This window comes from Streptomyces sp. NPDC006174, from assembly GCF_040614075.1.
GTDB lineage: Bacteria > Actinomycetota > Actinomycetes > Streptomycetales > Streptomycetaceae > Streptomyces.
The window spans coordinates 115,344-164,287 of the sequence record NZ_JBEXTJ010000017.1 but is presented as its reverse complement, the minus strand read 5'-3'; the positions used below and the strand labels follow the sequence as shown (position 1 = coordinate 164,287).

The window sequence follows — 48,944 nt, the reverse complement described above, 5'->3', positions numbered from 1 at the left end:
CACCCATCGACAACGCCTTGCGCAACGCGTCCTTGGCATCCTCCGGACCCACCGTCACCACGGTGATCTCCGCATCATCCGCCGCATCCGCGATCCGCAACGCCTGCTCGACCGCGTACTCGTCCAGCTCCGACAGCAGACCGTCGACATCCTCACGGTCCAGCGTCAGGTCATCGGCGAAATGCCGGTCACCGGTCGCGTCGGGCACGTACTTCACACAGACAACGATCCTCAAGCTCACGCCGGCTCTCCTGCCTACCTGGGTGTGGTCCCATGCCGATCGGGGCCGGTCCCACCTGGGTGCGGTTTCGTAAGGGTGACCTTATGGTACTCAGTACCCTCTGTAAAGGTACCCAGTGCCAAAAGCGCCTCTCCGGTGCTACGTTTCGCCGCATGAGCGAGGCACGCGGACCCCAGAAGAAGGCACCCATGCGGGAGGTGCTCGCACAGACGGCCTTCCAGCTCTTCCTGGAACGGGGCTTCGAGCGGACGACGGTCGACGACATCGTGGCGCGGGCCGGAGTGGGGCGGCGCTCCTTCTTCCGGTACTTCCCGTCCAAGGAGGACGTGGTCTTCCCGGACCACGAACGGTGTCTCGCCGAGATGACGGAGTTCCTGGCCGCCGTGGGCGACGCCGATCCGGTGGGCGCGGTGTGTGACGCGGCGCGGATCGTGCTGCGGATGTACGCGGCCGACCCCGAGTTCTCCGTACAGCGCTACAAGCTCACCCGAGAGGTGCCGGGACTGCGGACGTACGAACTCTCCGTGGTGCGCCGTTACGAGCAGACGCTCGCCGGTCACCTCCGGGGCCGGTTCGGGACGGACGGCGACGGAGAGCTGCGGGCCGAGGTGATCGCCGCCTCGGTGGTCGCCGCGCACAACAACGGGCTGCGGCTGTGGCTGCGTTCGGGAGGTTCCGGCGATCCCGAGGAGGCCGTGGACCATGCGCTCGACCTGGTGCGGGACGCGTGGGAGCGGCCTGCCGAGCCCACGCCCGTAGGAGAGGAACCGGGCCTGCCGGCGCTCGGGGCGTCCGGCGTCACCACCGGCTCCGGTGACAGCGAGGTGATCGTCATGATCGCGTCCAAAGGCACGCCGATGTGGCGGGTCGTGCAGCAGATCGAGGCGGCCGTCGGCGGGAGCTGAGCGGCTTCGCCACCGGCCCGCCCGCAGAAAACTCGGTAATAATCGGCACTCAGTGCCTTTACTCTCCGGCACTCAGTGCCATATGGTGCGGACGCGCCGTCAGCCAGGTGCGGCGCGTCCGAGTCGAGCGCAGGGGGTCGATCCGTGTCTCAGGCAGGAATGGGCACCGTCCAGAAGGCGCACGAGGAGTGCGGCCTCTCCTACAACCGCTGTCGCTGGTGCGGCACCGCCTCCTTCCGGCGGCTGCTCTGCCCGGTGTGCGCGTCCAGTGAACTGGAGCCCGAACGCACCACCGGCCACGGCGTGGTCGTACGCACCGCCGTGGTCCACCGCTACACCGAGGACGCACGCAACGAGTCCCTGGTCCGCTTTCCCGAGGGCTTCGTCTTCCGCTGCCAGGTCGTCGGCGCCGCACCGCAGATGGTGACGGTCGGCGCCCGCGTGAAGCCCCTCGCGGGTGAGGAACCGGAGACCGGCGCGGTGGTCCTGGAGCTCTGCGAGCCGCCGGTGCAGCGGGACTGGGCCTGAGGCGGCCGTAACGCCCGCGCCTCGCGGCCCGTAAGGCCGACGCGCGGGCGTTTCCGGAGCGGTCGCCGGTCAGCCGATGCGCTTCAGCAGTTCCTCGGCCAACGGCTGCGAGGAGGCCGGGTTCTGACCGGTCACCAGGTTCCGGTCGGTGATCACGAACGGCGCCCAGGGTTCGCCCTCCTGGAAGTCCGCGCCGAGCGCCACCAGCCGGTCCTGGAGCAGCCACTTCGCCTTATCCGCCAGGCCCGCCTGGGTCTCCTCGGCGTTGGTGAAGCCGGTCAGCCGGTAGCCGGTGAACGCGTTGGTGCCGTCGGCGCCCGTGGCGGCCAGCAGCGCCGCCGGAGCGTGGCAGACGACACCGAGCGGCTTGCCCGACGCCAGGGTCTCGGTGAGCAGCCGCCCGGAAGCCGGGTCCACCGCGAGGTCCTCCATCGGCCCGTGGCCGCCCGGGTAGAAGACGGCGTCGTACGCGTCCAGCTCCACGTCCTCCAGCGCGACCGGCCGCCGCAGCTCCTCGAACGCCTCCAGTCCGGCCGCCACCTTGTCGGCGCCTTCCTGGCCGCCGTTGACGTCGGGAACCAGGCTGCCGCGGTCCACGGTCGGGACGACGCCGCCCGGGGTGGCGACGACCACCTCATGGCCGGCACCGGTGAACACCTGGTACGGGGCCACGGCCTCCTCGGCCCAGAAGCCCGTCGGGTGGGCGGTGCCGTCCGCCAGGGTCCAGTGGTCCGCGCCGGTCACCACGAAAAGGATCTTTGCCATGTCGTACATCTCCGTTGGTCGGGGTGGCTGACCAGGCCGACGGTAGGCCCGGTCCGGCCAGGAACCGCGTCCCGCCGACGCGTGCCGGAAAGAGGCTTCCGACGGGTCGGCGGCGCTCGGCCGTCCGGCGGATCGCCTGCCCCCGACGGCCCGTCCCGAATCATCCCGAGACGGCCCCCGCAGGGTCGGGGAGCCGTGCGCCGGTGTCTCGGTGACGCTCCGGTCGGAAGGGTCCGGCCGGGCCGTGCTTAGCTGGAGCCATGATCGATGACTTCCTGTACGGGACCGCCGGGCAGACCGGACCGCCGCCCGAGGTCGAGGCGGCCGTGCGCGCCGCGGCCGCGGCCGAGATCATGCCGCGCCACCGGAAGCTCGCCGCTCACGAGATCATCGAGAAGAGCGGCCCGCACGATCTGGTCACCGCCGCGGACCGGCTGGCCGAGGAGCACCTCACCGCCGCGCTCACCAAGCTGCTGCCCGGCTCGGTGGTCGTCGGCGAGGAGGCCGTCCACGCCGACCCGGCCGTCTACGAGGCCCTCGGCGGCGACGCGCCCGTGTGGATCGTCGACCCGGTCGACGGCACCCGCCAGTTCGTCCGGGGCGAGGCCGGATTCTGCACCCTGGTCGCCCTGGCGCTGCACGGCGAGGTCCACGCCTCCTGGACGTACGCACCGGTCCTCGGTGAGATGGCCGTCGCCGTGCGCGGCCGGGGCGCCACGCTGAACGGCGCGCCGATACGCTCCGGCTCGCCCGCCCCCGGCGCCGTACTGAACGTGGCGATGTCGCACCCGGACTACACCACCGAGGCGCAGAAGCGGGCCCTGCTCGGCCTGCGGACCGAAGGTATCGCGCCGCGCCCCTGCGGCTCGGCCGGGCTCGAATACCTCGCCGTCGCGCGCGGCGCGCAGGACGCCGTGGCCTTCAACTGGGAGCTCGCCTGGGACCACGCGGCGGGCCTCCTCCTGGTCACCGAGGCCGGCGGCGCCCAGGCGACCTTGTCCGGCGCCCCGTACCGGATCGCGGGCGGCAACGACCTGCCGTTCACGGCGGCCCGCGACGAGACCACCGCGCAGCGCGTCCTGGCGGCGCTGCGGACGGGCGGCTGAGAGGCCTGTACGGGGGTGCCCACCCGCCTGTACGGGTGCCGACCGGCCCGCCGCGTACGCGGTCGGCCGGTCCGGCGGCCCGGCCGACCCCGGGTCCCCGCGTCCGCGTTGTCGGTGGGCCCGAATATCCTGGGGCTCCGCCTGCCGGCCGACGAAGGAGTCCCAAGGTGACCTCGATGCTCGATGCGGTCGTCGTGGGGGCCGGGCCCAACGGGCTGACCGCCGCCGCCGAACTGGCCCGCAGGGGTTTCGCCGTGGAGGTCCACGAGGCGCACGACACCATCGGCGGCGGCGCCCGCACCGAGGAGCTGACGCTGCCGGGCTTCCGGCACGACCCCTGTTCCGCCGTACATCCGCTAGGCATCGGCTCGCCCGCCTTCCGGGCCATGCCGCTGGACCGGCACGGCCTGGAGTGGCTGCACCCCGAGGTCGACCTCGCCCACCCCTTCCCGGACGGCACCGCCGCCGCGCTCACCCGTTCCGTCGGCGCGAGCGCGATGACACTCGGGCCCGCCGACGCCGGCGCCTACCGCCGCCTCGTCGCGCCCTTCCTCGGCCACTGGGACACCCTGGCCGCCGACTTCCTCCGCACTCCCTGGGACGGACTGCCCCGCGACCCGTACCGACTGGCCCGCTTCGGCCTGCTCGGCCTCCAGCCCGCCACCTGGGTCGCCCGGCGCTTCCACGGCGAGAAGGCGCGCGGCCTCTTCACCGGGCTCGCCGCCCACGCCATAGCGCCCACCAGCGGCTTCGCCACCTCCGCGATCGCTCTCGTCTTCGCGCTCGCCGCCCATGAGAACGGCTGGCCCGTCCCGCGCGGCGGCTCGCAGGCCATCGCGGACGCGCTCGCCTCCTACCTCCGCGAACAGGGCGGCACCATCCGCACCGGCAGCGAGGTCAAGCGGCTCGACGAACTCCCGCCCGCCCGCGCCTACATCTTCGACACCTCACCCTCCGCGCTCGCCCGCATCGCCGGCCTCGGCTCCGCCTACAGCCACTACCGCTACGGCGCCTCCGCCTTCAAGATCGACTACGCGCTCTCCGGCCCCGTCCCGTGGACCGCCGAGGCCGCCCGCCGCGCCGGCACCGTCCACATCGGCCCCGACGCCAGAACCATCGACACCGCGCTGAAGGCCGCCGTCGAGGGCCGCGACCCGAGCGTCCCCTTCCTCATCACCGCCCAGCCCAGCCTCACCGACCCTTCCCGCGCTCCCGAAGGACGCCATGTCTTCTGGGTGTACGGGCACGTCCCGGCCGGCTGGGAGGGCGACGCCACCGACGTCATCGAGCGCCAACTGGAGCGCTTCGCGCCCGGGTTCCGCGACCTGGTGCTGGCCCGCGCCCTCTCCGGCCCGCCCGAACTCGCCGCCCGCAACGCCAATTACGTCGGCGGCGACATCGCCTGCGGAGCCTTCGCCGGCCTCCAGACCCTGATCCGCCCCAGACTCGCCCGCGTCCCGTACGCCACCGCCCACCCGGCGTTCTTCCTCTGCTCATCGGCCACTCCGCCCGGCCCCGGTGTGCACGGCATGTCCGGCCACCACGCCGCCAAGGCCGTATGGAGTCAGCTCCGCGCCTCCTGAATCGGCCGCTGCGGGCGGCACGGGCAGGCGGAGCGCGGCATGATGTCCGCATGAGCACCTCCGTCACCCCCGCGGTCCGCCTGGTCCGCGGTGACATCACCGACCAGTCCGTCGACGTCATCGTCAACGCCGCGAACTCCTCGCTCCTCGGCGGTGGCGGGGTCGACGGCGCCATCCACCGGCGCGGCGGCCCCGAGATCCTCGCCGCCTGCCGGGAGCTGCGCGCCTCGCAGTACGGCAAGGGTCTCGCCACCGGCCGGGCCGTCGCCACCACCGCCGGACGCCTGGCCGCCCGCTGGGTGATCCACACGGTCGGCCCGGTCTTCTCCGGAGCCCAGGACCGCTCCGCGCTGCTCGCCTCCTGTTACCGCGAATCGCTGTGTCTGGCAGCGGAGTTGGGTGCCAGGACCGTGGCGTTCCCGGCGATCTCGACGGGTATCTACGGCTGGCCGATGGACGACGGCGCGCGGATCGCCGTGCGCACGGTGTTCGCGGAGACCGTGGCTCCCGTCGAGGAGGTGCGGTTCGTGCTCTTCGACGCGCACGCGTACGTGGAGTTCGAGGAAGTCCTCGCGATGCGCGGCTGAGACCGGGGCCCCGAGGTCGCGGGCCCGAGGCGCGCGGCTGAGACCCGGGCGCGGCTCCCGAGGCCCATGTCGGATTTCCGCCAGCCAGGCCGCTGACCGGTGACCCATCCTGGAACCATGCACACCGACACCGAGGCATGCGTGCGGGCCGTCCAGTCCAAGGACGCCCGCTTCGACGGCTGGTTCTTCACCGCGGTCCTCACCACCCGGATCTACTGCCGTCCCAGCTGCCCCGTCGTGCCGCCCAAGGTCCGCAACATGACCTTCTACCCGAGCGCCGCCGCCTGCCAGCAGGCCGGATTCCGGGCCTGCAAGCGGTGCCGCCCCGACACCAGCCCCGGCTCGCCCGAGTGGAACGCCCGCGCCGACTCGGTGGCGCGCGCCATGCGGCTCATCCGCGACGGCGTCGTGGACCGCGAGGGCGTCACCGGCCTCGCCGCCCGGCTCGGTTACTCCGCCCGCCAGATCGAACGCCAGCTGCTGGCCGAACTCGGCGCCGGACCGCTGGCCCTGGCCCGCGCGCAACGCGCCCAGACCGCCCGCCTCCTCATCGAGACCACGGACCTGCCGCTGGCGGAGGTGGCGTTCGCCGCCGGATTCTCCTCGATCCGCACCTTCAACGAGACCGTCCGCGAGGTCTTCGCCCTGGCCCCCGGCGAACTCCGCACCCGCGCCGCCCGCACCCCTCTCGCCCCCGCCACTCCCGGCGTGATCGCGCTCCGCCTCCCGTACCGGGCCCCGCTCAACCCCAGCAACCTCTTCGGCCACCTCGCCGCCACCGCCGTCCCCGGCACCGAGGAGTGGCGGGACGGCGCCTACCGCCGCACGCTGACCCTCCCGTACGGCCACGGCATCGTCACCCTCACCCCACAGCCCGGCCACATCGCCTGCCGCCTCTCCCTCACCGACCCCCGCGACCTCACGCAGGCGATCAGCCGGTGCCGCTGGCTCCTGGACCTGGACGCGGACCCGGTCGCCGTCGACGACCGGCTGCGCACCGACCCGCTGCTCGCGCCGCTGGTCGAGTCGGGACCCGGCCGCCGGGTGCCGCGTACGGTGGACGGCGCCGAGTTCGCCGTACGCGCGGTCCTCGGCCAGCAGGTCTCCACCGCCGCCGCCCGCACCCACGCGGCCCGCCTGGTCACCGCGCACGGCGTACCCGTCGACGACCCCGAAGGCGGGCTCACCCACCTCTTCCCGACCCCGGAGGCGCTGGCCGGACTCGACCCGGAGACCCTGGCCCTGCCCCGCACCCGCCGCACCACGCTCACCACCCTGGTCGCCGCCCTCGCCGACGGCACGCTCCGCCTGGGCACCGACACCGACTGGGAGCGAGCCCGCACCGAACTCTCCGCGCTCCCCGGATTCGGCCCCTGGACGGTCGAGGCGATCGCCATGCGGGCGCTCGGCGACCCCGACGCCTTCCTCCCGACCGACCTCGGCATCCGCCGCGCCGCCGAACGCCTGAGCCTCCCGGCCACTCCGGCCGCCCTCACCGCACGGGCCGCCGACTGGCGCCCGTGGCGCGCGTACGCCGTCCAGTACCTCTGGACCGTGGACAACCACCCCATCAACCACCTGCCCGCCTGACGGAGGAAGCCCCGCCATGACCACCCTTGTGTCCCCGCCCGCCAAGCAGCACTCGGTCCTCGACAGCCCCTACGGCCCGCTGACGCTCGTCGCCACCGACGGCGTCCTCTCGGCCCTCTACATGACCGACCAGCGTCACCGTCCACCCGAGGAGACCTTCGGCGTCCCCGACCCGGAGCCCTTCCCGGAGGTGATCCGCCAGCTCACGGCGTACTTCGCCGGCGAACGCACCACCTTCGACCTCCCGCTCCACCTGCACGGCACGCCGTTCCAGCAGAGCGTCTGGGCGGAGCTGCGGAAGATCCCGTACGGCGAGACGCGTACGTACGGCGAACTCGCCGAACAGCTCGGCAGGCCGGGCGCGTCGAGAGCGGTCGGCCTGGCCAACGGCAGAAACCCGGTCGGCATCATCGTGCCGTGCCACCGGGTCATCGGAGCCTCCGGCAGCCTCACCGGATACGGCGGCGGCCTGGACCGCAAGCAGCGGCTGCTGGCGTTCGAGAGCGGCGGCACCCGGGCGAACGACGTGATGCAGGCGCTGTTCTGAGCAGAAAAGGAGGGCTGGGGCGCACGGCTGTCGGTGCGCCCCAGCCCCTGGCCTCACGTCGCTCAGCCCGTGAAGATCTCCACGGCCGTCCAGATCGCCAGGCCCAGCATGCAGATCCCGCCGATGCGCTGCACGGTCTTCAGCGGTACGCGCTTGGCGATGAACTTCCCCGCGAGCAGCGCCAGGGCCGACACGGACATCAGGGCGGCGGCCGAACCGATCGCGGTGGACCAGGTGCCGTTGCTCGCCGCCAGGTTGGCGGTGGTGATCTGGGTCAGGTCGCCCCACTCGCTGATGAAGACCGCCATGAACGCGGTCGAGTAGACCGGCCAGAAGCCGGTCACGGTCTTCACCTCGGCCTCGTCATCGTCGTCCCCGCCGCTGCCGCGCAGCAGGAGGAACGCGCCGAACGCGAAGAGCGAGGCCGAGACGAGCTTGACGATCCAGTCGGGCAGCAGCCCGAGCAGGCTGCCGGCGCCGACGGCGATGGCGACATGCACGATGAACGCGGACGACGTGCCGAACCACACGTAGAGCGGGCGCATCCGCGTGCCCATGGCCAGCGACGCGAACATCGTCTTGTCGGGGAGCTCCGCGAGGAAGATCAGCCCGAAGGCGGTGATGATCGCCAGAGGGTCGAGGTGCATTCCGGGTGGCTTTCTGTGCGAGCCGGGCACCGGATCTTCGCGAAGCGCCGCTCGGGCTTTTCGGAGGACCACTCGGCCCGGCATGACGGCAGCGCCCACAGGACGTGGACGTGTCATACAGGACCGAAGGTCTCGCCCGCCCGTGAGAAACCCTGTCCAGGTCTCACGAGCCCGGCCACCGGGAACCCGAGGGCTCCAGTGTGTCGACGACCGGTTTGCGGGGCTACTCCCCTTCGCAGCCACCAAGACTACCGCACCGGCTCCGGCAGGGGCGCGGGTGTTCGAAGCGCGGGAGCCTCGGTAGAGTCACGGTGATCGCCCGTGACCAGCGGTGGTCGCTCCGTACCCTTCCCCTCCCGCCGACCGGAAGTGCCCGCATGAGCCGCCGCCCCCGCAAGGACGTGCCCGCCCAAGGAGCCTCCCGGCCCACCGTGAGCGTCTGCCGTGGCTGCTGCTGCGGCACGGAGAAGATCCCGGGCGTCGACCACGCCGCTCAGCTGGCCCGGCTCCGCTCCGGCCTGGAGGGCGCCGCGACCGTACGGGCCGTCGAGTGCCTGGACGCCTGTGAGCAGGGCAACGTGATCGTCGTCCAGCCCTCCGCCGACGGCCGCCGCGCCGGAGGCCGCCCGGTCTGGCTGGGCCTGGTCAACGACGAGCACGCGGAGCAGGACGTCGTCACCTGGGCGACGGCCGGCGGCCCGGGCCTCGCGGACGCCCCGGACATCCTCGACCTGTACGTGTTCCAGCCCTCGCGCCGGGTCCGCGCGGGGCTGGACGACTGACGGCGGGTCCTGCCGGGATCAGCTCACGGCCAGGCCCGCCAGCAGCCTCGGCAGCGCCGTACCGATCGGCTCCCGGACGACCTCGTCGGCAAGCGCGTCGTACGGGGTCGGCTCCGCGTTCACCACGATCAGCCGCGCCCCGTGCTCGGCCGCGATCCCGGCGAGCGAGGCGGAGGGCTGCACCTGGAGCGTCGAGCCGACCGCCACGAAGACCTCGCATGCCTTGGCGACCGTCATGGCGTCGGCCAGCACCAGCGGGTCCAGCCGCTCGCCGAACATCACCGTCGCCGGCTTCAGGATCCCGCCGCAGACCGCGCACGCCGGATCGGCCTCGCCCGCCTCGACGCGCTCCAGGGCCTCGCCCATGGAGGAGCGGGCGTGGCAGCGGACGCAGGTCACCTCACGCGCGGTGCCGTGGAGTTCGAGGACCTTGCGCGCGGGCAGGCCGGCCAGCTGGTGCAGGCCGTCGACGTTCTGGGTGATCACCCGGACCGGCGTGCCGGAACGCTCCAGCTCCGCCACCGCCCGGTGGGCCGCGTTCGGCTCGGCGTTCCAGGCGGCGCTGGTGCGGCGCATCTGCCAGGAGCGGCGGCGGATCTCCGGATCGGCCAGGTAGAAGTCGTACGTGACGAGCTTCTCGGCCTCCGGATCCTCGCGCCACACGCCCGCGGGTCCCCGGTAGTCGGGGATGCCGGAGTCGGTGGAGATGCCGGCACCGCTGAGAATCGCGACAAGGGTCATGCGGCGAGCGTACGGAGCGGGAATGGGCCCCACGAGCGGATTTCGCCGGTGTAGTGTCCGGCCATGGCCAAGGTGAGCGTCAGTCTGGACGCCGAACTCGTCGTCGAAGTCATGGTCCTCGCGGGCGTGGGCAGCCCGCAGGACGCCGTGGAGCTCGTGGTGCGCGACTACATCGCCCGAGGCCACCGCACCGAGGCGCTGGTCGCCGAGCGCGAGGAGTCGGTACGGGACGTGGAGCCCAAGCCGCAGGCTCAGCAGGGCTGACGGGCCACGGGGGCCCAGCCTGAGGCCCAGCAGGGCCGACGGCGCCTACGCCACCGGCTCTCCGTCCTCCAGTTCCACCGTGCCGCCGCCGGACTCCAGCGCGCCCAAGGCCGCCCGCACCCGTCCTTCCAGCTGTCCGAGCAGGTAGCCGCCCAGATCGGCCGGAGCGACCAGCTTCCAGGACAGCAGCTCCTCATCTTGGAGCCGGATCGCCGCGAGCTGTTCCGCGGCGAGCACACCGCCGTCGTACAGGTACGCCACGATCGGCGGCCTGCGGCTGCCCCGCGTCCAGTCGACGGCGAGCAGCCGGCCCGGTGCCAGGTCGAGCCCGATCTCCTCCAGCGTCTCGCGCCGCGCACCCTGCCGAGGGCCTTCGCCCGTCTGCGACTCGATGGTCCCGCCGGGCAGCGCCCAGCCCTCGCGGTAATTCGGCTCGACGAGCAGGACCCGGCCCTCCGCGTCGCGGAAGAGGCACGCGGCTCCGGCCAGGACCTTGGGCAGCCCGGCGATGTACGTGGCGTAGTCGGCATCGATGGTGGTCACGGCCGACAGCGTAGTGGGGGAGGGGCGGGCGGGACGGGCCGTTCCGGACGGCCATGGGCAGATCAGGGGGCGTGCGGATAGGGTCGGGGCGGCGCGACTCTGTTCGAAGGCAAGGGATGCAAGGTGACGGACGGAGCAGATGTGGAGACCGCCCGCGTGCTCGTCGCGGCGGACAAGTTCAAGGGCTCGCTCACGGCCGTACAGGTCGCGGAGCGGGTGACGGCCGGGCTGCGGCGCGTCGTCCCCGGCGTACAGGTGGAGACCCTGCCCGTCGCGGACGGCGGCGACGGCACGGTCGCGGCGGCGGTGGCCGCCGGGTTCGAGCGGCGCGAGGCGCGGGTGACCGGACCCCTCGGGGACCCGGTGACGGCGGCGTACGCGCTGCGGGACTCCACCGCCGTGGTGGAGATGGCCGAGGCCTCGGGCCTCCAGCACCTGCCCGACGGCGTGTTCGCCCCGCTCACGGCCACCACGTACGGCTCGGGCGAGCTGCTGGCGGCCGCGCTGGACGCCGGGGCGACGACCATCGTGTTCGGGGTCGGCGGCAGCGCCACCACGGACGGCGGCGCGGGCATGCTGGCCGCGCTCGGGGCCCGGTTCCTGGACGCGGACGGCAAGCCCGTCGGCCCCGGCGGCGGGGCACTGGCCGAGCTGGCCGAGGCCGACCTGTCCGGGCTCGACCCACGGCTGAAGGACGTGGACCTGGTCCTGGCCAGCGATGTGGACAACCCGCTGACCGGGCCCAAGGGCGCACCCGAGGTGTACGGACGGCAGAAGGGCGCGAGCGAGGAGGACATCGCGGTCCTCGACGCGGCCCTGAACCACTACGCCTCCATCCTCGGGCCGGAGACGGCGGCGCTGCCCGGCGCCGGTGCGGCCGGCGGCATCGGGTACGGAGCGCTCGTCGGGCTCGGCGCCCGCTTCCGGCCCGGCATCGAGGTCATGCTCGACGTCCTCGGCTTCGCGCCCGCACTCGCCCGCGCCACGCTGGTCATCACCGGCGAGGGCTCGCTGGACGAGCAGACCCTGCACGGCAAGGCCCCGGCCGGGGTCGCCTCGGCCGCCCGGGATGCCGGGATCGAGGTCGTCGCGGTCTGCGGCCGCCTCGCGCTGTCCCAGGAGGCCCTGAGCGGGGCGGGCATCGCGCGCGCCTACGCCCTGGCCGAGCTGGAACCGGACCCGGCACGCTCGATGGCCGAGGCCGGACCGCTGTTGGAGCGGGTGGCCGAGTCGATCGCGCGGGACTTCCTGAGCTGACGACGGAGCGGGGCCGGTCGTACGGGGACGTACGCCCGGCCCTTTTCCGTCTCCTCTTGCCGCTGCTGGTACGGAGGCGGGCCGATGACCGGTGTCCGCGCCTGGATGCCGTACGGGCACGGGTGCGAGCCGCCAGGCCGTACGGGCAGGTGCCGAGGGCGTACGGCTGCGGCCCGGTTCCGTACGGGCAGGTGCCGACGCCGTACGACGACGGCCCGACACCGTTCGAGCCCATGCGGATGCCGTACGACTACGGCCCCACGCCGTACGAGCCCTTGCCGATGCGTACGACCACGGCCCCACGCCGTACGAGCCCGTGTTGACGCCGTACGGTCCCGGGCCGACGCCCACGGACGGCCTCAGCGGTTCAGCCTTTCCCGGCCGCCGACAACCGCAGCGCGTCCAGCGCCAGCACCGTCTCGACCAGTTCGTGCGGATGCGACAGCGACCGTGAGGTGAGGTGTTCCAGTCGCCGCAGCCGGTTGAACACCGTGTTCCGGTGGCACCGCAGCCGTACCGCCGTCCGTCCCACCGAGCCTCCGCACTCCAGCCACGCCTCCAACGTCCCTACCAGCAGCGCCCGTTCCGCCGGGGCCAGCGCCAGCAGCGGGCCGAACACCTCCGCGAGCAGCCGCGCGGAGAGTTCCGGCGCGCTCGCCACCAGAGCCGCCGACCACCGGTCCACCGGCGCCACGGCCTCCCGCGCCTCCAGATCCTCGGTCGGCTTCCGCTCCCCGGCCCGCGTCTCCCGCCGCATCCCCGCCTCCGTCCGCCGGACCGGCGACCGCCGCCTCTCGCTGCTGCCGGGGCAGCCGACGGGACACCGCCTCGGAGGCGGCCACCGGGGCCGGTCTCGCCGGTGACCGATGAGGATGCCACCGGCCGCGCGGGCCGGAGCCCGCCCGTCGCCCCGTCTGTGCGCGTGCACAACGAGGCCCTTCGATCGCTGGTCACCCGCATCGACTCCGCCCCACGCCGTGGACGCGCGCTCCGGCCGGTGCTGGTCTGTGGCACCACACGAAGCCACATCCCGACAGATGAGCACGACACGAGAAGGCGGAAGGAGGAGGACGCATGGCAACGCTAGAGATCCGCGCACTGTCCGTCGGCTACGGCCCGGTCCGCGCGCTGCGCGACATCTCCGTCGATGTGCCGGACGGCGCGATCACCGCCGTACTCGGCGGAAACGGCGCGGGCAAGACCACGCTGCTGCGGGCCGTATCGCGGACCCTCGGCTTCCACCGCGGCACGGGCACCGGCACCATCCGGTTCGACGGCCGGCCCCTGGAGGGGCTGCGGCCCGCCCAGGTGGTGGCCGAGGGCGTGGTCCAGGTACCGGAGGGCCGACAGGTCTTCGCCCGGATGACGGTGGCCGACAACCTGCGCGCGGGCGCACTCGGCGCGCGCGGCGGACGCAAGCAGACGAGCGCCGCGCTGGCCCGCGTCCACGCGCTGTTCCCGGTCCTCTCCGACCGCGCGCACCAGCGGGCCGGACTGCTCTCCGGCGGTGAGCAGCAGATGCTGGCCATGGGCCGCGCCCTGATGGCCGGGCCCCGGCTGCTCCTGCTGGACGAGCCCTCGCTCGGCCTCGCGCCGCTGATGGCGGCCAGGATCGCGGAGACCGTGCAGGAGATCAACGCGAGCGGCACCTCCGTCATGCTCGTCGAGCAGAACGCCGCCATCGCGCTGCGCCTGGCCTCGACGGCGTACGTCCTCGATGTCGGCGAGGTCGCCCTGCACGGGCCCGCCGATGAACTCGCCGCCTCCGACGAGGTGCGCCGCCGCTATCTCGGCGTGGTCGACGAGGAGGCCGCCGCCGACGCGGACGTGGCGTCCCGCAGCCGGCGCACCCTGAGCAGGTGGTCCGCGTGACGACCGCACCGGCACCCGCGACCGGCACCACCACGGCCGCGCTCACCGTCACCGATGTGACCGTACGCTTCGCCGGCCTCACCGCCCTCGACGCCGTCTCCTTCACCGTGGAGCCCGGCAGTGTGCACGCCGTCATCGGCCCCAACGGCGCGGGTAAGTCCACCTGTTTCAACGTCCTCTCCGGCGTCTACCGCGCCTCCGCCGGCACCGTCCACCTCGGCACCACCGAGCTCACCGGACTCGCGCCGCACGCCATCGCCGCTCTCGGCGTCGCCCGCACCTTCCAGAACATCGCGCTCCCGCCGCACGCCACCGTCGCCGACAGCCTGCTCCTCGGCCGCCACCGGCTCACCCGCTCCGGCTTCCTCGCCACCGGCCTCCGGCTGCCGTCCGCCGCGCGTGAGGAGCGGCGCCACCTGGACCGGGTCCGCGAGATCGCCGCATTCATCGGTTTGGAGGCGGCGTTGGGCCGGCCGGCGGGCTCACTCCCGTACGGACAGCAGAAGCTCGTCGAGCTCGGCCGCGCCCTGTGCATGGAGCCGCGGGTCCTGCTCCTGGACGAGCCGATCGCCGGGATGACCGCCGACGAACGCCGCCGTACCGCGGCCGTCGTCGCCGACGTCCGCGACAGCCTCGGCATCTCCATCGTGCTGGTAGAGCACGACATGGGCGTGGTGATGCGGCTGGCGGACGCGGTGACCGTACTCGACTTCGGACGCAGGATCGCGGGCGGCACACCCGCCGAGGTCCAGAACGATCCGGCCGTCGTCCAGGCCTACTTGGGAGCACCGGAATGACCACGTTCATCGAACTTCTCCTCGGCGGCCTGTCGATCGGTTCGGTCTACGCACTGATCGCGCTCGGCTTCGTCGTCATCTTCAAGGCCACCGAGGTCGTCAACTTCGCCCACGCCTCACTGCTGTTGGCGGGCGGTTACGTGACCGCCGTGCTCCACGACGACATCGGGTTCTGGCCCGCGCTGTTCGTCGGGATCGCCGGAGCGGCGACGGTCGGCGCGGCCATCGAGTTCTTCGTGATGCGCCGTTACCGAGGCAGCGACCACAGCGTCCTGGCCATCGTCACCATCGGCGTCGACATCCTCCTTATCACCGAACTCACCCGCCGCATGGGCACGGACGTCCTCGCGCTCGGCGACCCGTGGGGCAACGAGGTGGTCCAGATCGGCGGGATCACCTTGGCCCAGACGAGGATCGCCGCGTTCCTCGCCGCCGGGCTGCTGATCACGGTCTTCCTGCTGGCCTTCCGCTACACCTCGTGGGGCGTCTCCATGCGGGCCGCCACCGAGAACCCGCAGACCGCCGCACTCATGGGCGTCAAGCTCGGCAGGGTCTCGCTCGCCGCCTGGGCCGTCGCCGGAGCGCTCGCCGCCGTCGCCGCGCTCTTCCTCACCGTCTTCCCGACCCCCGGCCTGGAACGCGCCACCTCGCTCGCCGCACTCAAGGCGTTTCCGGCCGCCATCCTCGGCGGACTCGACTCCACCACCGGGGCATTGGCCGGCGGACTCATCGTCGGCGTCACCGAGTCGCTCGCCACCGGATACCAGAGCGACCTCTCCTTCCTCGGGCGAGGCATCGGCGATCTGGCGCCCTACCTGGTGATGGTCGCGGTCCTGCTCATCCGGCCGGCCGGACTCTTCGGCACGAAGGAGCTGGCCCGTGTCTGACACCACCGCCGAAGCCGCGCCCGAGGCGACAACCACGCCCACGCCCCCACCTGTGGGCGCTTCGAGCTTCACCGAGCGGCTGCGCCGACCTCGTACGTACGCCGTTCTCATCGCCTCCGTCCTGCTCCTCGCGCTCCCGTTCTACCTGGACCGCTTCTGGCTCCAGGCCGGACTGTTCGCCATGGCGGCGGCGATCGGTGCCATCGGGCTCAACATGCTCACCGGCGCCACCGGCCAACTCTCCATGGGTCACGCCTTCTTCCTCGCCGTCGGCGCGTACGGCTACTGCATCCTGGCGGGGGAGAGCAGTACCGAGAACGGCCACGCCCTGACCGGCCTCGGGCTGCCCACCTGGCTGGCCGCGATCCTCGCCGTGGCGCTGGCGGGCACCGCAGGCGGGCTGTTCAATCCGATCGCCGGACGGCTGCGCGGTGCGTACCTCGGTATCGCGACGCTCGCGCTGATCTTCATCGGGCAGCACGTCCTGTTCAACGCGGGCTCGCTGACCGGTGGTTACAACGGCCGGGAGGTACCGCCGCTGTCGCTCTTCGGGTTCACCTTCGACGACACCGATGTCGTTGTCGCCGCCGTGCCGTTCGGCTCCTCGGAGAAGCTCTGGTACGTGGGCCTGGCCGCGCTGCTGCTCAGCGCCTTGTTCGCGCGCGGCATCCTGCGCGGCAGGCCGGGCCGGGCGATGAACGCCATCCGCGACCACCGGATCGCGGCGGGCGTCATGGGCGTACCGGTGGCGCGCTACCGGGCCGGCGTCTTCGTCCTGTCGTCCATGTACGCGGGCCTCGCGGGCGTCCTGCTCGCGCTGGTCTTCCAGCGGACCGTGCCCGAGTACTTCGGCATGATCCTGTCGCTCGAATACCTCGCCATGATCGTGATCGGCGGGCTCGGCAGCGTCGCGGGGGCCGTCGTCGGCGCCTTCTTCGTCTCGCTGCTCCCGCAGGTGCTCACGCACTACAGCGACTCCCTCCCGCTGGTCTCCGCCCCCGGTACGGGCGGTCTGGCACCCGGTGAGGCGTCCCGCTATCTGTACGGCGCCGCGGTGGTCGCGGTGGTCCTGTTCCTGCCCGGCGGCCTCGCCCGCCTCGGCCTCGCACGCCCGCGCCTCGGCGCCGGGCGCATGCGTCGCGTCACGCGTCCGAAGAAATCAGGGGAGAAGAAATGAAACTCAGAGCGCTCACGGCCGTGGTCGCGGCCCTCACCGTCACCCTCGTCGGGTGCAGCGGCAAGGCGACCGAAGGAAAGGGCGACGGGCAGGACGAGGGTGGGATCAAGACCGGGCCCGGAGTCTCCTCCTCCACCATCTCGCTCGGTGTCCTCACCGACATGACCGGCGTGTACGCCTCGCTCGGCAAGAGCGTCACCCAGGCGCAGCAGCTGTGGGTGAAGCAGATCAACGCCAAGGGCGGTATCTGCGACCGGAAGATCGAACTGACCGTACGGGACCACGGCTACGACCCGCAGAAGGCCATCGCCGGCTACACCGAGCTGGAACCGAAGGTGCTCGGCTTCGCGCAGTTCATCGGCTCGCCGTTCGTCGCCGCCGTCGAGCAGCGGATCGACGGCAAGGACAAGGGACTTGTGCTGCCGCAGGCATGGTCGGCCAACCTGCTCGGCTCGCCGTACATCCGCGTCGTCGGCGCCACGTACGACGTCGAGACCATCAACCTGATCGACCACCTGCTCAAGGAGAAGCGGATCGCCAAGGGCGACAAGATCGGTCACGTGTACTTCGAGGGCGACTACGGCGAGAACGCGCTCACCGGCTCCAAGCACGCTGCCAGGGAAGCCGGGTTGACCGTCGTCGAGCAGAAGATCAAGCCGACCGACAACGACATGACGGCCCAGGTCGCCGCGCTCAAGCAGGCCGGAGTGAAGGCCGTCGTCGTCAGCGCCGGTCCACGCCAGGCGGCCTCGCTCGTCGGCGTCGCGGCGGCCACCGGCTTCAACGTCCCCGTCGTCGGCAACAACTCCGCCTACGCACCGCAGCTGTTGAAGACCCAGGCGGGCCCGGCCCTGCTGAAGGACTACTACATCGCCTCCTCCACACTGCCCATCGGCGACCCCGGAGACGGCCCGTCGCTGCTGGCGAAGGAGTACGCCTCGCAGTACCCGAACGACGTCCTCGACAACGGCGTCGTCGCGGGCTGGACGGCGGCTTCCATCTTCGGCGAGGCGCTGGACAAGGCGTGCGACAACAAGGACCTCACCCGCGAGGGCGTCGACAAGGCGCTGCTCACGATCAAGGGGTACGGAACGGAGTTCGGCGTCACACACGACTTCTCCGACCCGGCGGCGCCGTCCACCCGCGAGAGCGTCATCATGAAGCCGGACGCCACGGTCCCCGGCGGGCTGAAGGTCATCAGCCCGGCGTCGGTCTCCGAGGCGGCGAAGTCGTTCACGATGAAGTGACGCGTTGAGCAACGGGGTCGGGCCCGGCCGGTGACGGCCGGGCCCAACCCCGTGTCCAAGAGGTGCCGACCGGGAAATCCGGTCGCGACGGACGCTCTCGGCACCGAGGCGATGCGGCGGGAATCGCGCCGCCCGGCCTCAGACCGTCTCGGCCACGAGGTCCTTCAGGTACGGCCCGTAGCCTTCACGCCCCGGCGCCCACGGAGAACGCTCTGTCGGCATGGTCGTCTCTGAGATCCTCACCAGGCTCGGGCGACTGAAATCGCAGACAAAGCAAGAGTGTCTTTCTCGCAAAAAACGGGCACATGTGCTTACTTCGCGCCTGCGGTCAGCCTAGCAGCAAGAAAGGATTCGGCGTCGACCCGTCCGGATACCGTCACCGGAACCGATCCGCCTCGTAGTCAGCCGAGTTCGGCCGGGAGGCGCCCCTTTGACGCGAGCAGCTGCCACGCGTCATCCACAATAGCGTCCGGAGCCGCGCCACTGTCCAGTATGTGGAACTGCCGCATCTCCGGCAGGGACTTATATCCGTCACGCAATCGACCACCATCATGTGGTTCTCCTGATCGAGCAAGGGCTCGATGTCGAGCAGCTCACGCCATTTCAGGAGTGCCCCCATGAACTGCGTACTGTCGGCGCCGAACATGTCGAACCTGTCGTAATGACCCTCTTCCCGCGCAAGGGTGTCGAGAGCGTCGCGTACGGACCCAACACTGCGATTCAGGTGCAGCGAGGTTCCCACTCCATGAGCGTTCAGGCATTCGATGAGGAGATTTGCGGCCGTCGCCTTTCCCGAACCGTCGATACCCTAGAAAGCGACCAGAGTGGCGCACTTGCGGATCGGCTGAGGCATGGTCAGCTCCTTTCGTCGGTGAAAGATATCCCGAAGGCGGGCGGCGACGTGTTGCCATGCCTCTCCCAGTCCCGCAGTTCGACCGCGTTGCCGTGCACGATCCCGCGGCACACCTCCGGCGACAGGCGCCCCATCTGCCATGGCACGTGAGGGCGTTTACCACGAGAGGTTCACCCTGCTCAGACCTCGCGCCCGTCCATCCCGATGTACCGGAAACGTCCCCGCTCCACGCGGTAGATGAAGACCCCGGTGCCGGTGTACATCCCGTTGGCGGCCTCGAACGCATAGCTCTTGGACACGCCCTTGTACCGCGTCGACCGCAGCACCGGCAGCATGTCCTGCCGCGTCACGCGCTCCCGGCCCATCCCTTCCGCACAGGCCGCGATCAGCCCGACCGCGTCGTACGCCTCGGCGGCCAGCAGCGGCGGCGCGCTGTCGAAGCGCTTGCGGTACGCGGTGGCGAAGGCGTGCACGGAAGGTACGGAGGCGGGGTCGGCGGCCGTCGACACGACCAGCCACCCCGCCGCGTCCTCACCCGCCTCCGCCAGGAACCGGGGATCGTGCACGGCCTGGGTGCCGATCTTCGGCCCCAGGAACCCCGCCTTCGCCAGCGCCCGCGCGAACCGTCCGGCATCCCGCCACCCGCCTCCGTACACCACCGCCCCCGGCTTCTTCGCGGCGATCCGCTCCGCCTCGGCGTATAGATCGGCCGTGCCTTCCCGGACCGTCTCCGCGAGGACCGTCCGCCCGTTGCCCCGCAGCCCCGCGTCCAGGAACCGCGTGGTCTGGCGGCCGTACTCGGTCCCGTCGTCCACCAGCGCCACGGTGTCGATCTCGTACGCGCCCAGGAACTGCGCCACCGGCAGCATCTGCATGTCGTTGCGCGGCCGGGCGCAGAGGAAGATCCGGTTCAGGTTCCGGGTGTCGCCGTCCACCACGCTGAGCAGCGGCAGCGCCGCCTCGTCGTACGCCACCAGCGCCTCGCGCGCCGCCTCCGCGCCGGTCGCTCCGATCGCCGCCACCAGCAGCGGGTCCTCGGCGAACCGACGCACCGCCGCCTTCGCCTTCTCCTCCACGCCGCCGTCGTCGGCCACCACCAGGCGCAGCGTGAACGGAGCGTCCTTGCGGGCGTTGTGCTGCTCGACCGCCAGCAGTGCCGCCTGCTCCTGGCCGTTGCCGGTGGCCGCCGACGGGCCGCTGAGGTCGGCCTGGAGCCCGATGCGCAGCTCGGGCCGGACGGCCGCCTTGTCGCCTTCCCCTTCGCCGCCCGGGTCCTTCTCGTCGCCGAACGCCGTGGCCAGCCACGCGGTGGTCCCGCCCGCCGCCGCGAGGACCGCGCCGCCGGTGACGTACGCGAGGAACCTCCGGCGCCCGGAGGAGCGCGGGACGGCCGTGGTGTCCCGGCTCGCGGCGCCGGTCTCCACCGTGGAACCGGCGTCCAGGCTGGTCGCCTCGATGTCGGGCAGGGCCAGCATCCGCGCCGAGCGTTCGGCGATGAGGTGGGTCACCGGAGCGGGCAGCCAGCTGCCGCCCGACGCGTCCTCGGCGAACGCACGCCGGATGTCACCTGCGGTCGGCCGCCCTTCCGGCTCCTTCGACAGGCACGCCTCCACCACCGGCCGCAGCCCCGGCGGCAGCGCGCCGAGGTCCGCCGGGTCGTGCACCGTACGGAAGAGCATCGCCTCGACCGGGCCGCTGCCGAACGGCCGCCCGCCGGTCGCCGCGTACACCAGGACACAGCCCAGCGAGAAGATGTCGCTCGACGGTCCGATCCGCCGGCCCTGCGCCTGCTCCGGCGAGAGGAAGCCCGGCGAGCCGACGATGGCGTCCGTCGCCGTGAGGACCGTGTCGTCCAGAGCGCGCGCGATGCCGAAGTCGATCAGCCGAGGCCCGTCGAGGCCGAGCAGCACGTTGCCGGGTTTCACGTCCCGGTGGACGAGTCCCGCGCCGTGGACGGCCTCCAGCGCCTCCGCCAGCATCGAGCCGAGCGCCCGCACACTGCGCTCCGGCAGCGGAGCACCGCCACCCACCGCCTCGCTCAGCGGCGGACCCGGCACGAACTCGGTGGCCAGCCACGGCGCGGCCGCCTCCGTATCGGCGTCGACCACCGGCACCGCCCACCGGTTGCGCACCTGACGGGCGATCGCCACCTCACGCCGGAACCGGGTGCGGAACCCGGCGTCGTCCGCGTACTCGGCGCGGATCAGCTTGATGGCCACCAGCGCACCGCCGGGCGACCGTCCCAGCAGGACCACACCCATGCCTCCGGCGCCGAGCCGGCCGAGGATGCGGTACCCGGCGATGCGCGCCGGATCGGTGGAGCGGAGCGGTTCCATCAGCGGTTACGTCCCTGCGTCGTGATCGTGTCGTCCGTCCGGAGCGCTCCGGGCCTACTTCAGTTGCAGCTCGACCCGGTACAGCACCTTGGCGCCGCCCTCGGCCGCGATCCGCAGCAGGTCGGCGTTCTGATAGCCCTTGGCGCCCTTGACCGAGACGGCCGTCGTCACCGGACCGATCCGGGACTTGGACCACACGTAGTCCTGCGTGCCGTCCGAACCGGGACCGGTGTACTTGCCGGCCTCGAAGAGCGAGGCGTCCGCGTTGCGCACGTCCTTCTGGTCGAACTGGAGCGACATCAGCCCGCTCAGCCGCTGTCCGCCGCCCAACTCCTGCGCCGGGCAGCGGAAGCTCTCCTGGACCGTGTCCTTGATCTCCCGGTCGGCATCCTCGACGGTCCTGTGCACCGTCACGGTCACCGACCCCTTCACCCGCCCCTTGCCGTCCTGGGCCGGGATGTCGAGCTGGCGGGTGAAGGAGTCCAGCACGCCGTCAGGCAGCGCGCTCCGGCTCCAGACACAGGAATCGGCCAGCACGGTCCAGGTCCCGGCGGTCTCGTACGGCGTCCCGCGCACCATGCCGGCCGTCCAGTCGGCTTCACCGAGAGCGGCGTTACGCGTCAGCCTGCGGGCCTCGGCCGCCGTCTTCGGGACCCGGTCCGGAGCGGGTGTGAAGTCGTACGCGCTCGGCAGCGCGCCCGGCTCCGTGGACTCCCGCGGCTTCTTCGGTCCCGGCGACCCGGAAGGCCCCGCGGACCCGTCGGCCTGCCGCACCGAGGCGGACGGCTTGGGATCCGGGTCGTCCCCGGCCTTCGAGCCCGCGCTTCCGCAGCCCGCGAGCAGTACGCCCGCCGCCGCGACCGCCACCGCGCGTACCGCGCCGAACCTGTGCTTCGCCATCATCGGACCCCCGTCGTCCCCCTGCTCCGCGTTCCGACCGGGTCGTCGGAGCGTCGGATGCGAGGTGATTCTAGAAGCCCGGCGCGCCGGGTTGACGGGAACCCCGTACTCATCCTCCTGCCGGAACTTCTCAGCCACCGGGAGGTGTTCACCTCTGGTGAGGCGAAGCGAGACATGGTAGGCGCGTGGGCCGGTGGCTGAAATCAGGTGCTGGTGCGCGGACGGCAGCCCCGTACGGCAGGCGCGGTATCGGGACGTCGGACGCCCCGTAACCGCCGTGTACGGGTTCCGTGTTCGGCGGAAAATTGGTCTGGACCACCTGAACCGGAGGTGGTTGGCTCGACTCCGGACGACGGGCCGCCGAGGCGCGGCCCGTTCCGTTCAGGTCCGCGTATCCGCTGCTTGCCCGCGTCCCGCTGAGGAGATCCATCCCTTGATCGACATCGTGGCCGTACTCAGGGCCGAGGACGCCGTACTCGACTTCCTCTCCGTGCTCGCCGACTCCGGACCGGCCGGTCGGCAGGAGCAGGACCGCGAGGTCCACATCCTGTTCGGCGACACCGCCGAACACCTGGTGCTCCCGGCGGACCTGCCGCTCACCGAGCGCCTCGCCACCGTCGCCCGGCACGTCCGGCCGGTCGACGAGAGCGCCGCATCGCCCGGGCCGGAGGCGCTGGCCGCACTGATCGAGGCCGCGGCCCGAGGCACCGAGGCCCGGCTCTGGACCCACTCGCCCGCCGACACCCGGCGCACCAGAGGCCGCCTCGGCCGGGACGCCGCCGCTGCCGTCGGCCCGGGCGGGCCGGCCGTTCTGCACGCCGTCGGCCACTCGCCGTACCTCCAGTTCATCAGCGACCTCGACCGGCCGCTGGACCGGGCCGAGGCCGGTGCCAAGCTCGCCTTCGTCAACCGGCACTGCGGCCACCTGCTGCGTACCGGGTCCGCCGAGTACGTCGTACAGACCGGGCGCGTCCATGCCACCGAGCGGTTCTTCGGGGCCGGCTCGGCGGAGGAGCGCGAGCGGCTGTTCGCGCTGCTGGCCAGCCTGGACGAGGACGCGGCCACCGTGGCCGACCCGTGGGAGTTCGCCACCTCCGCGTACGAGGCCGAGCGGCTGGACGCCACCGTGGCGTGGATCGCCGGCCACTGTCCGCCCGGCAGCGGCCCTCTGGTCGAGGTCGGTGCCTGCGAAGGGGCGCTCACCACGCGGCTCGCGGAGAAGGGCTTCACCGTCCACGCGACCGAACCCAATCCGGCCTTCCGCCGACGCCTGACCGAGCGGGTCGCGGACACCGCCCGCGTCCGGCCCGACTCGCTGGAGGCGCTGGCCGCCGGCCAGGCGCTGCCCGGAGCGGCCTACCTCCTGATCGAGATGCTCTACTACGGCCAGGACCTGGCCCTGCTGGACCGCCTCCCGGCCGACCTGGTCTTCGTCGCCCTCGAACCCGAGACGCTCGCCACCCGGCTGACCCCGTGGCTGGAGTCGGCCGCGCACTGGGAGAAGGCGGACGAGATCCCGCTCGTCGCCCCGGCGCTGGAGACGGTCTGCGGCGGCCGCGCCTACCTCGGCAAACGCGGCAGCGTCGGCGTCCTGCTGCGGCGCACCGGCGCCTGAGGCGTCCGCCATGTACGACGTCTGCGTCGGGCTCGGCTACCACTGCGAGTCCACCCACCAGCTCCGCCGCATCACCGGCCAGGACCGGGCCCACTTCTTCGACTGGCTCGACCTCGACCTCGTCGCCGTACGGAAGACCATCGCGGCCGACTTCGCCGATGTCCTGCGGCCCGGCCTCTGCGAGCCCTTCAGCAACGGCCTCTGCGTACGGGACCGAGGATCGAACATCCGCTTCTTCCACGACTTCCACGCTCCGGAAGGCGCTCCGCTGAACCCTGACATCGTTGCCGAGCAGTATCCGAGGGTCCGGGAGAAGTTCGCGTACCTCGCCGACCGCTGGCGGACGCTGACGGCGTCCCGCTCACGGGTCCTGTACGTGCACCACGACGCGTTCGACGAGAGCGGCGCCGACGACCTGGCGGCCCTGCACCACCTCCTGCGCTCCCGCTACCCGCACCACGCTTTCGACCTGCTCTGGCTGCGCCGTACGCCACCGGAGACCACCGCCGCACTCCCGTCCGGCGTCAGGTGGGGCACCGTCGCCGCGCAGCCCGGCCGCTGGGAAGGCGACGACGCGGCCTGGGACACCGCTCTCGCCGCCCTGGACATCCCCAGAGCTTCCGCATCCTGACCCGCTTCCTCCGGAGGAACCGTGCCCGTACCGCCCCCTTGGCGCACCCTCGTCGTCTCACCGCACTTCGACGACGCCGCGCTTTCCCTCGCCGGGCTCCTGCCCACCCTGCCCGGGCCGCTCGCGATCGTCACCGTCCACGGCGGTCCGCCGCCGCCCGGCGCCGCCGTCTCCTGGTGGGACTCCGTCTGCGGCTTCACCACCGCCGCCGAGGCCCACCGGGTCCGCAGCGCCGAGGACGCCCGCGCCTGCGCGCTCATGGGCGCCGAGCAGCTCCTGATCGACCACCCCGACGGCCCGTACGTCACCGACGGCGACGGACCCGACGCGCTCGACGCCCTCCTCCGTACGCTCGCTCCCACCACCCGCGTCCTCGTCCCGCTCGGCACCAACCAGCCCGACCACGAGGCCGTACGCCTCCACGCCGAACGCGTCCTGGCCGCCGCCGGCGCTCCCGCTCCCCGGGTCTACGCCGACCTGCCCTACACCGGCCACCTGCCGGAGTGGGGCACGCCCGAGGCGTCCGGAGCGCTGGCCGCCAGCCAGAAGTGGGGGACCGCCTACCAGGAGCTCACCCGCCGCCACCGGGTCACCGTCGAGCACGAGCTGGTGCTCTCCGACGAGCAGTGGGCCGCCAAACGCGCGGCGGTCCTCAGCCACGCCTCGCAGCTCGCCGCCCTCTCCCCGGACCACGGCACCTTCCTCGCCCGCTCCGGCCCTCTGCGCGCCGAACTGATCTGGAGCCTGGAGCCGCACCGCGGAGAGTGAGGCCGCACGCGCGGAGCCTGCGGAGGAGCGGCCGGATGGAAAGGTGGATTCCGGTAAGCGCGGCAGCTCGGCGACAGGGGACCTCATGGCCGACGAATTCCACCCGCTCTCCTCGCGGCGCGTCCCCTGGGCCCTGGCCGTGCTCGCGCTGGTCGGCGGCTTCCTGCTGAACCTCCTGGCGCCTCGCCCGTACACGGGCCTTCCGCTGCTGGCGGCGGCCGGTCTGGTGGCCGGCGCGATGCTCTCCTTCCGGGCGGCGGCGGTGGTCGCGGGCATCGCCTGCGCGGTGACCCTGGCGCTCGACCTGCACCATGGCCGGCCCGTCGACGCGATCTACGTCGACCTGGCGGTGGTGGGCCTGATCGGCGCGCTGGCCCTCGTGGTGAACCCGCTCCTCGCCCGCCAGGTACGGGATCCGGCGCAGGCCCGGGGCGTCGCGGAGGCGGTGCAGCTGGCCGTGCTGCCGGACCCGCCGACGGCGGTCGGCCCGCCGGCGGTGGCGGCGAGCTACACGGCGGCCCAGACCGAGGCCCGGATCGGCGGAGACCTCTACGCCGTCCAGGACACTCCGTTCGGGCCCCGCCTGATGATCGGGGACGTCCGGGGCAAAGGGCTCCAGGCCATCGCGGCGGTCGCCGTCGCCATCGGGGCCTTCCGCCACGAGGACGAGTACGCGCCGATCCTGCCCGAGCTGGCCCGGCGGCTCGACGAGGCGCTCGCGCGGGAGGCGGCACGGGCAGGAGGAGAACGCACGAAGGCCCGGATGCCGGGGAGCATCCGGGCCTTCGCCCTGTTCTGTGTCCGTACCGCTACGGGAGCTGTGCCGCCCGCGCCTCGCGCCGGTTGTCACGGAACGTGTTGACCCGTCGCGCCGTGGCGAAGAGCGGGATCACCGCACCGAGGACGACCTGGAGCGCACAGCCGGTCTGGAGCAGCAGCTGACCGCCCGGCGCGTCGAACGCCCACGCCGCGAGCAGCCCCATCGCACCGACGATCCAGCTGAGCATCGCCACCGCGAGGATGCCCCGCGGCTTCGGGTACTCGACCCGGCTCACCATCAGCCACGCCACCCCGATGATCGCGAGGAGCGTCGGGACGAACGGCAGCTCCAGGAGCACGATCGAGACGACCGTCAACGCTCCGAAGGGGCTCGGCATGCCCTGGAACATGCCGTCCTTCAAGGTCACACAGGAGAATCTCGCCAGCCTGAGCACCACCGCCAGCAGCACCACGATCGCCGCCAGCGCCGACACCCGCTGGTGGGCGTCGTCCGCGACCATCCCGTACACGAGCACGAAGTAGGCCGGAGCGAGCCCGAAGCTGATGAGGTCGGAGAGGTTGTCCAGCTCGGCACCCATCGGCGAGGAGCGCAGCTTGCGCGCCACGAGCCCGTCGAAGAGGTCGAAGATCGCCGCCATCAGCATGAGGATCACGGCGGTGGCCGCCGAGTGACGGGCCATGCCCGTCTCCTCGCTGCCCGTGAGGTGCGGGATGAGGATCCCGGTGGTGGTGAAGTACACCGCCATGAATCCGCACGTGGCATTACCGAGAGTGAGCGTGTCCGCTATCGACAGCCGCATCGAGAGCGGCATGTCCTCCGCGTCCGTGTCGCTCGCCTCACCGGCCTCCGGAACCCAGTCGGCCTGGGTATCGGGATCAACTACGGTCAATTCGAGTCACCCCCGCGGTAGTGGCCTGGCCGACCTCGACCGCGACATCGATACCTTCCGGAAGGTAGATGTCGACGCGCGAGCCGAAGCGGATCAGGCCGATGCGCTCGCCCTGCTCCACCTTCGTGCCCTGCGGGAGGTACGGCACGATCCGACGGGCGACCGCTCCCGCGATCTGCACCATCTCGATGTCGCCGAGCTCGGTGTCGAAGTGCCAGACAACGCGCTCGTTGTTCTCGCTCTCCTTGTTGAACGCCGGAACGAACCCGCCCGGGATGTGCTCGACCGACGTCACGGTGCCCGCCAGCGGCGCGCGGTTGACGTGGACGTTGAGCGGGCTCATGAAGATCGCGACCCGGGTGCGCCCGTCCTTCCACGGCATGATGCTCTGCACCACACCGTCGGCCGGCGAGATGATCCGGCCTTCGGCGATCTCGCGCTCGGGGTCACGGAAGAACCACAGCATGCCCGCCGCGAGCGCGGTGGTGGGCACGGCCGCTGCAGCCCAGCGCCCGGACTTGCGGGCGCGGACCAGGCTGAGGGCCGCGGTGGCGACGGTCGGGAGGAGCCACGGCGATGCTCCGCGTGCGATGCGGACCCCGCCGCGGGCGGAGATAGGGCTGTCGGGCATGAATGACCTTCGTAGCGGATGATGCCGCGCTGGCAACGGGGGACGGCGGCTTTCCGAAGATGCTATCGGTTGCCGGGCGCAACTGGGCAAGCCAGCAGCCGAGTCGGACTGTCGGACGACCCCCGCCGAGGGTGACCCGGTGTGATGTTCTTCGCCACCAAATCACCCGGAAGAGGACAATCAGCCCTGGAATCGGTACTCCTCCAAGAGGCGCCGGCCAATGATCATTTTCTGGATCTCGGCGGTACCTTCACCGATCAGCAGCATCGGGGCCTCACGGTAGAGGCGCTCGATCTCGTACTCCTTGGAGAAGCCGTAACCGCCGTGGATACGGAAGGCGTCCTCGACGACTTCCTTGCAGTACTCGGAGGCGAGGTACTTCGCCATCCCTGCCTCCAGGTCATTGCGTTCCCCGGAGTCCTTTTTGCGTGCCGCGTTCACCATCATCGCATGGGCGGCCTCGACCTTGGTGGCCATTTCGGCCAATTTGAACTGGATCGCCTGGTGCTGCGCGATCGGCTTGCCGAAGGTGTGGCGCTGCTGGGCGTACGAAACACCCAGCTCGAATGCACGCTGTGCGACGCCGCAACCCCGCGCCGCAACATTTACCCGCCCGACCTCGACACCGTCCATCATTTGGTAAAACCCTCGGCCGGTGGTGCCGCCGAGGACACGATTGGCCGGAATGCGCAGGTCGTCCATGATGAGCTCGGTCGTGTCGACGCCCTTGTAGCCCATCTTGTCGATCTTTCCGGGGATGGTCAGGCCGGGCCGGACCTCTCCGAAGCCGGACTCCTTCTCGATGAGGAAGGTCGTCATCGATTTGTGTGGCGCGGTGCCCTCGGGGTGGCCTTCGTCACTTCGGCAGAGAACGGCCACCAGCGTGGACGTTCCGCCGTTCGTCAGCCACATCTTCTGGCCGTTGAGAACGTATTCGTCGCCGTCCTTGACGCCCTTGGAGGAGATCGCCGAGACATCGGAGCCGAGCGCCGGCTCCGACATCGAGAAGGCGCCCCGCACCTCGCCGAGCGCCATCCGCGGCAGGAACGTGTCCTTCTGCTCCTGGGTGCCGTGCTGCTTGAGCATGTAGGCCACGATGAAATGCGTGTTGATGATCCCGGACACGCTCATCCAGCCGCGCGCGATCTCCTCCACGCACAGCGCGTAGGTGAGCAGCGACTCTCCCAGACCCCCGTACTCCTCGGGGATCATCAGCCCGAACAGGCCGAGTTCCTTGAGCCCCTCCACGATTTCCGTGGGGTACTCGTCGCGGTGCTCCAGCCGGGTCGCGACCGGAATGATCTCCTTGTCGACGAAATCCCGGACCGTGGAAAGGATTTCCCGCTGGATGTCGTTCAGACCGGCTGTCTGGGCGAGTCGCGTCATGGCTGCTTCTCCTGTGGCTTCACGCGGGTTGGTTGATCACGCCTGGATGGCGGGCGTCGGGCGGCCCGGCTGCTCGCCGCCGCGCTCCTTGATGTACGTCTCGGTGGGGACCATCACCTTGCGGCGGAACACGCAGACCACGGTGCCGTCCTGCTTGTAGCCCTTGGTCTCCACGTACACGATCCCGCGGTCGTTCTTGGACTTCGACGGGGTCTTGTCCAGCACGGTCGTCTCGCCGTAGATCGTGTCGCCGTGGAAGGTCGGCGCGATGTGCTTGAGCGATTCGACCTCCAGGTTGGCGATGGCCTTTCCGGAGACGTCCGGCACCGACATGCCGAGCAGCAGCGAGTAGATGTAGTTGCCGACGACGACGTTCTTCCCGAAGTCGGTCGTCTTCTCCGCGTAGTTGCTGTCCATGTGCAGCGGGTGGTGATTCATGGTCAGCAGGCAGAAGAGGTGGTCGTCGTATTCGGTGACCGTCTTTCCGGGCCAGTGCTTGTAGACGGCACCGACCTCGAACTCCTCAAAAGTGCGTCCGAACTGCATGATCAGGCCTCCGGGGCTTCGAACTTGGAGGTGCGCTGCATTCCGGCGGCCCGGCCCTTGCCCGCGATGACCAGCGCCATCTTGCGGCTGGCCTCGTCGATCATCTCGTCGCCGAGCATCGCGGAGCCCTTCTTGCCGCCCTCCTCGGAGGTGCACCAGTCGTAGGCGTCGAGGATCAGCTCGGCGTGGTCGTAGTCCTCCTGCGAGGGCGAGAACACCTCGTTGGCGGCGTCGACCTGGCCCGGGTGGAGCACCCACTTGCCGTCGAAGCCGAGGGCGGCGGCGCGGCCGGCCACCTCGCGGTAGGCGTCCACGTCGCGGATCTGGAGGAACGGGCCGTCGATCGCCTGGAGGTCGTGCGCACGGGCCGCCATCAGGATGCGCATCAGGATGTAGTGGTAGGCGTCCGCCGGGTAGCCGGGCGGCTGCTGGCCGACGACCAGGGTCTTCATGTTGATGGAGGCCATGAAGTCGGCCGGGCCGAAGATCAGCGTCTCCAGACGCGGCGAGGCGGCGGCGATCTCGTCGATGTTCACCAGGCCCTTGGCGTTCTCGATCTGCGCCTCGATGCCGATCTTCCCGACCTCGAAGCCCATCGTCTTCTCGATCTGGGTCAGCAGCAGGTCCAGCGCCACGACCTGCTGGGCGTCCTGGACCTTCGGCAGCATGATGCAGTCGAGGTTGGGTCCCGCGCCTTCGACGACCGTGATGACGTCCCGGTACGTCCAGTGCGTCGTCCAGTCGTTGACCCGCACGACCCGGGTCTTGCCGCTCCAGTCACCGTTGTTCAGCGCGTCCACGATGGTGTGGCGGGCGCCTTCCTTGGCGAGCGGCGCGCAGGCGTCCTCCAGGTCCAGGAAGACCTGGTCGGCCGGGAGGCCCTGGGCCTTCTCCAGGAAGCGCGGGTTGGAACCCGGCACGGCCAGACACGAACGCCGGGGGCGCAGCCGGTTCACGGGTGTGGTGGGCGTGGTCATGCGGAGACCTCCAGAGGGTCGAGCTTGTTCGCTTTCCGGATCTCGTCGACGATACGGCCGATGATCTCCGTGATGCCGAAGTCCTTCGGGGTGAAGACGGCGGCCACACCGGCTTCGATGAGCGCGGCGGCGTCGGCCGGCGGGATGATGCCGCCCGCGATCACCGGGATGTCCGGAGCCCCGGCCTCGCGCAGCCGGTGCAGCACGTCGGGCACCAGCTCCGCGTGCGAGCCGGAGAGGATCGACAGGCCCACGCAGTGCACGTCCTCGGCGAGCGCCGCGTCGGTGATCTGCTCCGGGGTCAGCCGGATCCCCTGGTAGACCACCTCGAAGCCGGCGTCACGGGCTCGTACGGCGATCTGCTCGGCCCCGTTGGAGTGCCCGTCCAGGCCCGGCTTGCCGACCAGCAGGCGCAGCCGTCCGACGCCGAGGTCGGCGGCGGTACGGGTGACCTTCTCGCGGACCAGCGCGAGCGTGCTGCCCGGCTCGGCGGTGACCGCGACCGGGGCCGAGGAGACCCCGGTCGGCGCGCGGAACTCGCCGTACACGTCCCGCAGCGCCCAGGACCACTCGCCGGTGGTGACGCCCGCGCGGGCGCACTCGACGGTGGCTTCCATCATGTTCTCGGTGCCCGCGGCGGCCTTCTTCAGCGCGGCCAGCGCCTCCGTCGCGCGGGCCTCGTCGCGGTTGTCGCGCCACTCGTGGAGCGCCGCGACGACCCGCGCCTCGTTCGCCGGGTCGACGGTCATGATCGCGCCGTCCAGGTCGGAGGTGAGCGGGTTGGGCTCGGTCGTCTCGTAGATGTTGACGCCGACGATCTTCTCCTCACCGCCCTCGATCCGGGCCCGCCGCGCCGCGTGCGAGGAGACCAGCTCCGACTTGAGGTAGCCGGACTCGACGGCCGCCATCGCGCCGCCCATCTGCTGGATCCGGTCGATCTCCGCCAGCGACTCCTCGACCAGGGACTCCACCTTGGCCTCGATGACGTGCGAACCGGCGAAGATGTCCTCGTACTCCAGCAGATCGCTCTCGTGCGCCAGCACCTGCTGGATCCGCAGCGACCACTGCTGGTCCCAGGGCCGGGGCAGGCCCAGCGCCTCGTTCCAGGCCGGCAGCTGCACGGCGCGGGCGCGGGCGTCCTTGGAGAGCGTGACGGCCAGCATCTCCAGGACGATGCGCTGGACGTTGTTCTCCGGCTGCGCCTCGGTCAGGCCGAGCGAGTTGACCTGGACGCCGTAGCGGAAGCGGCGCTGCTTGGCATCGGTGATGCCGTACCGCTCACGCGTGACGCGGTCCCAGATGCGGCCGAAGGCGCGCATCTTGCACATCTCCTCGATGAAGCGGACGCCCGCGTTCACGAAGAACGAGATCCGGGCGACCACGTCACCGAACTTCTCCTCGGGCACCTGGCCCGAGTCGCGGACCGCGTCGAGCACCGCGATGGCGGTCGACATGGCGTACGCGATCTCCTGGACCGGGGTGGCCCCCGCCTCCTGGAGGTGGTAGCTGCAGATGTTGATCGGGTTCCACTTGGGGATGCGGTTGACCGTGTACGTGATCATGTCGGTGGTCAGCCGCAGCGAGGGCACCGGCGGGAAGACGTGCGTCCCGCGCGAGAGGTACTCCTTCACGATGTCGTTCTGCGTGGTCCCCTGGAGCTTGTCGGGGTCGGCCCCCTGCTCCTCCGCGACCACCTGGTAGAGCGCCAGCAGCCACATGGCGGTCGCGTTGATCGTCATCGAGGTGTTCATCTGCTCCAGGGGGATGTCCTGGAACAGCCGGCGCATGTCACCGAGGTGCGAGACGGGCACACCGACACGGCCCACCTCGCCGCGGGCGAGAATGTGGTCCGGGTCGTATCCGGTCTGCGTCGGCAGATCGAAGGCGACCGAGAGACCCGTCTGGCCCTTGGCGAGGTTGCGGCGGTACAGCTCGTTGGACGCCTCGGCGGTCGAGTGACCGGCGTACGTCCGCATGAGCCAGGGCCGGTCCTTCTGACGTTCGGTCATGGGAGAACCTCAGACGTTGCGGAAACGGTTGATGGCGTCGATGTGCTGCTCGCGCAGCTCCTGGTCGCGCACGCCCAGACCCTCACGGGGCGCCAGTGCCAGGACGCCGACCTTGCCCTGGTGGGCGTTGCGGTGGACGTCGTGGGCGGCCTGGCCGGTCTCTTCCAGCGTGTACGTCTTGGAGAGCGTCGGGTGGATCTTGCCCTTGGCGATGAGGCGGTTGGCCTCCCAAGCCTCGCGGTAGTTGGCGAAGTGCGAGCCGATGATGCGCTTGAGCGACATCCACAGGTAACGGTTGTCGTACTCGTGCATGTAGCCCGAGGTGGAGGCGCAGGTCGTGATGGTGCCGCCCTTGCGGGTGACGTAGACGGAGGCGCCGAAGGTCTCGCGGCCGGGGTGCTCGAAGACGATGTCGATGTCCTCGCCGCCGGTGAACTCGCGGATGCGCTTGCCGAAGCGCTTCCACTCCTTCGGGTCCTGGGTCCGCTCGTCCTTCCAGAACTTGTAGCCCTCGGCGTTGCGGTCGATGACCGCCTCCGCGCCCATGGCCCGGCAGATGTCTGCCTTCTCCGGAGAGGAGACGACGCAGACCGGGTTGGCGCCGCCGGCCAGCGCGAACTGCGTGGCGTAACTGCCGAGTCCGCCGCTCGCGCCCCAGATCAACACGTTGTCGCCCTGCTTCATGCCGGCGCCGTTGCGCGAGACGAGCTGGCGGTACGCGGTCGAGTTGACCAGGCCCGGAGCCGCGGCCTCCTCCCAGCTGAGGTGCTTCGGCTTCGGCATCAGCTGGTTGGACTTGACGAGCGCGATCTCCGCCAGGCCGCCGAAATTGGTCTCGAAGCCCCAGATGCGCTGCTCGGGGTCGAGCATCGTGTCGTTGTGGCCGTCGGAGGACTCCAGCTCGACGGAGAGGCAGTGCGCGACGACCTCGTCGCCCGGGTTCCAGGCGTTCACGCCGGGACCGGTGCGCAGGACGACGCCCGCGAGGTCGGAGCCGATGACGTGGTACGGCAGGTCGTGGCGCTTGGTGAGCTCGCTGAGCTTCCCGTACCGCTCCAGGAAGCTGAACGTCGACACCGGCTCGAAGATCGAGGTCCAGACGGAGTTGTAGTTCACCGAACTGGCCATCACGGCGACGAGGGCCTCGCCGGGGCCGAGTTCGGGGACCGGGACCTCGTCCAGGTGGAGCGACTTGCGCGGGTCCTTGTCGCGGGATTCGAGCCCCGCGAACATCTCCGCCTCGTCCTTGTGCACGGTGATCGCGCGGTAGGACTCGGGGAGGGACAGGGCCGCGAAGTCCGCGGCCGTGCTGTCCTGCGACTGGATGGCGTCCAGGATTTCCTTCACGGTGTTGCCTCCGGTGATGCGGCGTCGAGGGAACGCTTGAGGGGCCCTGCTGGCAGGGGAGCGGTGCGGTGTGGAGGTGTATTGCCGTCGGTTCGGCGGGTGGAGCTCGGCTTTGCTCGGGTGGAGCAGAAGGGTGCCTGTGACGCAGGCGTCCGGGCGCGCAGCACGGTGGTTGCGGGGACAGCCGGCGTACGTGAGATCCCAGCACGCCGGCCGCCCGGACACCTTCAACGTATGGCACTCCGTGACACCTGACAAGGCACCCAGTGCCAACAATTTCTCTCACTTGTCATCTCGTAGGCACGCATGAGCAACACCATGGGCGTTACGAGGCGTTCTGTCCTGCTGGCAGGCGGTTACCGGCCGGGTCGGTACACATACGGCGTCGTCGTCCCCAGCTCCGTGAAGCCGAGCCGGCCCAGGATCGGCGCGGACATGTCGGTCGCGTCGACCTGGAGGTAGCGGTAGCCGCGCTCGGCGGCGATCCGCGCCCGGTACGCCACCAGCGCCCGGTAGATGCCCTTCCCGCGCCAGGCGGCCACCGTCCCGCCGCCCCACAGCCCCGCGAACCCCGTCCCCGGGTACAGCTCCATCCGCCCGGAGCACACCGGCTCTCCATCGCCCTCCACCGCCATCACCGCCACGAACTCCTCCGGCGCCTCCTCCAGCCGCCGCACCACCTGGTGCAGGAGACGGCTCCCATCGGTGCCGAACGCCCGCTCATGGGCCCGGGCCATCAGCTCCGCGCCCGCCGCGTCGGTCACCGGCACCAGCGTGAGCCCCGCGGGCAGCTCGACCGGCCCGGCCAGCAGCCCGGCCGGCGCCACCAGCAGCGCCTCCGGCTCCTCCGGCACGAATCCGGCCGCCCGCAGCCGGTCGCCCAGATCGGCGGGACGGTCGTGGGCGTACAGCTTCCACTCGAAATCCGGCAGACCGAGCGCCGTACAGTGCTCGATCTGCGCGGCGATGGCGGCGTCGGCCCCGGCCGCGTCCAGCTCCGGGTCCGACCACACCACGCCGTTCCAGTCATCCGGACCGCCCACCTGGCGTACGACGGGACCGGCGCGCTCCACGCGTACGCCGGGCCCGTCCGGGCGGGCGTGCTCCCGCATCTCGCGGTCGAACAGGTCACGTGTCTCCGTATGCAGCATCCGCGCACCTCAGCACAGCGGCGACCGGCGGACCAGCGGTTTTCGGCCCGCGCGCGTCGAAAGACCGGCTCGGGGCAGATGTGCGGAACCAGGTGATCTTGAAGTGGTCCGGAAGACAGGGGTGGGACACCGATGGCGATACCGATCCGCAGAGGGAGCATCCACCGGCGCCGGGGCCCCTTCGACCTCCGCCGCACCACCTTCGGCTTCGCCCTGATCGCGCTGGTCCTCGCCGGTGGCGGCATGGCGCTGCGGGCCGCCTGGCGGAGCGCCGGACGCCATCCGGTCGCCGCCGTGCTCGTGATCGTCCTGCTCCTCGTCGCGGCCCTCCTCGTGCTGCGCCGCCGCCGACGGGCCCGGCGGATCGCGGAGACCGTCACGGAGGCCGCGTACGGGATCGTCGACGCCGGAATCGCGGAGCTGGACGCCGCAGAGGCAGCGCGCGCCGAGCAGCGCCCGGAGCCCTCGGAGGCCGCCCATCCGGTCGACTACGCGCAGCTGGACCCGTACGCCTTCGAGGAGGCCGTGGCCGAGCTCTGCCGGCGCGACGGCTGCGCGGACGCCGAGGTGGTCGGCGGCGCCGGAGACCTGGGCGCCGACGTGCTGGCCACCACGCCGGACGGCCGCCGCCTGGTCGTCCAGTGCAAGCGGTACGGGGCCGACAACCGGGCCGGATCGCAGGACCTCCAGCGTTTCGGCGGCACCTGTTACGCGGTGCACGAGGCGGACATCGCGCTCGTCGTCTCCACCGGCGGCTTCACCGAACCCGCTCTGGAGTACGCCGAGCAGTGCGCCATCCTCTGCTACGGCCCCGAGGAGCTGGCCGCCTGGAGCGAGGGCGGTGCACCGCCGCCGTGGACCGCCGTCGAAGAGCCGGCCGTGCCGCTCAGCGCTCCTTGAGCGCCTGCTGGATCGTCCGCATGACCTCGTCCAGCGGAGCGTCCGTACGCGCCACCGCCACCAGCACCTCGCCCTCGGTCGCCACCGTCGCCGCCGGGGTCCTGGCGGGCTCGGCCTGGGCGGTGCGGCCGGCTCCGATGCCGGTGCCGAAGGTGTCGCGCACGATGGCGAAGGCCCGGTCCAGCTGGGCCTCCACATCGCCCTGGCCGCCCGCCCGCAGCCAGCGGCGCAGCACGTGGTTGTGCGCGGTGACCACGGCGGACGCGGCCACCTCCGCCAGCAGCGGGTCGTCGTTGCCCACGTGGTGGTCGCGCTCGTCGAAGTGGCCCAGCAGATAGCGGGTGAACAGCCGCTCGTAGCGGGCCACCGACGCGATCTCGGCCTCGCGGAGGGTCGGTACCTCGCGGGTCAGCTTGTAACGGGCCACGGAGACGGCGGGCTTGGCCGCGTACATCTTCATGACCTCCTTGATGCCGCGGCAGACCGTGTCGAGCGGATGCTCGTGCGCGGGTGCGGCATTGAGGACGGCTTCGGCCCTGACGAGGGTGTCGTCGTGGTCCGGGAAGATGGCCTCTTCCTTGGAGCGGAAGTGGCGGAAGAAGGTCCGGCGGGCGACGCCCGCGGCGCCCGCGATCTCGTCGACGGTCGTCGCCTCGTACCCCTTCGTGGCGAAGAGTTCCATCGCGGCAGCGGCCAGTTCGCGGCGCATCTTGAGCCGTTGGGCGGCCGCGCGCGTTCCCGCGGCGGTCTCCGGGGCGTCGGGCGCGGCGGTGGCACGGGGTGACTTGGCGGGCTGGGACATGGCATGAACGTAACGCATCGGTGCAGGAGAGCGCGCCTTCGGGGGCGGGCCGCCGGAGGGTCCCAGCAGCCCGCCCCACCCGGCCCCCCGGTCAGCGACGGGCATATTCGCGGAAGCCGCGGCCCGTCTTGCGGCCGAGGCAGCCCGCGGCCACCAGGTGCTCCAGCAGCGGCGCCGGAGCGAGCCCCGGGTCGCGGAACTCCTTGTGCAGCACCTTCTCGATGGCGAGCGAGACGTCCAGGCCGACGACGTCCAGCAGTTCGAACGGGCCCATCGGGTAGCCGCCGCCCAGCTTCATCGCCGCGTCGATGTCGTCCAGCGAGGCGTAGTGCTCCTCGACCATCTTGATCGCGTTGTTAAGGTACGGGAAGAGCAGCGCGTTCACGATGAACCCGGCCCGGTCCCCGCAGTCCACCGGATGCTTGCGGATCTTCGTGCAGACCGCGCGGACCGTGGCGTGCACGTCGTCGGCGGTCAGGACCGTGCGGACGACCTCGACCAGCTTCATCGCGGGCGCCGGGTTGAAGAAGTGCATCCCGATGACGTCCTCGGGCCGACCGGTGGCCCGTGCGATCGCGATGACCGGCAGCGAGGAGGTGGTGGTGGCGAGGACCGCGCCCGGACGGCAGACCTTGTCCAGCGTCGCGAAGAGCTGCTGCTTGATCTCCAGGTCCTCGGCGACCGCCTCGACGGCGAGGTCGACCTCCGCGAAGGCGTCCAGTGAACCGGCGGCCGTGATCCGGCCGAGCGTCTCATCCCGCGCCTCGGCGGTGAGCCGCCCCTTGCTGACCGACCGCTCCAGCGACTTCGCGATCCGGCTCTTGGCGAGGTCCGCCTTCTCCTGACCGCGTGCCGCCAGGACCACGGTGTACCCGGCCTTGGCGAAGACCTCGGCGATCCCGGAGGCCATGGTGCCGGAGCCCGCGACCCCGACGGAGGCGATCTCGCGCCCGGTACCGGTGGCCGCCCCGGCGGAGGGGGTCAGCGCGTCGGGCACGACGGTCTGGCCGCCCGGTGCGTCGTACGTGTAGAAGCCGCGTCCGGCCTTGCGTCCGGTCAGGCCGGCCTCGCTGAGCTGGCCGAGGACCGGGGCCGGGGCGTGGAGGCGGTCGTGGGAGGCGGCGTACATGGCCTCCAGGACCGTACGCGCGGTGTCGATCCCGATCAGGTCCAGCAGCGCCAACGGTCCCATCGGCAGGCCGCAGCCCAGCTTCATCGCCGCGTCGATGTCCTCACGCGACGCGTAGTTCGCCTCGTACATCGCGGCGGCCTGGTTGAGATAGCCGAAGAGCAGCCCGTCCGCGACGAACCCGGGCCGGTCGCCGACCGCGACCGGCTCCTTGCCCAGCTCGCGGGCCAGCTTGGTGACGGCCGCGACGGCCGGCGGCGCGGTGAGCACCGAGGAGACCACCTCGACCAGCTTCATCGCGGGCGCCGGATTGAAGAAGTGCAGGCCGAGCACGCGCTCGGGCCGCTGCGACTCGGCGGCGAGCCGGGTCACCGACAGCGCGTTCGTCCCGGTGGCGAGGATCGCGGTGGGCGAGACGACGGCGTCCAGCTCCCGGAACACCTGCTGCTTGATCTCGTACGTCTCCGGCACGACCTCGATGACCAGCTCGGCATCGGCGGCCGCCTGGAGCGTGTCGTGGGTACGGAACCGGGCGAGCGCGTCGGCCCGCTCCTGCTCGGTGATCCGTCCGCGCCCGACGGCCCGTGCGGTGGACGCTTCGAGAGCGGTGACGGCCTGGCGGGCGGCCGCCTCGCTGATGTCGATACCGATGACCTCGCGGCCGGCGAGAGCCAGCACCTCGGCGATGCCGGTGCCCATGGTGCCGAGACCGACGACGGCAATGGTGGAGAGCGGGGTGTCCATCACGGGACTCCAGGGTGAGTGACGACTGTGGGAGCAGGCGGCGCGCGGCGATGAGGGAGCGGCGCGTGGCATGCGGGGTGCGTGGCCGCGTGGCGTACGGCGCGATGCGTGTCGTGGAGCGCGGGGCCGGGGCGCGGAAAGCACGCCCGGCCGTGTGGGTGAGCGACTCTGTCCCGGAGTCGCGTCGCACGGAAACTGCCGAACCGACAAGCACTCCGGGTGGCTGCGTCACCAGGCCACCGGAGTCGCGGGGAGTGTGTTCCCGCTCAGATGAGATTAACCGGCGAGTAACGAGCGCGCCACCCCTGAGTCTTTGTGCGCTGGACCACATCGACTCCTCCGGCCCGTCCCACACGCAGCGTGTCCATGGATACGCTGAGCGTCATGGATGAGGAACTCCGTTCGCTCGTGGACCGGCTACGGGACGAGGTGGCCGCCAAGCCGGCCGACTGGACCACGTACGCGTCGGTCGCGCACGACCCGGCCACCTGCGATCCGACGACGCACGGCCTGGCCGTGTACGACGTGCTCGTGGCCACCCACGACCACGAGTTGCTGGCCCGGGTCCTGGTGGAGCCCGGGCGTCCGCTCTGGGCCCGGGAGATCGCCGCCTTCCGGCTCGGCTGCGCCGGTGACCGGCGGGCCTTCGAGGCGCTGGTGCTCCTGCTCAACCACCGCGACCCCGAGCGCTGCGTCTCCGCCGCCCACGCCCTGGCCCGCCTGAACGACCCGCGCACGCCCCGGGCCGCCGCCGCGCTCGCCACCAACACGCTGCGCACCGCGTACGCCCTGCACCCGGTCCGCCTGCTCACCACCTTGCGGGCCCCGGAGGCGGTCCCGGCGCTGGTCGCCACACTCCACCGCCTGCTGGCGCCGGGCGAGCAGCACTGGAGGGTGGCGCTCGCCTGCGTGGAGGGCCTCGGCCAGCTCGGCGACCGGCGGGCCCGGCCGGTCCTCACGGCGGCCCTCCCGCACCCGCGCCTGGCGAGAGCGGCGGCGCAGGCGCTGGAGCGGCTGCCGTAAGGACGCCGGAGGCTCTCAGTGGCGCGGCCCCAGCAGCCCGTGCAGGCGGCTGCCCTCGCTGTTGTCCACCGACTGGGCCGCCGCCTTCGCGGCCGGCAGCGGCTTCGGGTCCGGCAGCGCGGCGCATACCGCGTCCGCCTCGCCCTCGCCGCGGCCGCGCGGGACGGTCCCGTCGGTCAGATAGGCCGTCAGGTGCCGGTCCAGGCAGGCGTTGCCGCTCAGCGTGATGCCGTGGTTCCCGCCGCCTTCCTCCACCACGAAGCTGGAGCCCTTGAGCTTGCGGTGCATGGCGACCGCGCCCGCGTACGGAGTCGCCGCGTCGCCGGTCGCCTGGACGATCAGCGTTGCCGGGAGGCGGTAATTGGTGACCTGGACCGGGGTGAGCGGCGCGACCGGCCAGTCGGCGCACGGCGCGTTGTACCAGGTGTTGTTCCACGCCATGAAGGGCGCCTTGTCGTGGATCCGGCGGGTGTCGTTGCGCCAGGTGGACCAGTGGCGGGGCCAGCCGGCGTCGCGGCACTGGACGGCGGTGTAGACGGAGTAGCTGTTGCCGCCGCCGGTGCCGGTGGCGCCGAAGTTCTCGTACGCCGTCACCAGCGCCTCGTCGTCCTGGTCGTTCACGTACGCGGCGAACGCCTCGGCGAGGTAGGGCCAGTAGCCGTTGTAGTAGCCGCCGGGCAGGAAGGTGTCCTCCAGCTCGCTCGCGCCGACCTTGCCGCCGACCGGCTCGGCCGCGACCGCCGCGCGCATCCGGTACCAGGCGGCCTCGACCCCGGCCGGGTCGGTGCCGAGCCCGTACGCCGCGTCGTGCTTGGCGACCCAGGCCGCGAACGCCTTGTGGCGGTCGTCGAAGGCGTAGTCCTGGTTGAGGTTGCCCTCGTACCAGACGTCGTCCGGGCCGACCACCGAGTCCAGGACGAGGCGCCGCACCCGTTCCGGGTGCAGCTTCGCGTAGACGGCGCCGAGATACGTACCGTACGAGTATCCGAAGTAGTTGATCTGCTCCGAGCCCAGGGCCCGCCGGATCACATCGAGGTCCTTCGCGGCGCTGACCGTGTCCATGTACGGCAGCACATCGCCGTGCTTCTCACCGCAGGCGCGGGCGAAGGCGGCGGCCCGGTCGCGGTTGATCCGCTCGTCCCGGTAGGAGGCCGGCACCGAGTCCGGGCGGACCGGGTCGGAGTGGCCGGGCAGGCAGTCCAGGCGCGGACTGCTCTTCCCGACCCCGCGCGGGTCGAAGCCGATCACGTCGTACTGGGACGCCACCTTCTTCGGCAGCGCCGACGCCACGAACCCGGCCATCGACAGACCACTGCCGCCCGGCCCGCCCGGGTTGACCAGCAGCGGGCCCTGGAAGGTCTTCGCGGTGTGCGGGATCCGGGACAGAGCGAGGGTGACCTGGCGGCCCGAGGGGTCGGTGTGGTCCAGCGGAGTACGGACCTTGGCGCACTGGAGCGTCGGATGGTTCTCCGTCGGACAGTCGGTCCAGGCGAGCTCCGGGGCGGGCGGCGCGCCCGCCTGCGAGGCGGCGGCCGGGGCCGGAGCGGCGGCCAGCAGACCGGCGACCGTCGCACCGGCGGCGACCAGGATTCCTGCACGTTTCGTCATGGGGCCTCCCGAGGTGGAGGGGACGCGGCGGCGGTCGGCCGGTCCCCGCCGCATGGTCCCCGAGATCCACGGGCCGGGGGCCGATTCCGCGCGGAGTTGACCCGTACGGTCACGCGATCGGGTCTGCGGGAGGCGTGCGGGGGCGTGTTTGCGGCGTCAGAGCAGGGTGAGCTGCGTGGGTCCCGGCTCCGGCTCCTCCGGTGTCCGTACCGGCGTGATCCGGCGGGGCTCGCCGCGGTGCGCCGGGCCGATCCCGAACTCGTCCGCCAGCTCGTGCACCTGACGGGTGATCCGGCGCTGATACCAGGTGGGGGCGTACGCGCCGTCCGCGTACATCCGCTCGTACCTCGGTACCAGGTGCGGATGGTGGAGTCCGAGCCACCGCAGGTACCACTCGCGCGCGCCGGGCCGCAGATGCAGGACCAGCGGGGTCACCGAGGTCGCGCCGGCCGCCGCGACGGCGGAGACGGTGGCGCGCAGCTGCTCGGGGCTGTCACCGAGGAACGGGATGACCGGGGCCATCAGGACCGAGCAGCCGATCCCGCTCTCGGTGAGGGCGTGGACGACGTCGAGGCGGCGTCCGGGGGAGGGGGTGCCGGGTTCGACCGTGCGCCACAGCTCGCGGTCGGTGAAGCCGACGGAGACCGAGACGCCGACCTCGGTGACCTCGGCGGCCTGCCGCAGCAGCTCCAGGTCACGCAGGATCAAGGTGCCTTTCGTCAGGATCGAGAAGGGGTTCGCGCGGTCGCGCAGGGCCGTGATGATGCCGGGCATGAGCCGGTAGCGGCCCTCCGCCCGCTGGTAGCAGTCGACATTGGTGCCCATCGCGATGTGCTCGCCCTGCCAGTGCCGCGAGGCCAGCTCCCGCTGGAGCAGCTCGGCGGCGTTGATCTTGACGACGATCTGGGAGTCGAACCCGATGCCGGTGTCCAGGTCCAGATAGCTGTGGGTCTTGCGGGCGAAGCAGTACACGCAGGCGTGCGAGCAGCCCCGGTAGGGGTTCACCGTCCATTCGAACGGCATCCGCGAGGCCCCGGGCACCCGGTTCAGGATCGAACGGGCCCGGATCTCGTGGAACGTGATGCCCCGGAATTCCGGGGTGTCGAAGGTGCGCGTGGTCACCGCGTCCGCGGCGAAGAGCGCGCTGTTGCCGGTCATCGAGCGGTTTTCGACCAGATTGTCCCAGCGCATGGACGCCTCCTCGGTAGCACTGGCCACAGAATAGAACACTTGTTCCCTTGATCGTGCGAACCGGTCCACCGGCCCCGATTTTGAACGGCGCACCCGAGATGGTTGGCTCAGCTCACCCCCCGGAATCACGGACTGCTGGAGGAACAGCCATGGCGCAGGTCGAGGCCACCACGGAGCGGATCATCGCGGCGGACGCAGAGGCGGTGTTCGACGCGCTGGCCGACTACAAGGACGTCCGCGGCAAGGTGCTGACCCCGCACTTCAGCGAGTACGAGGTCCGGGAAGGCGGCGACGGCGAGGGCACTCTCGTCCACTGGAAGCTCCAGGCGACCAGCAAGCGGGTCCGCGACTGCCTGCTGGAGGTCACCGAGCCGACCGACGGTCAGCTCGTCGAGAAGGACCGCAACTCCTCCATGGTCACCACCTGGACCGTCACCCCGGCCGGCGAGGGGAAGTCCAAGGCCGTGGTCACCACCGTCTGGGACGGCGCCGGCGGCATCGGCGGCTTCTTCGAGCGCACCTTCGCGCCGAAGGGCCTCGGCCGGATCTACGACGAGCTGCTCCAGAACCTCGCCACCGAGGTCGAGAAGTAGCGCTCCCGCCTATGCCGGGCCGTCGAACGGCCCGGCGTGCTCCGGGTCGGCCGGCCTCACCGGAACGGGTGGTTTTCCGGTCCGGCCGGTTGTGCGCCGTAGTGGCTCCCACCGGCGCATAAGCCCTCCGTACGCGCCTGCGCGCCCCTCATCCCGTTTGCCCCGCCTTACCGCGCGATGCGAGAAATGGGCGGCGCAGGTGCGACGAAGGGGAGCGTTACGTGGTGGGCGGAATCACGCTGCTGAAGGACGAGCCGGACCGTACGGCGGCTGCCGTCGGAGATCCGCCACCACCGGTCGACGCCCGACCACACCCGGCGGCCGAGGAGATCAGCCCGCGCCGGGTCCGCATGGTCTTCCTCGGCCTGATGCTCACTCTGCTCCTCGCGGCGCTCGACCAGATGATCGTCGCCACCGCGCTGCCCAGGATCGTCGGCGAGCTGCACGGCCTGGAGAAGATGTCCTGGGCGGTCACCGCCTACCTCCTCGCCTCCACCATCGTCCTGCCGCTCTACGGCAAGCTCGGCGACCTCTTCGGCCGCAAGGGCGTCTTCCAGTTCGCCATCGTCGTCTTCGTCATCGGCTCCGCGCTGGCCGGCTGGTCGCGGACCATGGACGAGCTGATCGCCTTCCGCGCGCTCCAGGGCATCGGCGGCGGCGGACTCATGATCGGCGTCCAGGCGATCATCGCGGACATCGTCCCGCCTCGCGAGCGCGGCCGCTACATGGGCCTCATCGGCGCGGTCTTCGGCCTCGCCTCGGTGGCCGGACCGCTGCTCGGCGGCTTCTTCACCGACCACGCCTCCTGGCGCTGGTGTTTCTACATCAACGTGCCGTTCGGGCTGGTCACGTTCGCCGTGATCGCGGTCGTGCTGAAGCTTCCGAAGCCCGCCGTACGGCCCCGACTCGACTTCCTGGGCGCGGTGTTGCTGGCCGTCGCCTCCACCTGCCTGGTCCTGGTGACCAGTTGGGGCGGAACGGAGTACGCGTGGGGCTCGCGCACGATCCTCGGCCTGACGGCCGGGGCCGTCGTCACGACGCTGCTCTTCGTCGCCGTCGAGCACCGCGCGGCCGAACCCATCATCCCCCTGCGGCTGTTCCGCGACTCGATCTTCAACATCACCGGCCTCATCGGCGCCGTCATCGGCATCGCGCTCTTCGGCGCCGCCAGCTATCTGCCGACCTACCTCCAGATGGTGGACGGGGCCAGCGCCACCGAGTCCGGGCTCCTGATGCTCCCGATGATGCTCGGCATCGTCGGCGGCTCCATCGTCTCCGGCCAGCTCATCACCCGTACCGGCCGCTACCGGATCTATCCGATCGTCGGCGGCGCCGTCTCCGTCGTCGGCATGTGGCTGCTCTCCGGCCTGGAGGCGGGCACCTCGCGCCTGGAGTACAGCCTCTGGCAGGCCGTCCTCGGCACCGGCATCGGCCTGGTCATGTCGGTGCTCGTGCTCGCCGTGCAGAACTCCGTCCGTCCCGCCGACCTCGGCACCGCCACCAGCGCCAACAACTACTTCCGGCAGATCGGCGGCAGCGTCGGCGCCGCCATCTTCGGCACGCTCTTCGCCGGACGGCTCTCCGACTCCCTCGGCGTCCGCCTGCCGACCGGCGTCGAGCTGCCTCCGCCCGAGTCGATCACTCCGCAGCTCGTCCACGCGATGGAACCGGCGCTGCGCGACGCCTACATCCAGGCGTACGTCGACGCGATGCCGCGCATCTTCCTCTACCTCGTGCCGGTGCTCGTCCTCGGCCTGTTCCTCGCCTTCTTCCTCAAGGAGAAACCGCTGGTGTCCCACCACAGCCCCGAAGCCGCCACCGAGCCCTCGCCCGTCCCCGCCGCCCGCACCGCACCGGCCCGGCTCTCCGGAGTGCCCGTCCGCGGCAGCGTCCAGCACCCGGACGGTACGACGGTGGACCGGGCCGCGCTCACGCTCATCGACGTCCAGGGGCAGCAGATCGGACGCGGGGCCAGCGGCGGCGACGGGCGGTACGCGCTGAGCGTCCCGGGCGCCGGGAACTACGTCCTCATCGCGGCGGCGGGCGGCCACCAGCCGCAGGCCGTCAGCGTCACCGTCGGCGACCGGCCCGTCGACGTGGACGTGGTCCTCGGCGGCGCCGGACGGCTCGCCGGATCCGTCCTGACGGCCGACGGCGCGCCGGTCCGGGACGCGGCCGTCACGCTCACCGACGTACGCGGCGAGGTCGTCGCCTCCACCCGCACCGGCCGCGAGGGCGGCTACGTCATCAGCGAACTCGTCGCCGGCGAGTACACCTTGGCCGCCAGCGCCCCGGCCCACCGCCCCGCGGCCCTTCCGGTCAGCGTCCAGGCGGCCCGCGAGACCCGGCAGGACATCGAGCTGGCGGGCGGCGCCGTGCTGCGCGGCGTCGTCCGGGCCACCGGCGGCCGGCCGGTGGAGGACGCCCGGGTCACGCTGCTGGACGCGGCCGGCAACGTGGTGGACACGCTCACCACCGGGCCCGACGGCTCGTTCCGGTTCGTGGACCTGTCGTCCGGCGAGTACACGGTGATCGCCGCCGGCTATCCGCCGGTCGCCACCGTGCTCCAGGTGGCGGGCGGCGGCCGCACGGAACGGGACCTCCAGCTGGGCCACGAGGACTGAGGCGTACGAGGGTGCGCCGGGCCCCTGACGGGCTCAGCGCACCTCCGCCGTCCGCACCGCGTCCTCCCGCACCAGCCGCATCAGCGCCCGCGCCCCCGGACTCAGGCTCCGCGCCGCCGGAAGCACCACCACGCTCTCGTACACCGCCTGCCGCACACCCCCAGGCGCCACCTCCACCGCCACCAGCCGGGCCGCCTCCGGCTTACGGGAGAAGTGGTGCGGCACCACCGCGATCCCCAGCCCCTCCTGCACCAGCTCCAGCAGGCTGTGCACATCGTTCACCTCAAGGCCCACCGTCCGCCGGGCCTCCGCCGCCGCGAACGCCTCGTCCGCCGCCCGCCGAGGCCCCCAGTCCGGGTGGAAGTCGATGAACGACTCACCCGGCAGTTCCGACCACGCCACCTCGGCCCGTCCGGCGAACCGGTGGCCCGCCGCGCACAGCACCACCATCCGCTCCCGCGCCAGCGGCACCAGCTCCCCGCGCCACTCCGCCGGACCGACGGTGGCCGCGAACGCGAGATCCAGCCGCCCGCCCGCCACGCCGTCCAGCAGACTGCTCGTCCCCTCCTGGCGCAGTCGCAGCTCCATCTGCGGGTGGTCCCGGTGGAACGCGGCCAGCAGCCGCGCCGGGCTCACTCCCGCCACGCACTGCTCGACCCCCACCGTCAGCGTCCCGCGCAGCAACCCTCGTACGGCATCGACCGCGTCCCGCGCCGCCCGCGCGCCCGCCAGCGTGCGCTCGGCCTCCACCAGCAGCGCCCGGCCCGCCTCGGTGAGCCGGACCGACCGCGTGGTGCGGCTGAACAGCGGTGTCCGCAGCTCCTGCTCCAGCGCCCGTACGGAGGCGGAGAGGCCGGACTGCGAGACGGCGAGACGCTCGGCGGCACGGGTGAAGTGCTGCTCCTCGGCGACGGCGACGAAGTGCTCCAGCTGACGCAGTTCCATGATTGAGGACTGTAGGCGATGAATCCGAGCGGAATTTTCTGTTGGACTGCTGGATCGATCTGCGGAAGCCTGGACGCTGTCCTTCCGGCCCTCTCCCCGCGGAGCCTTCGCATGTACCTGCCGTCCGCCGACCGCTACTCCGCCATGCCCTACCGGCGCACCGGCCGCAGCGGCCTCCTGCTGCCCGCCCTCTCCCTCGGCCTCTGGCACAACTTCGGCGGCGACCGCACGCCCGACGAGCAGGCCCGCATCCTGCGCCGCGCCTTCGACCTCGGCATCACCCACTTCGACCTGGCCAACAACTACGGCCCGCCGCCCGGCTCCGCCGAACTCACCCTGGGCCGCGCGCTCGCCGGTGACTTCGCCAAGCTGCGCGACGAGATCGTCATCTCCACCAAGGCCGGCTACCACATGTGGGACGGCCCGTGCGGGGAGTGGGGCTCGCGGAAGTACCTGCGCTCCTCGCTGGACCAGAGCCTCAAGCGCCTCGGCGTCGACTACGTCGACATCTTCTACTCCCACCGGCCCGACCCCGACACCCCGCTCGAAGAGACGATGGGCGCGCTCGACACCGCCGTACGCCAGGGCAAGGCGCTCTACGTCGGCCTCTCCAACTACAACGCCGAGGAGACCCGCCAGGCCGCCGCGATCCTCAAGGACCTCGGCACGCCGCTCCTGATCCACCAGCCGCGCTACTCGATGCTCGACCGCCGACCCGAGGACGGGCTGCTCACCGCGCTGGACGAGCTGGGCGTCGGCTCCATCGCCTACTCCCCGCTGGAGCAGGGCATCCTCACCGACCGCTATCTGCACGGCATCCCGGCCGGCTCGCGTGCGGCGGGCGCCAGCCCGTTCCTCACGGTGGACGCGGTCACGCCGGAGCTGGTGGAGCGGCTGCGCGCACTGGACGCCGTGGCCGAGGAGCGCGGCCAGTCCCTCGCCCAGCTGGCCCTGGCCTGGGTGCTGCGCGGCGGTCGCCTCACCTCGGCCGTGGTCGGCGCGAGCAGCGTCACGCAGCTGGAGAACAGCGTGGAGGCCGTGCGGAACCTGGAGTTCGGCGAGGAGGAGCTGAGCCGCATCGAGGAGCTGCTGAGCGAGGCCGGCACCGGCGTGTAGCGCGTGCCGCCGGGCTCGGTGGTCATCGGGACCGCAGGAGCGGTACGGCCGCGAGTGCGGAGACCGCGAAGACGCCGCCCGCGGTGGTGAAGGCGAAGGCGTAGCCCGATGCTTCCGCCACCGTACGGGCGGTGGCCCCGCCGGTGAGGCCGCTGGTGTGCGAGGCGGCCAGTGAGACCAGTACGGCGAGGCCGATCGTCGGTCCGGTCTCCAGTGCGGTGTTGACGACGCCTCCGGCCAGACCTGACTGCTCGGCCGGAACGTCGTCGAGCAGGGTGATGGTGGCGGCGGAGAAGACCAGGGCGATGCCGGCCGGCAGCAGCAGCAGTCCGGCGAGGACCGGGCCCGTGTACGGACTGTGCGCGGAGAGGCGGCCGAGGAGGAGGAGACCGGCGGCCGCCAGCAACAGCCCGGTGGCGATGACCGTCCGGGAGCCGAGCCGGGCGACCAAGCGGCCGCCGAGCGGTCCCGTGGCCAGCAGGACCGCGGTGAACGGCAGGAAGGCCGCCGATGTGCGCAGCGGAGAGAGGCCCGCCACCTGCTGGAAGTGGAGGGAGAGCAGGAAGAAGACGGTCGCCGTGCCGGCGGAGGCGATGAGCACCGCCCACAACGCGGTCGCCCGGCGCCGCGACGCGAGGAAGCCCGGCGGGAGCAGCGGGTCGGCAGCTCGCCGCTCGACGAGCGCGAAAGCGGCGAGCAGGACGGCGCCGAGAGCACTCGGTACCGTCACGGCGGCCGAGGTCCAGGAGGTCTCGGCCGCGTGGACCAGTCCGTAACTGAGCAGTGCCAGGCCGGCCGTGGCCAGGACGGCGCCGAGTACGTCGACCTTGCCGTCGGCTCGTGTCCCGGCGTCGCCGGGCAGCAGCCGGGGCGCCAACAGCACGGCGGCCGCCGCCACCAGGGTCGGGACGAGGAAGGTCCAGCGCCAGGAGAGCCACACGGTCGCGGCCCCGGAGAAGAGGGTGCCGACCGCCGCGCCCAGAGGCGCCAGCGCGCCCCAGATGCCCATGGCCCGGGCGCGGGCCCGTGGTGTGTGGTGGAGCGAGACGGCGAGGGCCATGGCGGCGGGTGCGGCGAAAGCGGCGCCGGCGCCTTGGACGAGGCGGGCCGACAGCAGGGTCGTCACGTCCGGCGCGAAACCGCCGACGGCGGAGGCCAGGCCGAACAGCGCGGTGCCGGCGACGAAGACGCGGCGGCGTCCGTACAGATCGGCGATACGGCCACCGAGGAGCAGCAGACCGCCGAAGGAGAGTCCGTAGGCCGCGCTGACCAGTGTCAGCTGCGCTACGGAGAGGCCGAGTTCGGTTCTGATCGTGGGCAGGGCCACGGACAGCATGGTGATCGCCAGCACCAGGACCACCTGGACGGCGGCCGGCAGCGCGA

General features: G+C 71.6%; 46 protein-coding genes and 1 pseudogene (1 of these 47 only partly in view). 25 read left to right on the top strand and 22 right to left on the bottom strand.

Features of this window, described 5'->3' with window-relative positions; translation table 11 throughout:
* A pseudogene (locus tag ABZ267_RS30650) lies at positions 1-241 on the bottom strand (electron transfer flavoprotein subunit beta); the annotation flags it as partial.
* Between the two features lie 188 nt (positions 242-429).
* Here ABZ267_RS30650 and ABZ267_RS30645 point away from each other — a divergent pair.
* Together ABZ267_RS30645 and ABZ267_RS30640 are read left to right on the top strand one after the other, a co-directional pair.
* The gene (locus ABZ267_RS30645) at positions 430-1,146 is read left to right on the top strand and encodes a TetR family transcriptional regulator (RefSeq protein WP_356753176.1); all 717 of its coding nucleotides are present in this window, start codon (positions 430-432) and stop codon (positions 1,144-1,146) included.
* 159 nt (positions 1,147-1,305) lie between these two features.
* Positions 1,306-1,674, top strand: a complete 369-nt coding sequence (locus ABZ267_RS30640; protein WP_356753174.1) for a zinc ribbon domain-containing protein — start codon at positions 1,306-1,308, stop codon at positions 1,672-1,674.
* Between the two features lie 69 nt (positions 1,675-1,743).
* Here ABZ267_RS30640 and ABZ267_RS30635 read toward each other — a convergent pair whose 3' ends face one another.
* Positions 1,744-2,439, bottom strand: a complete 696-nt coding sequence (locus ABZ267_RS30635; protein WP_356753159.1) for a type 1 glutamine amidotransferase domain-containing protein — start codon at positions 2,437-2,439, stop codon at positions 1,744-1,746.
* Between the two features lie 260 nt (positions 2,440-2,699).
* Here ABZ267_RS30635 and ABZ267_RS30630 point away from each other — a divergent pair, with 260 nt between their 5' ends.
* From ABZ267_RS30630 to ABZ267_RS30610, 5 genes are all read left to right on the top strand, one after another.
* A complete protein-coding gene (locus tag ABZ267_RS30630; RefSeq protein ID WP_356753157.1) occupies positions 2,700-3,545 on the top strand; it encodes an inositol monophosphatase family protein in 846 nt (281 codons plus the stop codon).
* Between the two features lie 167 nt (positions 3,546-3,712).
* Positions 3,713-5,128 (top strand): NAD(P)/FAD-dependent oxidoreductase, encoded by a 1,416-nt coding sequence (locus ABZ267_RS30625; protein ID WP_356753155.1) that lies wholly within the window; start codon positions 3,713-3,715, stop codon positions 5,126-5,128.
* A gap of 50 nt (positions 5,129-5,178) precedes the next feature.
* On the top strand, positions 5,179-5,715 hold the full coding sequence (locus tag ABZ267_RS30620) for an O-acetyl-ADP-ribose deacetylase (RefSeq protein ID WP_356753153.1): 537 nt from the start codon (positions 5,179-5,181) through the stop codon (positions 5,713-5,715).
* Between the two features lie 117 nt (positions 5,716-5,832).
* Positions 5,833-7,305, top strand: a complete 1,473-nt coding sequence (locus ABZ267_RS30615) for an AlkA N-terminal domain-containing protein (RefSeq protein WP_356753151.1) — start codon at positions 5,833-5,835, stop codon at positions 7,303-7,305.
* A 16-nt stretch (positions 7,306-7,321) separates the two neighbouring features.
* Positions 7,322-7,852, top strand: a complete 531-nt coding sequence (locus ABZ267_RS30610) for a methylated-DNA--[protein]-cysteine S-methyltransferase (RefSeq protein WP_356753149.1) — start codon at positions 7,322-7,324, stop codon at positions 7,850-7,852.
* Between the two features lie 62 nt (positions 7,853-7,914).
* On the opposite strand, the gene ABZ267_RS30605 is transcribed toward ABZ267_RS30610, so the two are convergent.
* Positions 7,915-8,499 carry a TMEM165/GDT1 family protein gene (locus tag ABZ267_RS30605; protein WP_356753147.1) on the bottom strand — a complete coding sequence of 195 codons (585 nt, stop codon included), beginning with the start codon at positions 8,497-8,499 and terminating at the stop codon, positions 7,915-7,917.
* Between the two features lie 377 nt (positions 8,500-8,876).
* On the opposite strand from ABZ267_RS30605, the gene ABZ267_RS30600 reads away from it, so the two are divergent.
* Positions 8,877-9,281, top strand: coding sequence for a (2Fe-2S) ferredoxin domain-containing protein (locus ABZ267_RS30600; RefSeq protein ID WP_356753145.1), 405 nt, complete (start codon positions 8,877-8,879; stop codon positions 9,279-9,281).
* 18 nt (positions 9,282-9,299) lie between these two features.
* Here the strand turns inward: ABZ267_RS30600 and ABZ267_RS30595 are convergent, their stop codons facing one another.
* Positions 9,300-10,022, bottom strand: coding sequence for a Sir2 family NAD-dependent protein deacetylase (locus ABZ267_RS30595; RefSeq protein ID WP_356753143.1), 723 nt, complete (start codon positions 10,020-10,022; stop codon positions 9,300-9,302).
* 63 nt (positions 10,023-10,085) lie between these two features.
* Between ABZ267_RS30595 and ABZ267_RS30590 the strand changes: the two genes are divergently transcribed.
* Positions 10,086-10,286, top strand: coding sequence for a hypothetical protein (locus ABZ267_RS30590; protein ID WP_018513508.1), 201 nt, complete (start codon positions 10,086-10,088; stop codon positions 10,284-10,286).
* A gap of 45 nt (positions 10,287-10,331) precedes the next feature.
* Here the strand turns inward: ABZ267_RS30590 and ABZ267_RS30585 are convergent, their stop codons facing one another.
* Positions 10,332-10,829: an NUDIX hydrolase gene (locus ABZ267_RS30585; RefSeq protein WP_356753141.1), complete on the bottom strand. Its 498-nt coding sequence runs from the start codon at positions 10,827-10,829 to the stop codon at positions 10,332-10,334.
* A 141-nt stretch (positions 10,830-10,970) separates the two neighbouring features.
* Here ABZ267_RS30585 and ABZ267_RS30580 point away from each other — a divergent pair, with 141 nt between their 5' ends.
* On the top strand, positions 10,971-12,086 hold the full coding sequence (locus ABZ267_RS30580) for a glycerate kinase (protein ID WP_356753172.1): 1,116 nt from the start codon (positions 10,971-10,973) through the stop codon (positions 12,084-12,086).
* Between the two features lie 367 nt (positions 12,087-12,453).
* On the opposite strand, the gene ABZ267_RS30575 is transcribed toward ABZ267_RS30580, so the two are convergent.
* Positions 12,454-12,843: a helix-turn-helix domain-containing protein gene (locus ABZ267_RS30575; protein ID WP_356753139.1), complete on the bottom strand. Its 390-nt coding sequence runs from the start codon at positions 12,841-12,843 to the stop codon at positions 12,454-12,456.
* A 317-nt stretch (positions 12,844-13,160) separates the two neighbouring features.
* Between ABZ267_RS30575 and ABZ267_RS30570 the strand changes: the two genes are divergently transcribed.
* The 6 genes from ABZ267_RS30570 to ABZ267_RS30545 all read left to right on the top strand — a co-directional run bounded on the left by ABZ267_RS30570 (position 13,161) and on the right by ABZ267_RS30545 (position 19,069).
* Positions 13,161-13,958 carry an ABC transporter ATP-binding protein gene (locus ABZ267_RS30570; RefSeq protein ID WP_356753137.1) on the top strand — a complete coding sequence of 266 codons (798 nt, stop codon included), beginning with the start codon at positions 13,161-13,163 and terminating at the stop codon, positions 13,956-13,958.
* The gene (locus ABZ267_RS30565) at positions 13,946-14,755 is read left to right on the top strand and encodes an ABC transporter ATP-binding protein (RefSeq protein WP_356753135.1); all 810 of its coding nucleotides are present in this window, start codon (positions 13,946-13,948) and stop codon (positions 14,753-14,755) included. The genes ABZ267_RS30570 and ABZ267_RS30565 overlap by 13 nt, the downstream gene beginning before the upstream one ends.
* A complete protein-coding gene (locus ABZ267_RS30560) occupies positions 14,752-15,642 on the top strand; it encodes a branched-chain amino acid ABC transporter permease (RefSeq protein WP_356753133.1) in 891 nt (296 codons plus the stop codon). Before ABZ267_RS30565 ends, ABZ267_RS30560 begins: the two co-directional genes overlap by 4 nt.
* Positions 15,635-16,819, top strand: coding sequence for a branched-chain amino acid ABC transporter permease (locus ABZ267_RS30555; protein ID WP_356753132.1), 1,185 nt, complete (start codon positions 15,635-15,637; stop codon positions 16,817-16,819). Before ABZ267_RS30560 ends, ABZ267_RS30555 begins: the two co-directional genes overlap by 8 nt.
* The gene (locus ABZ267_RS30550; RefSeq protein WP_356753130.1) at positions 16,816-18,066 is read left to right on the top strand and encodes an ABC transporter substrate-binding protein; all 1,251 of its coding nucleotides are present in this window, start codon (positions 16,816-16,818) and stop codon (positions 18,064-18,066) included. Before ABZ267_RS30555 ends, ABZ267_RS30550 begins: the two co-directional genes overlap by 4 nt.
* 553 nt (positions 18,067-18,619) lie before the next feature.
* Positions 18,620-19,069, top strand: coding sequence for a hypothetical protein (locus ABZ267_RS30545; protein WP_356753128.1), 450 nt, complete (start codon positions 18,620-18,622; stop codon positions 19,067-19,069).
* 29 nt (positions 19,070-19,098) lie between these two features.
* On the opposite strand, the gene ABZ267_RS30540 is transcribed toward ABZ267_RS30545, so the two are convergent.
* Both ABZ267_RS30540 and ABZ267_RS30535 read right to left on the bottom strand, forming a co-directional pair.
* The gene (locus ABZ267_RS30540; RefSeq protein WP_356753126.1) at positions 19,099-21,255 is read right to left on the bottom strand and encodes a bifunctional serine/threonine-protein kinase/ABC transporter substrate-binding protein; all 2,157 of its coding nucleotides are present in this window, start codon (positions 21,253-21,255) and stop codon (positions 19,099-19,101) included.
* A 54-nt stretch (positions 21,256-21,309) separates the two neighbouring features.
* Positions 21,310-22,158, bottom strand: a complete 849-nt coding sequence (locus tag ABZ267_RS30535; RefSeq protein WP_356753124.1) for a hypothetical protein — start codon at positions 22,156-22,158, stop codon at positions 21,310-21,312.
* A 430-nt stretch (positions 22,159-22,588) separates the two neighbouring features.
* On the opposite strand from ABZ267_RS30535, the gene ABZ267_RS30530 reads away from it, so the two are divergent.
* From ABZ267_RS30530 to ABZ267_RS30515, 4 genes are all read left to right on the top strand, one after another.
* Entirely contained in the window at positions 22,589-23,770 is a 1,182-nt protein-coding gene (locus ABZ267_RS30530; protein ID WP_356753122.1) for a hypothetical protein, read from the top strand.
* A gap of 10 nt (positions 23,771-23,780) precedes the next feature.
* Positions 23,781-24,401, top strand: a complete 621-nt coding sequence (locus ABZ267_RS30525; RefSeq protein WP_356753120.1) for a DUF1796 family putative cysteine peptidase — start codon at positions 23,781-23,783, stop codon at positions 24,399-24,401.
* A 21-nt stretch (positions 24,402-24,422) separates the two neighbouring features.
* Positions 24,423-25,169 (top strand): PIG-L family deacetylase, encoded by a 747-nt coding sequence (locus ABZ267_RS30520; protein WP_356753118.1) that lies wholly within the window; start codon positions 24,423-24,425, stop codon positions 25,167-25,169.
* An 85-nt stretch (positions 25,170-25,254) separates the two neighbouring features.
* Entirely contained in the window at positions 25,255-26,031 is a 777-nt protein-coding gene (locus ABZ267_RS30515) for a SpoIIE family protein phosphatase (RefSeq protein ID WP_356753116.1), read from the top strand.
* Here the strand turns inward: ABZ267_RS30515 and pssA are convergent.
* The 8 genes from pssA to ABZ267_RS30475 form a co-directional block, all read right to left on the bottom strand.
* Positions 25,979-26,839, bottom strand: coding sequence for a CDP-diacylglycerol--serine O-phosphatidyltransferase (gene pssA, locus ABZ267_RS30510; RefSeq protein ID WP_030571980.1), 861 nt, complete (start codon positions 26,837-26,839; stop codon positions 25,979-25,981). The two genes, ABZ267_RS30515 and pssA, sit on opposite strands and share 53 nt — an antisense overlap.
* A complete protein-coding gene (locus ABZ267_RS30505; RefSeq protein WP_356753114.1) occupies positions 26,826-27,470 on the bottom strand; it encodes a phosphatidylserine decarboxylase in 645 nt (214 codons plus the stop codon). Before ABZ267_RS30505 ends, pssA begins: the two co-directional genes overlap by 14 nt.
* A 180-nt stretch (positions 27,471-27,650) precedes the next feature.
* The gene (locus ABZ267_RS30500) at positions 27,651-28,856 is read right to left on the bottom strand and encodes an acyl-CoA dehydrogenase family protein (protein ID WP_356753112.1); all 1,206 of its coding nucleotides are present in this window, start codon (positions 28,854-28,856) and stop codon (positions 27,651-27,653) included.
* Between the two features lie 36 nt (positions 28,857-28,892).
* Positions 28,893-29,402 carry a MaoC family dehydratase gene (locus tag ABZ267_RS30495; RefSeq protein ID WP_356753110.1) on the bottom strand — a complete coding sequence of 170 codons (510 nt, stop codon included), beginning with the start codon at positions 29,400-29,402 and terminating at the stop codon, positions 28,893-28,895.
* A gap of 2 nt (positions 29,403-29,404) precedes the next feature.
* Positions 29,405-30,379, bottom strand: coding sequence for a CoA ester lyase (locus ABZ267_RS30490; protein ID WP_356753108.1), 975 nt, complete (start codon positions 30,377-30,379; stop codon positions 29,405-29,407).
* The gene (locus tag ABZ267_RS30485) at positions 30,376-32,388 is read right to left on the bottom strand and encodes a protein meaA (RefSeq protein ID WP_356753106.1); all 2,013 of its coding nucleotides are present in this window, start codon (positions 32,386-32,388) and stop codon (positions 30,376-30,378) included. The genes ABZ267_RS30490 and ABZ267_RS30485 overlap by 4 nt, the downstream gene beginning before the upstream one ends.
* 9 nt (positions 32,389-32,397) lie before the next feature.
* The gene (ccrA, locus tag ABZ267_RS30480) at positions 32,398-33,735 is read right to left on the bottom strand and encodes a crotonyl-CoA carboxylase/reductase (protein ID WP_356753104.1); all 1,338 of its coding nucleotides are present in this window, start codon (positions 33,733-33,735) and stop codon (positions 32,398-32,400) included.
* Positions 33,736-34,091: 356 nt separating this feature from the next.
* A complete protein-coding gene (locus tag ABZ267_RS30475; protein WP_356753102.1) occupies positions 34,092-34,886 on the bottom strand; it encodes a GNAT family N-acetyltransferase in 795 nt (264 codons plus the stop codon).
* 132 nt (positions 34,887-35,018) lie between these two features.
* Here ABZ267_RS30475 and ABZ267_RS30470 point away from each other — a divergent pair, with 132 nt between their 5' ends.
* The gene (locus ABZ267_RS30470) at positions 35,019-35,786 is read left to right on the top strand and encodes a restriction endonuclease (RefSeq protein ID WP_356753100.1); all 768 of its coding nucleotides are present in this window, start codon (positions 35,019-35,021) and stop codon (positions 35,784-35,786) included.
* Here ABZ267_RS30470 and ABZ267_RS30465 read toward each other — a convergent pair.
* Complete coding sequence (locus tag ABZ267_RS30465; protein WP_015612507.1) at positions 35,773-36,588, bottom strand: TetR family transcriptional regulator; 816 nt, start codon at positions 36,586-36,588, stop codon at positions 35,773-35,775. The genes ABZ267_RS30470 and ABZ267_RS30465 overlap by 14 nt on opposite strands.
* A 91-nt stretch (positions 36,589-36,679) precedes the next feature.
* Complete coding sequence (locus tag ABZ267_RS30460) at positions 36,680-38,461, bottom strand: 3-hydroxybutyryl-CoA dehydrogenase (RefSeq protein ID WP_356753098.1); 1,782 nt, start codon at positions 38,459-38,461, stop codon at positions 36,680-36,682.
* A 360-nt stretch (positions 38,462-38,821) separates the two neighbouring features.
* Here ABZ267_RS30460 and ABZ267_RS30455 point away from each other — a divergent pair, with 360 nt between their 5' ends.
* Positions 38,822-39,484, top strand: a complete 663-nt coding sequence (locus ABZ267_RS30455) for an adenylosuccinate lyase (RefSeq protein ID WP_356753096.1) — start codon at positions 38,822-38,824, stop codon at positions 39,482-39,484.
* A gap of 15 nt (positions 39,485-39,499) precedes the next feature.
* Here the strand turns inward: ABZ267_RS30455 and ABZ267_RS30450 are convergent, their stop codons facing one another.
* Both ABZ267_RS30450 and ABZ267_RS30445 read right to left on the bottom strand, forming a co-directional pair.
* Complete coding sequence (locus tag ABZ267_RS30450; protein ID WP_356753094.1) at positions 39,500-41,092, bottom strand: alpha/beta hydrolase; 1,593 nt, start codon at positions 41,090-41,092, stop codon at positions 39,500-39,502.
* 156 nt (positions 41,093-41,248) lie between these two features.
* Positions 41,249-42,283 carry an Rv2578c family radical SAM protein gene (locus ABZ267_RS30445; RefSeq protein WP_356753092.1) on the bottom strand — a complete coding sequence of 345 codons (1,035 nt, stop codon included), beginning with the start codon at positions 42,281-42,283 and terminating at the stop codon, positions 41,249-41,251.
* 149 nt (positions 42,284-42,432) lie between these two features.
* Between ABZ267_RS30445 and ABZ267_RS30440 the strand changes: the two genes are divergently transcribed.
* Positions 42,433-42,876, top strand: coding sequence for an SRPBCC family protein (locus ABZ267_RS30440; RefSeq protein ID WP_109162736.1), 444 nt, complete (start codon positions 42,433-42,435; stop codon positions 42,874-42,876).
* Between the two features lie 221 nt (positions 42,877-43,097).
* Positions 43,098-45,500, top strand: a complete 2,403-nt coding sequence (locus tag ABZ267_RS30435; RefSeq protein WP_356753090.1) for an MFS transporter — start codon at positions 43,098-43,100, stop codon at positions 45,498-45,500.
* 33 nt (positions 45,501-45,533) lie between these two features.
* Here ABZ267_RS30435 and ABZ267_RS30430 read toward each other — a convergent pair whose 3' ends face one another.
* Positions 45,534-46,445, bottom strand: a complete 912-nt coding sequence (locus tag ABZ267_RS30430) for a LysR family transcriptional regulator (protein WP_356753088.1) — start codon at positions 46,443-46,445, stop codon at positions 45,534-45,536.
* A gap of 111 nt (positions 46,446-46,556) precedes the next feature.
* Here ABZ267_RS30430 and ABZ267_RS30425 point away from each other — a divergent pair, with 111 nt between their 5' ends.
* Positions 46,557-47,561 carry an aldo/keto reductase gene (locus ABZ267_RS30425; RefSeq protein ID WP_356753086.1) on the top strand — a complete coding sequence of 335 codons (1,005 nt, stop codon included), beginning with the start codon at positions 46,557-46,559 and terminating at the stop codon, positions 47,559-47,561.
* 22 nt (positions 47,562-47,583) lie between these two features.
* On the opposite strand, the gene ABZ267_RS30420 is transcribed toward ABZ267_RS30425, so the two are convergent.
* On the bottom strand, positions 47,584-48,944 hold the 3' portion of the coding sequence (locus ABZ267_RS30420) for an MFS transporter (RefSeq protein WP_356753084.1). Its footprint extends 79 nt past the window's final position; 1,361 of the gene's 1,440 nt are visible here — the last part of the coding sequence; the start codon falls outside the window, past its right edge; its stop codon occupies positions 47,584-47,586.

Bases quoted from the DNA above. Each gene is read 5' to 3' on its own strand.
- ABZ267_RS30645 (WP_356753176.1), top strand. From the start codon at position 430: ATGCGGGAGGTGCTCGCACAGACGGCCTTCCAGCTCTTCCTGGAACGG.
- ABZ267_RS30640 (WP_356753174.1), top strand. From the start codon at position 1,306: ATGGGCACCGTCCAGAAGGCGCACGAGGAGTGCGGCCTCTCCTACAAC.
- ABZ267_RS30635 (WP_356753159.1), bottom strand. From the start codon at position 2,439: ATGGCAAAGATCCTTTTCGTGGTGACCGGCGCGGACCACTGGACCCTG.
- ABZ267_RS30630 (WP_356753157.1), top strand. From the start codon at position 2,700: ATGATCGATGACTTCCTGTACGGGACCGCCGGGCAGACCGGACCGCCG.
- ABZ267_RS30620 (WP_356753153.1), top strand. From the start codon at position 5,179: ATGAGCACCTCCGTCACCCCCGCGGTCCGCCTGGTCCGCGGTGACATC.
- ABZ267_RS30615 (WP_356753151.1), top strand. From the start codon at position 5,833: ATGCACACCGACACCGAGGCATGCGTGCGGGCCGTCCAGTCCAAGGAC.
- ABZ267_RS30610 (WP_356753149.1), top strand. From the start codon at position 7,322: ATGACCACCCTTGTGTCCCCGCCCGCCAAGCAGCACTCGGTCCTCGAC.
- ABZ267_RS30605 (WP_356753147.1), bottom strand. From the start codon at position 8,499: ATGCACCTCGACCCTCTGGCGATCATCACCGCCTTCGGGCTGATCTTC.
- ABZ267_RS30600 (WP_356753145.1), top strand. From the start codon at position 8,877: ATGAGCCGCCGCCCCCGCAAGGACGTGCCCGCCCAAGGAGCCTCCCGG.
- ABZ267_RS30595 (WP_356753143.1), bottom strand. From the start codon at position 10,022: ATGACCCTTGTCGCGATTCTCAGCGGTGCCGGCATCTCCACCGACTCC.
- ABZ267_RS30590 (WP_018513508.1), top strand. From the start codon at position 10,086: ATGGCCAAGGTGAGCGTCAGTCTGGACGCCGAACTCGTCGTCGAAGTC.
- ABZ267_RS30575 (WP_356753139.1), bottom strand. From the start codon at position 12,843: ATGCGGCGGGAGACGCGGGCCGGGGAGCGGAAGCCGACCGAGGATCTG.
- ABZ267_RS30570 (WP_356753137.1), top strand. From the start codon at position 13,161: ATGGCAACGCTAGAGATCCGCGCACTGTCCGTCGGCTACGGCCCGGTC.
- ABZ267_RS30560 (WP_356753133.1), top strand. From the start codon at position 14,752: ATGACCACGTTCATCGAACTTCTCCTCGGCGGCCTGTCGATCGGTTCG.
- ABZ267_RS30550 (WP_356753130.1), top strand. From the start codon at position 16,816: ATGAAACTCAGAGCGCTCACGGCCGTGGTCGCGGCCCTCACCGTCACC.
- ABZ267_RS30540 (WP_356753126.1), bottom strand. From the start codon at position 21,255: ATGGAACCGCTCCGCTCCACCGATCCGGCGCGCATCGCCGGGTACCGC.
- ABZ267_RS30535 (WP_356753124.1), bottom strand. From the start codon at position 22,158: ATGATGGCGAAGCACAGGTTCGGCGCGGTACGCGCGGTGGCGGTCGCG.
- ABZ267_RS30525 (WP_356753120.1), top strand. From the start codon at position 23,781: ATGTACGACGTCTGCGTCGGGCTCGGCTACCACTGCGAGTCCACCCAC.
- ABZ267_RS30515 (WP_356753116.1), top strand. From the start codon at position 25,255: ATGGCCGACGAATTCCACCCGCTCTCCTCGCGGCGCGTCCCCTGGGCC.
- ABZ267_RS30505 (WP_356753114.1), bottom strand. From the start codon at position 27,470: ATGCCCGACAGCCCTATCTCCGCCCGCGGCGGGGTCCGCATCGCACGC.
- ABZ267_RS30500 (WP_356753112.1), bottom strand. From the start codon at position 28,856: ATGACGCGACTCGCCCAGACAGCCGGTCTGAACGACATCCAGCGGGAA.
- ABZ267_RS30495 (WP_356753110.1), bottom strand. From the start codon at position 29,402: ATGCAGTTCGGACGCACTTTTGAGGAGTTCGAGGTCGGTGCCGTCTAC.
- ABZ267_RS30490 (WP_356753108.1), bottom strand. From the start codon at position 30,379: ATGACCACGCCCACCACACCCGTGAACCGGCTGCGCCCCCGGCGTTCG.
- ABZ267_RS30485 (WP_356753106.1), bottom strand. From the start codon at position 32,388: ATGACCGAACGTCAGAAGGACCGGCCCTGGCTCATGCGGACGTACGCC.
- ABZ267_RS30475 (WP_356753102.1), bottom strand. From the start codon at position 34,886: ATGCTGCATACGGAGACACGTGACCTGTTCGACCGCGAGATGCGGGAG.
- ABZ267_RS30470 (WP_356753100.1), top strand. From the start codon at position 35,019: ATGGCGATACCGATCCGCAGAGGGAGCATCCACCGGCGCCGGGGCCCC.
- ABZ267_RS30465 (WP_015612507.1), bottom strand. From the start codon at position 36,588: ATGTCCCAGCCCGCCAAGTCACCCCGTGCCACCGCCGCGCCCGACGCC.
- ABZ267_RS30460 (WP_356753098.1), bottom strand. From the start codon at position 38,461: ATGGACACCCCGCTCTCCACCATTGCCGTCGTCGGTCTCGGCACCATG.
- ABZ267_RS30450 (WP_356753094.1), bottom strand. From the start codon at position 41,092: ATGACGAAACGTGCAGGAATCCTGGTCGCCGCCGGTGCGACGGTCGCC.
- ABZ267_RS30445 (WP_356753092.1), bottom strand. From the start codon at position 42,283: ATGCGCTGGGACAATCTGGTCGAAAACCGCTCGATGACCGGCAACAGC.
- ABZ267_RS30440 (WP_109162736.1), top strand. From the start codon at position 42,433: ATGGCGCAGGTCGAGGCCACCACGGAGCGGATCATCGCGGCGGACGCA.
- ABZ267_RS30430 (WP_356753088.1), bottom strand. From the start codon at position 46,445: ATGGAACTGCGTCAGCTGGAGCACTTCGTCGCCGTCGCCGAGGAGCAG.
- ABZ267_RS30425 (WP_356753086.1), top strand. From the start codon at position 46,557: ATGTACCTGCCGTCCGCCGACCGCTACTCCGCCATGCCCTACCGGCGC.